Raw genomic sequence first — 57,671 nt, forward strand, 5'->3', positions numbered from 1 at the left:
GCGTAAAGTTGTAAGTTGTTGTTTCTCCTACGTCGCTACAACCATCAGTATTTTCGTCATTGAAAGTGGCTGTCTTAATAAGTGCAACACCATCGGATTGACACAATGTAGTTTGTGTTTGATCATCTTCAAGTACACTATCATTATCAGATAAATCACTTACATTATTACCGCTAATACTTGTGCCTGTAACAGTTGCTTGGTTGTTTACTGAACCATTATCAATGTTAGCTTGAGTAATAGTATAATTAGCAGAATAACTCCAAGTTTCATTAATGTCAAGTTGATTGTCAGTGTTAGTGTCACCAGATGCAAGAGTAATTGTACCACCAAGCATTGGATCAGTAAGTACTACATTTGTAATAGTAGTATTTCCTGTGTTTGTAAGCGTAAAGTTGTAAGTTATTGTTTCTCCTACGTCGCTACAACCATCAGTATTTTCGTCATTGAAAGTGGCTGTCTTAATAAGTGCAATACTATCGGATTGGCATAGTGTAGTTTGTGTTTGGTCGTCTTCAAGTACACTATTGTCATCAGATAAATCTGTAACAATTACGCCTAGTGATGATTCTCCACTAGCTGTAGCTTGATTAGTAATTGATCCAGTATCAATATTTATTTGTGTTAAGGCGTAATCAGCAGTGTAAATCCAAATTTCACCTACATCAAGTGTGTTGTTTGTGTTTAAATCTCCTGAATCTAGAGTAACAACTCCACCTAGTAGAGGATCATTTACAGTTACATTTACTAAACCAGTATTTCCTTGGTTGGTAACTGTCATTGTATACGTTATAGTTTCACCAACATTACTACACCCATCTGAATTTTCATCGTTAAAAGTAGCTGTTTTAACAATGGCGATATCTGGTGCTTGACATAAATCAATAGATGTTATGTCATCCTCTAAAATACTGTTGTCGTCTGATGCATCAGTTACTGTACCTCCGGAAACGGTACTTGCTTGTACAGTTGCTTGATTTTCTACAGATGTATTTGCGATATCAGGCGGAGTAATAATATAAGACCCTGTGTATATCCACACTTCATCAACATCTAATTCATTATCTGAGTCAGTGTCTCCTGAACTGTAAGAAACTGATATTAAGGGGTCGATTACGACTACCGAATTTAGTGTTGTGTTTCCTGTGTTTATTACAGAAAGGGAAAAAGTTATAGTTTCTCCATCATCGCTACAACCATCACCGTTTTCATCATTAATTGTACCTTGTTTAATCAATGCTATATCTTCAGTTTGGCATAAACTAACTATAGTTGGATCGTCTTCTAATATGCTGTTATCGTCAGATAGATCACTTACGTTAGTTCCTCCTGCGCTCACTCCAGTTACAGTAGCTTGACCAGTAACAGAACCATTGTCAATATCATCTTGAGTAATAATATAGTCTAGTGAGTATATCCATGTTTCGTCAACATCTAGTTCGTTATCACCATCAGTATCACCAGAGTCTAATGTTAAAGGAGAAGGAGAAATAGGGTCTGTTAATTCAACGTTTGTAATACTAACATTGCCTGTATTGGTTACGGTATAAGTATATGTAATTGTTTCACCTGGATTTGCACATCCGTCATTATCTAGGTCATTAAAAACACCTTCTTTCAATAAAGCAATATCTGCTTGTTGACAAAAAGATGTACTAGTAGCATCAATATATCCACCGTAAACTTCAATTGAGTTTACTGCTGCAACTAATGAGTTTACAGTTAATTGAACTTCATCAAAACTAGTGCTAGTGTCAAAAGCTACAACATAAAAACTATCTGTGCTAGTTGGAGTAATATTTACTAAACCTAGAGCTTCAAGAGCGAGTAGGTTGTTTGCTGTTTGTTGTTCTTGTTGAAAGCCATCAAGATAAGTTGTGATGGTGAGTGTATTTAACAAGTCTGCTTGAAGTAAATCATTTGTATCTCTAATCACAAATCCAGCTTGTGTACTAGCAGGGTAATCAACAAGTACATCTTGAACTGAAATTGAAGCACTTCCTGCTACACCAGCTACAATGTTTATAAGAGCATAATCAGAATTGTCTTCAGATATAACATTTACGGCATTGTCAACTTCGCAAGCAATACAAGCAACACCGTCGGTTCCTGTATTTTCGTTGTTAATAATAACCGAATTACTGGGGTTTGATATTACGTAAGGTTCATCACAATTAATTGTTCCTGGGCAGAAAGATTGAAGTACCATTCCATAAATTCGGGTACTACCTAAATTTAAAGAAAGAGTTTGTGTTATAGAAAGTTGTACTTCGTCAAAGGGGGCTGTGGTTATGAATCCTAATCGTACAGATTGACTTCCTGTTAACAATAATCCAGAATATACAGGAAGTAACTCGGTTGCACCTGTTTTTGATTCAACAAGTACTCCATCTAAATAAGTTGAAATAGTAATGGCGTCAAACAATTGAGTGTTTAGAAGAGTGGTGTTTTCAATATCAAAACCAGCAAAAGTATCAGCGGCATAATCGGTAATTTCGTTTTTATAAGCTATAGATGCTGTACCTGCTACCCCAGCTAATAAGTTTATAGAAGCATAGTTTGAAGTGTCAGAATCGATAGCATTGTTAATGTTGTTAACGCTTCCCAGTGTTAAAAGCCCTCCATTTCCTGTATGCTCCTCTACAGCTCTAACAGGAAAGTTTGGTTTGGTAAGTTGAGTAGCCGTGTTACAAGTTAATTCAGGTCCTTCACAAAATCTATTTGTTACAGCTGCATAAATGTTTGTTGTTGATGCTACTCCAGCTAAACTTGAAATAGAGATTTCAACGGCATCATAATTCATTGAGGTGTAAAAGCCAACGTAAAATTGATCGTCTCCTAAAATAGGACTATCTAAAGTTAGTAAGGAAGTACTTGTATTCGTTTCTTGCTGTGTTCCATCAAGATAAGTTGTTATTGTAATAGCATTTAAAAGATCGGCTTGAAGCAAGGAAGTATTCTCTATCAAAAAACCTGCATAACCACCTGATTCGATAAACTCACTAGCTGTATTATCTGTTACTGTTAAAGTATGTGTTACTCCAAGACCAACAAGCGTTGATACAGAAGCAAAGCTAGAAGGATCGGTATCTATAATATTATTAGCGTCTGAAATTCCACAGCCTACTACACAGAGTCCAGAAGTATTTTCACCTACTGTTAAATCTGTAAAATTATCATTTGTTATAGCTACAGGATTTTCTGTATTACAAGGAATAGGATATTGTACACCATCAGTAAAAATAATATATTCTGCTGTAGATTGACACCCGTTAGCATCTGTTACTGTTACATTGTAGCTTCCTTGGGTTAAACCAGAAATAGAAGAAGATGTTTGACCTCCAGGACTCCATAGATAGGTGTAAGGAGGTGTTCCTCCAGATATAGATAGAGAAATACTTCCATCTGAAGCTCCTATAGATGTTTCTTTTATTGTATTTCCAGATATTTTTATTGAATTGTCTATATAGCTACCATAAACTTCTATACTATTAATAGTAGCAGCGAGTGAACTGACAGTAAGCTGAATTTCATCGTATTCAAGTGAAGTAGAAAACCCTACTAAATAAAAACCATTAGTTGTAGATGGAGTTATATTTATTAACCCCAATGCTTCAAGAGCTAGTAAATTATTTCCAGATTGTGTTTCTTGTACTGACCCATCTAAATATGTTGTTATAGTTAGAGAGTTTAATAAATCTATTTGTAAAAGGTCATTTGTATCCCTAATAACAAAACCTGCAGAACTTCCAGAAGTAAAATTACTTAGTACATTTTCAACGGAAATAGAAGCTGTGCTTGCAACACCAGTAGTTACATTTATCATAGCAAAGTCAGATTCACTTTCGCTAATAATATTTGTTGCGTTATCTACTTCACAAGCTACACAAGCTACTCCGTTTACACCAGTGTTTGTGTTATTAATTATTACAGGTTGAGAAGGATTATTTAATAATGTAGCTGTATCACAGTTTAAATCACCCTCACTAAAAGCTTCTAATATGAGACCATAAACTCTAGTGCTTCCTAAATCTAAAGAAAGAGTCTGTTGAATGGATAATTGAACTTCATCAAAAGGGAATGAAGTAACAAAACCTACTTGAGAACGTTCAGTTCCAGTAAATAACAAGCCGCTGTCTACGGATAGTAGTTCAGAGCTTCCTGTTTTAACTTCTTGTAGAACTCCATCTAAATAAGTTGTTATGGTAATCCCATCAAGTAGTTCTAGATTTAAAACAGATGCATTTTCAATATCAAAACCTACATAAGTTTTTGCAAGATAATTTGTTAATTCATCTTTTATTGAAATACTACCAGTAGCTATAACTCCTATGGTAAAATCAATACTAGCGTATGTGTTACTGTTTGAATCAATTGCTGAATTGGTGTTTGTAACAGTACCAACATTTAGAAGACCTCCCATTCCAGTACGTTCATCAACAATACGAGCAGGAAAATCAGGTTTGTTTAGTACAGTAGGGGTATTGGACTCTAAAGTAGGACCAACGCAAAAACTGTTAGTAACAGGATAATAAATATTAGTGCTTGATGCAATACCAGCTAAACTAGTAGCGGAAATTTCAATACTATCATAATCTAAAGTTGTATAAAAGCCTACATAGAATTGATCATTATTAAGTAGAGAGCTATCTAATGTTACCAATGAATTTCCAGAACTTGTTTCTTGTTCAGCACCGTTTAGATAAGTTCTTATGGTGATTGAACCGAGTAAATCTATTTGAGCTACAGAAACGTTTTCTATTAAAAAACCAGCATAACTTCCAGCTTCAAAATATTCATCGGTTGTTTCATCGGTTGCTGTAATTGTATGGGTTACTCCTAATCCTAGCAATGTAGATACAGTGGTGTAGTTTGTAAGATCTGAATCTGTTAAATTGTTAAGATTAGAAATTCCGCATCCTAACAAACACAGACCATCAGTGTTTTCGTTTACTGTTAAATCAGTAAAACTAGATGCAATAATAGCAACAGGAGAATCAGTGTTACAAGGAACTACTATTGGCGGAGAGAGATTAATATTGTCACTTAAACTTCTTTTTTCAGAAAAGGATGTAAGAATTAAAAACAAGAAAAATAAAGAAGTGAATTTGAATTGTATGCAAGTTTTTTGCAACGTTAAGTACGTTTGGGTAATTCTTTTCATAATAGTTGATTGGTTAGACATTGTAAAGAACCCGTCAAGTCCTAGATAGTGGTTTGTGGACACAGACAGTCATTACATTAGTTTAATAATGTTGTAAAAAAGCTTCTAAATATTAAGATGTGATAGCTAATTTTTTAACAAAGCAATAAATCAGAGTTCATTTTACGGGGGTATAATTAGTTACTGAGTATTAGATATAGTTATAAGGCTTCCATTAATGGTAGTCTAAAAAGCAACAGCATGGTTGATGAAGTAGCAGTAGGTCGTGTTAAAAATTTTGGTGAGAAATAATAGTATTAATTATAGCTAACCTTTTTGATGAGGTAAGAGATAAGTAATCATGATGCGAGAGCTTAAATTAAAAAAACTTAAATGTGTTCCAGTAAAACCAAAAAGGAGTTACTTAGTTTCCAACAGCCAATTATTGACAGTAAATAGTATTTTAACTTTAAGGGTACTTTTTTAATAAAAAGATATTGATTCTTCGCGATAAAATCAATACTTAAATTATTAATTCTTTGTGAATATAATAAAAAAAACATTAAAATAAAATATAATAATCAGTAAAATTTATTTTGCGGTGTTTTTTTTATTGTGTTGAATTTGTGTTTTTTAGGACTGTTTTAGAGTATGAAGTGTCATATGTCCTTGTTAAGAGACTAAAACGATTGCTGTTTGTTAAGAATCTATTAACATTTTTTTAACTTCGTTTGGTTCGGGTTGTTCCGAACTAAAACTTATTTTTGCAGAGTAAATTTTTAATGATGATGAATCAAGCAGAAAAGAGAAAATGTGAATTAGTTGAGAAGCTCGGGATTTTTTTAGAAAAAAAAGAGCAGTTGGCTCCAGTAGCAGCAAGGATATTCTCGTACATTATTTTAACCGGAAAACAAGGAACAACCTTTGAAGATTTAGTTTCTAGTTTATGTGCTAGTAAAAGTACAATTTCAACACACCTTAATCATTTACAAGGATTAAAGAAGGTAAGTTACTTTACAAAAACAGGAGACAGAAAAAAATACTTTATTCTTAATAATGATACCATGTTACAAGGAATAAGCAGTATGGTAGAAGAATGGGAAGCTGAAAAGGAGTTACATCTAGAGGTGAAAGAATATAAAGAAGATATTAATAAAACACTGGAAGAAGACGATAAGTTTGATCTTGATTTCCATGATAGTTTTATTGAGTTTTTAGATGGAGCTATAGAATCTATTACAAAACTGAAAGAAAAATTATAAACCACAAACACTAATTATTATATACATAAAATGAAATATCAATATATATACGGTATTGCTATTCTTAGCATTGTTGCATTATTTTTTTCAAGCTGTGGAAAACAACAACAAAACCAACAAAAACCAACAGCGTTACCTTTTCCGGTAGTTAAAGTAGCGAAGAAAACAATAACAAATTACCAAAGCTATCCTGTAACTATAGAAGGGGAAGTAAATAGTGAAATAAGACCAAAAGTTTCAGGATACGTAAAAAACGTTTTGGTAAAAGAAGGGCAAAAAGTTAAACAAGGACAACTACTGTTTAAGTTAGAAACCCAATCATTAAGTCAAGATGCAGAAGCAGCAAAAGCAGCTGTAAATACAGCACAGGTAGAAGTTAATAAACTAAAACCATTAGTAGAAAAGAATATTATTAGTCCAGTTCAATTAGAAACAGCAAAAGCAAGCTTAGCACAAGCAAAAAGTGCTTACAATAGTATTGTAGCTAATATTAACTATGCTAATATAAAAAGTCCTGTAAACGGATTTGTAGGTTCAATTAATTATAGAAAGGGAGCTTTAGTAAGCGCACAAAGTGCAATGCCACTAACAAAAGTAGCTTCTATAAAAAATGTATATGCATACTTTTCTATGAATGAAAAAGAGTTTTTAAATTTTATTGCTTCAGCAGAAGGGGAGACAATGGATGAAAAAATTAAAAAATTGCCACCAGTAAAGTTACTATTGGCTAACGGAAAAGAATATGAGCAAACAGGAGTTATTGAAACTATTGCAGGAGATATTAACCAGCAAACAGGAACTATTAGCTTTAGAGCAAAGTTTGATAATAAAGCAGGTTTGTTACGTAACGGAAGTAGTGGCACAATCTTAATACCTAAAGTGCATAACGATGCATTAATTATACCTTCAGAATCTACATTTGAACGTCAAGGTAAAGTATATGTTTATATAGTAAATAATGATTCTTTGGCTGAAAAAACTATTGAAGTTGAAGCACAAGTAGGAAAAGTTTATGTAGTAAAATCAGGATTGTCAATAGAACAAACCATTTTGGCTAAAGGTTTAAATAAAGTACGTTCTGGAGCAAAAATTAAACCTGTTCCAACACCTTTAGACAGTATAGTTAACTCATTCGATACAGTATTTAAATAATTAAGAAAATCATGTTACAAAAATTTATAGAGCGTCCGGTACTCTCTACAGTAATCTCTATTATCATAGTAATATTAGGAGTACTGTCATTAACACAATTACCGGTAACGCAATATCCTGATATAGCACCACCAACGGTGCAGGTTACAGCTTCATATCCAGGAGCTAGTGCCGAAACAATTTTAGAAAGTGTTATTGTTCCTATAGAAGAACAAATAAATGGAGTAGAAGGAATGACTTACATGACTTCTACAGCAAGTAATACAGGTACAGCAAGTATTCAAGTTTTCTTTGAACAAGGTTATGACCCAGATATTGCTGCGGTAAACGTACAGAACAGAGTTGCTAGAGCTAATGCTTTATTACCTTCAGAAGTTACAAGGGCTGGAGTTATTACAGCAAAGCAACAAAACTCAGCACTTTTGTATGCCGCTATATTTTCAACTAATCCTGAATATGATGATGTTTTTATTCAGAATTACCTGAATATAAATGTAAAACCAGAATTACAACGTGTTTCTGGAGTAGGGGCTGTAAATGTATTTGGAGCAAAAGATTATTCGATGCGTGTATGGTTAGACCCGGCAAAAATGGCATCATATAAGTTAGAACCAAGAGAAGTAATAGCAGCTATTAATGAACAAAGTTTAGAAGCAGCAGCTGGATCTTTAGGGCAAAACACAGGAGAATCTTTTGAATATGTAATCAAATATAAAGGACGATATAAAACAGCGAAAGAATATGAAAACGTTGTTGTAAAAGCTTTAGGAAATGGACAGTTTTTACGTGTAAAAGACGTAGCAAAAGTAGAGTTAGATGCATTTTCTTACTCGTCATTATCACGTACAAACGGAAATCCAGCACTTAACTTTGGGGTTTTTCAAACACCAGGATCTAATGCACAGGAAATTATTGAGAATATTTATGTAAAACTAGAAGATTTAAAGAAAGATTTCCCAGAAGGATTAGATTATATCATTAATTATGACACAAACAAGTTCTTAACAGCATCTGTAGACAAAGTAAAAAGTACCTTGATTGAAGCCTTTTTATTAGTGTTTATTGTAGTGTTCATTTTCTTACAAGATTTTAAATCTACCTTAATACCAGCCATAGCAGTTCCAGTATCAATTATTGGTACGTTCTTTTTCTTAAACCTGTTTGGATATTCTATCAACCTGCTAACATTATTCGCTTTAATCTTAGCAATTGGAATTGTGGTAGATGATGCCATTGTGGTAGTAGAAGCAGTACATGCTAAACTGGAAGAAGGAGCAGAGAGTGCGAAAAAAGCATCAATTTCTGCCATGAGTGAAATTAGTGGAGCTATTGTATCTATTACTTTGGTAATGATGGCAGTATTTGTGCCAATTACTTTTATACAAGGGCCATCAGGGGTGTTCTATGAGCAGTTTGGAGTAACATTAATGGTTGCCATCCTAATTTCTGCGGTAAACGCCTTAACATTAACACCAGCATTAAGTGCGCTATTGTTAAAGCCACATAATGATAATCATAAGAAAAAAGGATTATTACAACGTTTTTACGATGCTTTTAATGCTGGATTTAACGCCGTAACTAATAAATATACCCAATCGTTAGGCTTTTTAGTAAAACATAAATGGGTAACTGCGGGTATTTTAGGATTAAGTGTTTTAGCAATTGTATGGGCAAGTAATACTATACCTACAGGTTTTGTACCATCAGAAGATAGAGGTGTAATATTTATGAATGCTGAATTGCCAGCAGGTTCTTCATTAGATAGATCATATAAAGTAACAGAAAAATTATATGAAAGTATCAAAGGTATTGAAGGAATAAAAGGAGCATCATTTATTAGTGGAAGAAACTTTTTCTCTGGTTCAGGTAGTTCATATGCAATGGGCTTTATTATTTTGGAAGATTGGAATAAGAGAGAAAGTGACGCAGGATCTGTAAAGAGTATTGTAGGTCAATTATTCGGAAAAGCAGCAATGATACCAGATGCGAATATTATTTTCTTTACCCCACCAAGTGTGCCAGGTTTTGGTAGTGCAGATGGTTTTGAAATGAGATTATTAGATCGCGCTGCAAAACCATTAACAGAAATGGATGCAACAGCAAAAGAGTTTGTAGGTCTTTTAAATCAACAACCAGAAATAGCATATGCTTCTAACTCTTTTGATACTGGTTTTCCTCAGTTAGAATTAGATATTAATGTAGAAAGAGCTAAAGAAGCGGGAGTGTCAACAAGTTCTATACTTTCTGCTCTACAAGGATATGTTGGGGGTAATTATGCAGCAGACTTTAGTAGGTTTGGAAAACAATTTAGAGTTTTTGTACAATCATTACCTGAAGATAGAGTAAATGAAGAAAGCCTAAATAGTATGTTTATAAAAACTCCAAGTGGAGAAATGACACCAATATCTCAATTTGTAAGCTTAAAACGTGTATATGGTCCTCAAACGGTAAATCGTTTCAACCTGTTTAACTCTGTAACAGTAAACGGAGGAGTAACACCAGGGTTTAGTACAGGAGATGCAATTACTAAAATAAACACCTTAGCAGAAAACAATTTACCAGAAGGTTATAGTGTTGCTTACTCAGGAATTACTAGAGAAGAGATAGCATCATCAGGGCAGTCTAACATTATTTTTATGATTAGTATTTTGTTTGTGTATTTCTTATTAGCAGCACAATACGAGAGTTACCTATTACCACTATCAGTAATTTTCTCATTACCAATTGGGGTGGCTGGAGCTTATTACACAACATATTTAGCAGGATTAGAAAACAACATCTATTTCCAAATTGCTCTAATTATGCTATTAGGTCTGTTAGCTAAAAATGCAATTCTTATTGTAGAATTTGCAATACAACGCCGTAAACAAGGAAAAAGCTTATACGAAGCAGCTATTGAGGGAGCAAAAGTGCGTTTAAGACCTATTTTAATGACCTCATTTGCATTTATCCTTGGATTAATGCCGTTAGTATTAGCAAAAGGCGTAGGAGCTGCAGGAAATAACTCTATCGGAACTGGTGCAGCAGGAGGATTATTAATAGGTACTTTAATAGGAGTATTTGTTATCCCTGTACTATTTGTAGTATTCCAATGGTTACAAGAAAAAGTATCAAGCAAGCCAGTTGTTATTGAAACTAAAGAAGATTAATTATGAAACGTATACTAAATAAAACCTTGGTTGTAGTCGTAATGGCTACAACCTTACAAAGTTGTTTTGTTGCTAAGGATTATGCACGTCCAGAGTTAAAAGAAACAGAACACTTGTATAGAACAGATAATTTACCAAAAGATAGTATCTCAATGGCAGATGTGTCATGGAAAGATATGTTTACTGATGCTCACTTGAAACAATATATTGATGAAGGGCTTCAAAATAACTTAGACATCCGTGTAGCAATACAGCAAATGGCAGCTGCAGAGGCTTATATGAAACAAGGAAAAGCAGGATATTTCCCTACTTTAAGTGTAGGAGCAAAAGCTACTCACCAAGAATTAGCAAAAAATAGCCAGTTTGGATCTTTTTTTAACGGAAGTATAGACCAGTATGATGTAACTGGAAATCTTTCATGGGAAGCCGATATTTGGGGTAAAATACGCAGTAATAAACGAGCAGGAAAAGCAGGTTATTTACAAAGTGTAGCAGCGCATCAAGCAGTGAAAACTCAATTAGTTTCAGCAATAGCAACTACCTATTATCAATTAGTAGCTTTAGATGCTCAATTAAAAATTACTGAACAAACTATTGAAACGAGAGAGAGTAGTGTAAATACGATCAAAGCTCTTAAAGATGCGGGACAAGTAAATCAGGTAGCAGTAGATCAGAATATTGCACAGTATAACAATGCAAAAGCATTAAAAGTAGATTTAGAAGCCTCTATTTTCAAAATAGAAAATACATTAAACCTATTACTAGGAAGAACATCTGTAGTTATTGAAAGAAGTAAACTTTCGGAACAACAATTAGATGCAGCTATTAAAGTAGGTGTACCGGCAACTTTACTAAGAAACAGACCAGATGTTATGGCTGCTGAATATGGTTTAATCAATGCTTTTGAAATGACAAATGTTGCAAAAAGTAATTTTTATCCATCGTTAACAGTAACAGCAAGTGGAGGATTTCAGAGTTTAGAGTTAGATAAATTATTAAGCACCAATTCTTTGTTTGCAAATATTATAGGAGGTTTAACACAGCCTATTTTCAATCAAAGAAAAATAAAAACACAACACGAGGTAGCTAAAGCACAACAAGAACAAGCATTATTAACTTTTAAAAAGACTTTGTTAACTGCCGGAAATGAAGTTTCAAATGCACTTTTCGATTATAATGCGGAAACAGAAAAATTTGAATACAGACAAAATGAGGTTGAGGCTTTACGAAGAGCAGAGGTAAATTCAGAAGAACTGTTAAAAAACGGATATGCAAATTATTTAGATTTATTAACAGCAAGAGAAAGAGCTTTAAATGCTGAGTTAAATGTTATCAATAACAAGTTAAATCAGTTATTAAGTGTTGTAAATTTATATGAAGCATTAGGAGGCGGTTGGAAATAAATAAATTACAATGAGTAATAGGTCTAAACTTATTAAGGTAGCCAAAGAAAAGTTTATAGCATTTGGCAGTAAGCATACCACAATGGATGAAATAGCTGAGTTACTCGGAATTTCAAAAAAAACTATTTATGCTTGCTTTTCTTCAAAAGAGGAACTGATAATTGAAAGTATCAAAGAATTAATAAATGAATTCAAAATTGATATAGAACCTATTTTAAAATCTGATAAAACAGCATTAAATAAAGTAATAGAGATATATAAAGTAATTTTTAAGTACGTAGAAAAGTTTAAACCTTCATTTATTTTTGGGTTAAAGAAATACTACCCTAATGCTTACGATGCTTATAAAGAAATTACTACAGATGTTGTTTCTACAGATATAATGAATTTACTAGAAGAAGCTAAAATGGATGGAGAAATAAGGTCTGATGTAGATCTTGAATTATTCAGTAAGCTATATTTAAGCGGGCTAGAGAGTCGTTTGTTTGATGCGGATAATTTGTTTAACGATTACTCAAAAGAAATACTATTAGAGTATATGATTATTAATAATTTAAACTCTCTAAAGCCCGTTAAGTAAATACACAAATTTTTGTGGTTTTTGATAAGAAGTGTCATGTAGTATGTTATCACATCTGCAAGACACTTTTTTATGTTTGAAAATCAAATGGTTATTAAAAAGGAATAGAGAAAAGTTTTTGATGTATTTTTGTAGGAAACAAATAAAACTTGCTAAAAAAAATAATCACATATCTATTACTTAGTCTTGTAACCCAGTTGTATAGTCAGAATAAAGTAGATTCACAGTTTGCTGAAGTTCAGAAAAAAGCAGAGAGTTATTTAGAAAAACTACAAGAAAACTATAAGGAAGGAAACTACAAACTTCATAAGGTTTATAGTGATTCTCTTTATAATATTTCTAAAGAGAATAACCTAAAAGATCTACAAGTAAAAGCAATGGTTAATCAAGCAATAAGCTTGAACATGCAAACAAAGTATGTAGAAGGTATAGCATTGTATAAAGAAGCATTAGTTGTAGCAAAAACAATACAAGAAAGTAAACAAGCTGAAACTGTAGTGCTGGTTAATTTAGGAAACACATATAATAATGTTGAGCTTTATGAAAAAAGTATAGAAACCATGAAGAAGGTTTTAAAGCAAACTACCTATATGAAGAAACCTAACTTAATAAAAATGGCTGCGTTGAATGGTTTATCAACAAGCTACTCAGCTTTAAATAATGAGGGAAAATCACTGTTTTATGCGCAGCAAGTAAAAAAAATAGGAGAAGAAACAGGAAATGAAAGTATTGTTTTAACATCATTAAACCATATCAGTAGTTCGTATTATAAATTAGGAGAATATGAAAAATCAATTGAAATAGCTAATAGAGCTAGAAAATATAAGACTTTTGAAAAAAATACTAGAGTAAAAGCATGGATTTTTGTCAATTTAGGAGTCGCAAATTTAAAGTTAGAACATTACAATAAAGCGGAAGAATATTTAAAACAAGCATTAAGTATAGCTTCTGAAAAGAATATAGAAGAAATAGAAATGATATGTTATAAAAATCTAACTATAATATATCAAAAGCTAAACAAAACAACAGCTTATTTAAATGCAGAAAAGAAATATAACAAAAGCCGAATAAGTTTTCTAAAGAATCAAAAGAAAGCTATTACAGAAGAGTTAAAAGCAGAAATTGGAGCAAGAGAAGAAACAGTTTTAGCACAAGAAAACACAAAAGCGCTACTTTCAGAACAACAAAAAAGTTTGTTGTGGTTTAGTGTGTTTTGTGTAATTGGTTTAGGAGGGGTGTTTTGGATTTACATAAAAAAGAATGAAGATAAAAGTGTTATAAAAGAAACAAATGAAATAACAGGAAAGATAAAAGAAGCTTCTGAAAAATATAAAAATTCCTCATTGTCAAAAGAAGATAGAGTTTCTTACCAGCAAAAAATATTAAAAGCAATAGAAGAAGAAAAGATATACTTAAATCACGATTTAACTCAAGCAAATTTTGCAAAAAAACTATCGTTAAGTAGCCACCATTTATCCGAAGTGTTTTCGTTTGAATTTGATAAAAGTTTTTATCAACTTATCAATTCGTATCGAATAAAAGAAGCTAAAAAAATATTAGAAATACCTGCCAATAAAGATTATAAAATAATTGCTGTAGCCTACGATTCTGGTTTTAAAAGTAAAACAACATTTAACCGTGTGTTTAAAGAACAAACAGGTTATACTCCTACTGAGTACCGAAAAAAACTAATAAATAGGTTCCACTCTATAGAATGATACTTCTATAACAACAAACGGTTATATCTTGCGCCCTATTATTTAATGGTATAGTCAAACAAAAAACACCTGTAATTTTTCAGGTGATTTTACTTCACTTGTTATGTTGTAAAATTAAAATAATTAATTAAGAAGAAGTTTAAAAATTAGATTAAAAAGAATGAGGAAATTTATCAGTAAGTTATTAAAGAGTAGTTTTACAGTACTTTTTTTAATTATAAGCAGTCAGTCGTTTTCGCAGTCGTTTACTTCTTTATGGAACACTGCAAATGTTAGCACTGATTCTTCTGCAGATAATGAAATAACCATACCAACAAATTCAGCTTATACATATTCTTATACTGTTGATTGGGGAGATGGAAATGTAGATTCAAATGTAACAGGAGATATTACTCACACCTACGCTACACAAGGGAATTATACTATTAAGATAGATGGTACGTTTCCTGCAATCTATTTTAACAATACGGGAGACGTTGACAAAATTATTGAAATATTGTCTTGGGGTACCATTCAATGGCAAAGTATGGAAAATGCATTCTATGGATGTTCAAACCTAAATTTTGATGCCATTACTCCACCAGATTTAAGCCAAGCTACTAGCTTACAAAATGCTTTTAGAGATTGTTCATTATTTAATGGTATTATGAATAATTGGAATATGAGCACCATAACTAATATTTCAGGGTTATTTATGAATTGCGAAATTTTTAATAGACCTTTAGATCAGTGGGACACATCTAGTATAATAGATATGTCTTACACTTTTTATAATGCAAGAGAATTCAACGAACCATTAGATAACTGGAATACATCAGCAGTAACTACTTTAGAAAACTTTTTATATAGAGCCCGTAAATTCAATCAAAATATTAACAACTGGAATGTAGCTAATGTTGTTAATATGGAAGGAGCCTTTTACGATACGAGTATTTATAATCAACCAATGAATAATTGGAATGTTAGTAATGTTATCAATATGGATAACACATTTAAAGGTTCTAGCTTTAATAGTCCAATAGATAACTGGGATGTAAGTAGCGTTACAACAATGGCGGGAATGTTTAGTCAATCTAAATTCAATCAATCCTTAAATAGTTGGAATGTTAGTAATGTTATTAATATGTCCAAGCTATTTTTTAGAAACAGAACCTTTAATCAACCTTTAAATAATTGGGATGTAAGTAATGTTACAAACATGTCGGGTATGTTTGATGGATGGGCTTGGGGAGCAGTTTTTAATCAACCTATAGGTAACTGGGATGTAAGTAATGTTACTGATATGAGTTATATGTTTCGAGATAACTCAGGTTTTAATCAACCTTTAAATAACTGGGATGTAAGTAATGTTGTTACTATGAGAGGAATGTTTGAAGGTGCTATTGATTTTAATAAGGATATTAGTTCGTGGAACATTAGTAAGGTTACCAATATAGAAAGTATGTTTGAAAGAACAGAAGCTTTCAATCAACCCTTGAATATTTGGGATGTGAGCAATATTACTAACATGCGTAATATATTCCAACGAGCAGAAGCTTTTAACCAACCTTTAAATACTTGGGATGTAAGTAATGTCACTGATTTTCAGTATATGTTTGATAGGGCTACATCCTTTAATCAAGATATAAGTGGTTGGGAAACGGGAAATGTTAGAAACATGTCTTATATGTTTAATCAAGCTACCTCATTTAATCAAAACCTAGGAAGTTGGGATATATCTAAGGTAACAAGTATGACAAATATGTTATCGAATAGTGGTGTCTCTCAAGAGAATTATGATAATATTCTTATAGCTTGGGATGCTCAAGCAGTTCAAAACAACGTTGATTTAGGAGCGACGAATCTTAATTATTGTGATGCATTAAACCAGAGACAGAGTTTAATTGATAATAACGGTTGGACTATATCTGGAGATATTGTAAACTGTTCTTATGTATTATGTACGCAAATAACAATGCCACAAAACGGAGATGCCAATGTCCCTGCTAATAGTGATATTCGTTGGAACCCAGCACCTAATGCAAAAGGATATAGAATTAGTGTAAGAAGAGAAAACGGAGCAACTTCACAGGTTATATATAATAATGAAGATGTAGGAAATGTTGTAGGAGTCGATTTTACCAATGAATTTATAGCAGGAGATACTGTATATGTAACAGTTGTTCCTTATAACGATGAAGGACCAGCTACAGGTTGTCAAGAAATTAGTTTTACTGTAATCGAAAGTTGGGCAAATAGTCCAGATGCATTTAAACTTACCTATGATACAAGTATACAATCTTCATTCACTACACCAACAAATCAGTTAAGAATAGAAACAAATTCAGGTTATCCAAAATATCTTACATACAATTATTCTATAGATTGGGGAGATGGACAATATAACCATAATGTTGCAGGTGATATTACACACACATATCTTACACCAGGGATTTATACAGTAAGTATTATTGGTGTTTTTCCTTCTCCGAAGCATGAAACTATTGGAGACTCTGACAAGTTATTGTCTATAGATCAATGGGGAACACAAGTTTGGGAAAGCATGCACGAAGCTTTTGAAAGTTGTGCAAATATGGAGTACAATGCCACAGATATTCCTAATCTAAGCAATGTAACGGATATGGAAAGAATGTTTAGTTCATGCAGAAAATTTAATGGAAACATAAATAATTGGAATGTTAGCAATGTAACCAACATGCGTGGTATGTTTAGCGGAACCTCAATTTATAACCAACCACTTAATAACTGGGATGTGAGTAATGTTACTAATATGAATTATATGTTTGGTAGTGCTGTAGAGTTTAATCAAGATATAGGGAATTGGAATACCGGAAATGTTATAAATATGGGAGGTATGTTTCAGAATGCAGAAGTATTTGATCAGAATCTTAATAATTGGAATGTAAGTAATGTTACAGATATGAGTAGTATGTTTGAAAGAGCAGAAGCATTTAACCAGCCACTTGATAACTGGGATGTAAGCAATGTTACCAATATGTCTGAAATGTTTAATGGTTTTATTTCAAATATGGCTTTTAACCAAAATATAGATAATTGGGATGTAAGTAATGTTACAGATATGTCTGAAATGTTTCAGAGATGTGTTGATTTTAATCAGCCTTTAAATTCTTGGAATGTAGGTTCTGTTACAAATATGACTTCGATGTTTGAAAGCGCATCTGTATTCGATCAACCACTAGATAGTTGGAATGTATCTAAGGTTACTAGCATGGAGAGTATGTTTCAAAGCGCTGGCAATTTTAATCAAAATATAAATAGTTGGAATGTAACCAATGTAACGAACATGAGTTTAATGTTTTACAATGCTCAAATGTTTGACCAACCGTTAAATTCTTGGGATGTAGACTCAGTAGTTAATATGTCAGGGATGTTCCGAAGAGCAGAGGTGTTTAATCAACCATTAAATAATTGGGATGTAAGTGCTGTTGCTAATATGAGCCAAATGTTTCAACAAGCCACAGTTTTCAATCAACCATTAAATTCTTGGAATGTAAGCTCAGTAACGTTAATGCCTTCAATGTTTGAAGAAGCTATTGCTTTTGATAACCCCTTGGAAAACTGGAATGTTTCAGTAGTTACAAACTTTGAAGCAATGTTTAAAGATGCAGAAATATTTAACCAACCTTTAGGGAATTGGAATACAGGCGAAGCACAAACGATGGCTGAAATGTTTTATGGAGCGTCTAAATTTAATCAAGATATTAATAACTGGAATGTATCTTTTGTAACCACCATGCAAGAAATGTTTCGAGGAGCAACATCTTTTAATAGATCGTTAGATTCTTGGAATGTAGCATCAGTAACAAATATGCAAGGTATGTTTCAATCAGCAGAGGTCTTTGATGGTGCTATTGGAAGTTGGAATATCAGGAGAGTAACCACCATGCAAGATATGTTTAATGGTGCAATAAACTTTAATCAACCTATTAATAATTGGAGGCCAACAGCAGTGGCAAACATGGATAGAATGTTTCAAGGTGCAAGTTTGTTTAATCAATCTTTAAACCAATGGTTATTAAATACGGTATCTATGAACGCTATGTTTAATAATGCTACAGTTTTTAATCAAGATTTAGGTGATTGGAATATTAGTGGAGTAACTAACATGCAAAATATGCTAGATAATACAGCTCTTACCAGAGTAAATTATGACAATACGCTTATTGCATGGTCAGAACAAGCACTAATACCAGGAATAAATCTAGGAGCTAATACTCTTATATATTGCGATGCTGTAGAAGAAAGGCAATCAATGATTGATGATTTTGGATGGTCTTTTACAGGTGATGTCTTAGATTGTCCTATTCCAGAGTGCACACAGTTAATAGCTCCTTTAAATGGAGCAACAGATGTTCCTGTAAATACTAATTTAACTTGGGAATCTGTTTTGTATGCACGTGAATATGCTTTAACAATTAGAATTGAACCGTCTGGAACCATAATAAATGAAACTGTTGTAAATGCCACCACTTATGAATTTGCTACAGATTTTTCAGGAGGAGAAACAGTTCATGTTACTATTGTACCTTCAAACGAAAATGGAGATGCGGTAGGACCTTGTTCAGAAGAAAGTTTTACCCTGTCTACAACTCCATCAACAGTACCAAATTGTACCAATTTAACCCTACCACTTGTAGGTGCTACCGATATACCTGTTAGTACAAATTTAGAATGGAATGTTATAAGCAATGCAGATGGGTACAGGCTTACAGTGGGAACTACTTCTGGAGGATCAGATATTCTTAATAGTATTGATGTCGGTAACAGTACAACATATGATTTACCTGTAGATTTACCAGAAGACACCGATATTTTTGTAACTATAACTCCTTATAACGATGAAGGAGATGCAATAAGTTGTGGAGAAGAATCTTTTAAAACAGAGTTTATTCCAGTAGTACCTAGTTGTACAAGTTTAATAAATCCTATAAATGGTTCAACGAATGTTCCGTTGAATACTGATATTTCTTGGAATGAAATTGCAGAAGCAACAGGATATTTAATAAGTGTAGGAACTACTCAAGGAGGAATAGAAGTTGTGAATAGTATTGATGTAGGAAATACTACTTCGTATAGTTTTATCCAAGATCTACAAGAAAATAGAATACATTATGTTCGTATAATTCCATACAATGATGTAGGTGACGCTACAGGTTGTGTAGAAGAAAGTTTTACTACAGGAGATGCAGTTGTAAATGTGCCAAATTGTACAACGATTACAATTCCAAACAATGGAGCAACTGATGTTAGTGTTAGTACAGGAATTAGTTGGGACGCAGTAGCTGATGCAGATGGATATTACCTGTCAATCGGAACAACTTCAGGCGGAACTGATATTGTAAATAATGAAGTAGTAACAGGAACGAGTTACACGCTAGCAAGTGATTTACCAGAAACGACCACAATTTATGTTTCGGTAATTCCGTACAATTCGGTAGGAAGCGCTACAGGATGTTCAGAAATTAGTTTTAAAACCGAAGCGTTACCAACAGCACCGAATTGTACAACAATCACAGTTCCAAGTAACGGAGCAACGGATGTTAGTGTTAGTACAGGAATTAGTTGGGATGCAGTAGCAGATGCTGACGGATATTACCTATCAATCGGAATTACTTCAGGTGGAACTGATATTGTAAATACTGAATCAGTAACAGGAACGAGTTACACGCTAGCAAGTGATTTACCAGAAACGACCACAATTTATGTTTCGGTAATTCCGTACAATTCGGTAGGAAGTGCCACAGGATGCTCAGAGATTAGTTTTACAACCGAAGCATTACCAACAGCACCGAATTGTACAACAATCACAGTTCCAAGTAACGGAGCAACGAATGTTAGTGTTAGTACAGGAATTAGTTGGGATGCAGTAGCAGATGCTGACGGATATTACCTATCAATCGGAATTACTTCAGGTGGAACTGATATTGTAAATACTGAATCAGTAACAGGAACGAGTTACACGCTAGCAAGTGATTTACCAGAAACGACCACAATTTATGTTTCGGTAATTCCGTACAATTCGGTAGGAAGCGCTACAGGATGTTCAGAAATTAGTTTCACTACGGAAACATTGTCAACAGCCCCAAATTGTACAACAATCACAGTTCCAAGTAGCGGAGCAACGGATGTTAGTGTTAGTACAGGAATTAGTTGGGACGCAGTAGCTGAGGCAGATGGATATTACCTATCAATTGGAACAACTTCAGGTGGAACTGATATTGTAAATAATGAAGTAGTAACAGGAACGAGTTACACACTAGCTAGTGGTTTACCAGAAACGACCACAATTTATGTTTCGGTAATTCCGTACAATTCGGTAGGAAGCGTTACAGGATGTTCAGAAATTAGTTTCACTACGGAAACATTGTCAACAGCCCCAAATTGTACAACAATCACAGTTCCAAGTAACGGAGCAACGGATGTTAGTGTTAGTACAGGAATTAGTTGGGGCGCAGTAGCTGAGGCAGATGGATATTACCTGTCAATTGGAACAACTTCAGGAGGAACAGATATTATAAATAATGAAGTAGTAACAGGAACGAGTTACACACTAGCTAGTGATTTACCAGAAACGACCACAATTTATGTCTCGGTGACTCCTTATAATTCTGTAGGAAGTGCTACAGGATGTTCAGAGATTAGTTTCACTACAGAAACATTACCAACAGCACCGAATTGTACAACAATCACATTTCCAAGTAACGGAGGAATGAATGTTAGTGTTAGTACCGGAATTAGTTGGGACGCAGTAGCTGATGCTGACGGATATTACCTGTCAATTGGAACAACTTCAGGAGGAACAGATATTATAAATAATGAAGTAGTAACAGGAACGAGTTACACACTAGCTAGTGATTTACCAGAAACGACCACAATTTATGTCTCGGTAATTCCATATAATTCTGTAGGAAGTGCTACAGGATGTTTAGAGATTAGTTTCACTACAGAAACATTACCAACAGCACCGAATTGTACAACAATCACATTTCCAAGTAACGGAGGAATGAATGTTAGTGTTAGTACCGGAATTAGTTGGGACGCAGTAGCTGATACAGATGGATATTACCTGTCAATTGGAACAACTTCAGGCGGAACTGATATTGTAAATAATGAATCAGTAACAGGAACGAGTTACACACTAGCAAGTGATTTACCAGAAACGGCCACAATTTATGTCTCGGTGACTCCTTATAATTCTGTAGGAAGTGCTACAGGTTGTTCAGAAATTAGTTTTAGAACAGAAGAAGGTTTAGTAGGAGAAACTAAATATGGTTTTTCTCCGAATGGTGATGGAGTAAATGACTTTTGGGAAATAAAAGGAATTGAAGAATATCCTAACAATTCAGTAACTGTTTTTAATAGGTGGGGAGATATGGTGTTCCAGATAAAAGGATATGATAACCAGTTTAATGTTTTTAGAGGTGTTGCCAATAAGCTAACAAGTATGGGAGGTGATAAGTTGCCAGCAGGAACATACTTTTTCAATATAAAAATTTCAAAAGGGGGGAATTCAACAGAAAAGAAAGGGTTTTTAGTTTTAAAAAGATAAGATGAAAGAGATAAGAAACTATATTTTACCATTAATTTTTATAATGGTATTTCAGAATAATTGGGGACAAGAGACGGCTTTGTATCCAGAGTATAATTATAATCCGTTTATTATAAATTCGGCTTATACAGGAATGTCAGATGGAGCAGAAATTACACTTAGCAATTACGGTTATATAAATAGTATTGAAGGAAGTCCCAGAACATTATCATTAAGTTTTCATTCTCCTATAGCTAGGAAGAAAATGGGAATAGGTGGGGCTATTGTAAGAGACAAAATAGGTGTGAGCACTTATACAAATGCATATGCTGCATATTCGTATAAAATATTTTTTGATACTGAGATTGATAGACCTTATTGGCAGCATTATAATGAACATGTAATATCGTTTGGACTAACAGCAGGAGTACAGCAGTTTCATGAAAATCTATTAGAGCTAGGAATTACTGATGATATAGAGTTTTCAGAAAATATGAATGTAACTGTGCCAACTGTTGGGGTTGGGTTTTTGTACAATCATGCAGATTTTTATGCAGGAATTTCACTACCAAACCTTTTAGGAGATAAACTAGCATCAAGAGATGATTTAGATATATCAAATCCTGTTTATGGTTATTTTGGGTATCGTTTTTTTACCAATAGATTTGAGGAAGTAATGATTAAGCCTAGTGTTTTCTTAAAGTATGAAGGTGGAGCGCCTATGCAGATTGATGCAAATGTTGCAGTTAACTATAAAAACAAAATCGAAATAGGTACTGGTTATCGAAGTAGCTCTTCAATTAATTTTATGGCAGGTATTTATGCTCTAAAAAACTTAAAGTTTGTGTATTTCTACAATGCTGCGTTTAGCGATTCAGTGTTAGGAAATAGTCATGGAGTTGTTCTATCGTATGTTTTTGAGAAAAAACGTAGGTACTAAAAGGAGTATTATAGAATTGTTACCTAAAACTCCAATTTTTATAATTAGCAGAAGCCTCTAGTTGATTTTCAATATTATCAGGTAATTCAGGGAAGAAATCAATACCTGTTTTTTGTTCTAATTCATCAATAGAAACCACAAAATCAGATAGAGGTTTGTTGCTTTCCTTATGTGGAAGTAAAAAAGCGATGGCTTTAATTTCAGGCTGAGTATAATCTAGTAAAACCTTATAAAAATAATTAGGAACACTTACTTTTTCCTTTCCTATAGTTTTCAAATTAGGTTCTAAAATACCACCAGTAACAACATACAAGTGATTATACTTTTTTGCCCAATAACGAGTTTTTTGTTCTAGTTTATTCCAAATCCCAGCGTTAAATTCATGGTTTTGCGGAGAAATGTTAGAGGTGTAAAAAGTTTCATCATGAGCACTTTTAGAGGCACGTCTATCACCAGCAGGACATAAGTGTCCTTTGTCATAACCAGACCTTTTATAATTTCTCCAATCCGCAGATTTTGTTTTAACCTTAGGGTCTATAATAAAAAACGGACGTTTACGATTGGTATAAACAATATCACTTTTATCTAAAGGGTAAGCAACCCATTCGGCTTGCTCGTGTTTTTCGCTATATGATAACTGGTAGCCATTATGTTTTATAATGACTCCAGTTGTTGAGGTAGGAAAGTAATTGAAGTTATTAGTTTTATTGCTAGTTGTTTCTGTTGTAGATTGAGAAGAACTATTAGCTTCTTCTTTCTGTTGTAACCAATAACCTACAAGCAAAGCAACAATGGTAATAACAACTTTTATTTTCCTTGAAGTACTCATTTAATTACTTAATACAATTTCTTTAAAATCTTCAGTTTTTTCAACTTCATTAAAAATTTCTTGAAACTTAATAGGAGGTACTGTTAATTTACGCTTAACTAAATCTAACCAAGCACCATAAACAGTTATAATTGCAGAGAGTTTACCTGCTTGATTAAAAACTTCATGTTGAATTTTCCAACGTTCACCTTTTCCAGATAAACCAGTAACCTTTAAGTTAACAGTTATGTCTTCTCCCATGTGTATTTCACGTAAAAACTTAGTATTCTCTTCAAATAAAATAGGACCAACGTTTTCTTTTGTGAAATCTTGAACAGTTACATTATGCTCTTTAAAAAAACGCAAACGTAATTCAGCAGCATAGTCATTATATGCGGTATGGCGCATGTGTATATTGGCATCAAAATCTGCCCATCGTGTTTTAAACTCAACACTAAAACTCATATCAAAAAAATTTAAGAAAGCGAATTTACAAATTTTATGCTTTCACATCCAAAGCATCACGAAGTGTATTTCCAATTAACATAAAAGCCATTACTAAACTCATAATTGCTAATCCAGGAATCAATGCTAAAAATGGTTTGCCTAAAATGATATAATTATAATGATTTTTAATCATAGCACCCCAAGAAGGAGTAGGAGGTTGGGCTCCAATACCTAAAAAACTCAGTCCACTTTCAATTAAAATAGCAGCTGCAAAATTTGCGGCGGAAATTACAATGATAGGAGCTAAAATATTAGCTAAAATATGTTTGAAAATAATTCTAAAATCAGAAAAACCTAAAGCTTTGGCAGCTTCTACATATTGCTGCTGCTTAGTAGTAATTACTTGACCACGCACTACACGGGCAACTTCTACCCACATAGTTAGACCTACAGCAATAAAAACCTGCCAAAAACCTTTTCCTAAAGCCAATGTAATAGCTATTACTAGTAAAAGTGTTGGAATAGACCAAGTGATATTGATAACCCACATAATAAAATCATCTATCTTCCCACCAAAATAACCTGCAATGGCTCCAATAGGAATTCCTATTAAAAGAGAAATAAACACAGCTATAAATCCAATAAAAAATGAAATTCTAGCACCAATTAATAACCTGCTTAATAAGTCACGACCATATTTATCAGTTCCTAAATAAAACGTTTTTTGCTGAATGTACTTTTCGTAGGAAGCAGGAAACTCTTTTGGTAAAACATCGGAGTATTTAATAACTTCTAACTGATTATTTTTAACAGAAAATGATTTTATAGGTATTTCTGTTGATGAATTTTGTTTTCCCTTCATAAAAACAGAAAACCAAGATTGTTGATTTTTTACTTCTGAAGGAATACTTAATAGTTGCGCAGAAAATCCAGGAGGTTTCGAGTGAATTTCTAAATGCATTTGATTGGCAGAGTTACTGTTATCAGGAGCTAAAACATAGCAAAAAACAGCAATAAATCCGCATAAAACAATATACCAAAAACTAAACATACCTGTTTTACTACGTTTAAATTTTTGGATGGCTATTTGCCATAAAGATGTACCTGTATTATTATTCACTCTTTTGTATTTCTTTCAAGTTATTGACATCAATACTTGATGGATTTTGAAAAACTTCCAAATCAAAATATTTTACAGAAGCTAAAATATGATCAAAAATGTTCGCCATAACACGTTCATAATCTACCCAATTTTTTTCTCTACTAAACGCATAAATCTCTAGCGGAATTCCATTAGGAGTTGGCTCCAACTGACGAGACATTAATAACATGTCTTGATTAATTTTGGGGTGATTCTCAATGTATTTATCTAAATAAATTCTGAAAGATCCAAAATTGGTAAGGTTTCTACCATTTAGAATAACCGATTTATCTACGTTATTTTCTTCATTATATTTTTTAACCTCTTTACTACTTTCTTCTATGTAATCAGAAATTAATTCAATCTTTTTAAAACGTTCAATATCTTCATCGGTAAGAAAGTGGATGCTATTTATTTTAATTAAAATTGATCGCTTTATACGTCTACCACCTGAGGTGTTCATTGTTCTCCAGTTCTTAAAAGAATCAGAGGTTAAATAGTAAGTAGGAATACTGGATATTGTATTGTCAAAATTTCTAATAATTACCGAAGTAAGATTAATTTCAACTACATCACCATCGGCACCATATTTTTCCATGGTAATCCAATCTCCAATTCTAACAGTATCATTTACCGCCACCTGAATACTTGATACAAAACCAAGAATGGTGTCCTTAAAAATTAATAATAATACAGCTGAAAAGGCTCCTAAAGCAGTTAAAAATCTAATTAAAGGTTTACCTGTTAATACTGAAAAAGATAAAATAGCAGCAATTAACCACAACATTACCATAAAGATTTGCACATAGCTTTCTAAGGGTTTGTCTTTGAAAGCATTTGTGGTACGAAGAAAATCTTTAATGCTCAGTAAAATACTACGTATAAACCAAACAATAGCAAAAATAATGGCAATAGTAACAATACGTTCAGCGTAATTAAACAAGTGAGGAAAATCAACTAAAAGGTCTTTTAAAAAATTAAAAACAATTGTAAGAATAACAATTCTAGAAAGGTTTAAAAATGTTTTGTTTTTAATAAGCATATCATCAAAACTAGTTGATGTTTTTGCAGCCATTTTATTCATCGTTCTTTTACCAAAATACCTAAAAATTTTGAATAGGATGTAGCCTAAAATTCCAAACACAATTAAGTTTGCGAATAAATTCAGATAACTAGAAAGTGTCTCTGAAAGTGAAAAATGTTCTTTAAAAATTCTATAAAAAAACTTGTTTAACATAAGTAGTGTCAGGTTAAAATTCTGTGATTTCTTCTCCCATTTTTAAGCCGAACCTTTTTCTAAACCAATATACAACAGCATACAAAATAGGAGTGTCCAGAGCTGCTATTATGACTTTGAATAAAAAACCGCTAAGTAAAAGGCTACTAAAAATACTCCAAGGAAGTATTTTAAAAGAACTCAATAAAAATAATACGGTAAAAGTATCTATAAATTGTGACAAAAAGGTAGAAAAATTATTTCGAAGCCATAAATGCTTTCCTTTAGTTAGCCTTTTCCAAAAATGAAAAATACGAATATCTATAAACTGAGCAGCTAAGTAAGCTAACATAGAAGCTAATACTGCTAAAGGAGAAAGCCCAAAAACCTTTGTAAAAGTTTCATTTCCTATAGGGGAGTTATCAATTGCAGGAGCGTAATCAGCTACTAAAATAATTAACATTGAAAAAAAGGAAGCAAAAATACCTGCTACAACAACTTGATTGGCTTTTTTCTTACCATAAATTTCAGAAAGAATATCAGTAATTAAAAAAGTAATAGGATAAGGAAGTATTCCAACAGATACTTCAAAACGAAATAAATTAAAAGGTTCCCAATAAAAAAACTTCTGAAAAATTAGGTTTGAAGTTACAAGAGAGGCTATAAATAACGAAGCTAAAACTAGGTAAATAAGTTGTGCTTGAGATTTTTGTTGTACAGTCATAAAACGAAGATAGTAATTTTAAAAGTTGTATGTTTGCAAGGTTAAATAAACAACAAAACAAACAAATGAAAGCGTATATTTTTCCAGGTCAAGGAGCACAATTTACAGGAATGGGGTTAGATTTATATGAAAACTCTCCATTAGCTCAAGAACTTTTTGAAAAAGCAAATAATATATTAGGTTTTAGTATTACCGACGTAATGTTTGAAGGTACTGCTGAAGAATTAAAACAAACTAAGGTAACGCAACCTGCTATCTTTTTACATTCAGTAATTTTAGCAAAAGTTTTAGGGGATGATTTTAAACCAGAAATGGTTGCAGGTCACTCTCTAGGAGAATTATCAGCATTAGTAGCTAATGGTGTATTGTCTTTTGAAGACGGATTAAAATTAGTTTCTAAACGTGCTTTAGCAATGCAAAAAGCATGTGAAATTCAACCATCTACTATGGCAGCTGTGTTAGGATTAGAAGATGCTGTAGTTGAAGAAGTTTGTGCTTCGATTGATGGAGTAGTGGTAGCAGCAAATTATAACTGCCCAGGTCAATTAGTAATTTCTGGGGAAGTTGAAGCAGTTGAAAAAGCTTGTGAAGTATTAAAAGAAAAAGGTGCGAAAAGAGCGTTACTTTTACCAGTAGGAGGAGCATTTCATTCACCAATGATGGAGCCAGCTCGTGAAGAATTAGCAGCAGCTATCGAAGAAACTACATTTAACGAACCTATTTGCCCAGTATACCAAAATGTGGTAGCAAAAGCAGTAACAAATCCTGCTGAAATTAAAGAAAATTTGATAGCACAATTAACAGCGCCAGTAAGATGGACGCAATGTGTGCAAGCAATGATTGCTGATGGTGGTGCTGAGTTTGTTGAAGTTGGTCCTGGTAAAGTATTACAAGGATTAATGCGTAAAATTGATAGAAGTGTAGCTGCTAGTGGTGCTTCTTTAGCATCATAAATAGTAAAAACAAAATATAGTATAGAAAAATCCCGTTCCTTTGGAACGGGATTTTTGTTTTTGTGAAAAAGAAAGTTATTATTTAGCTAAAACACAGTCTTCGCAATCTTTAACTTCACCATAATAGGTTTCTCTGTATTTGTGTACCGTTTCAAGCGGTATAATATTTAAAAACATTTTTTTAATGTAGGTAACATTAGTATGAAGTTTACCCATTTTTCTTGAAAATCGTTTTTCTAAACGTGTTTCTCTTTTAATTTTAATCAATTTCATTATTCTAGTATCATTTAATTAGGGTACAAAACTAAAAAGCTTAAAGCGTGATGTCAATTAATAAACGTTAAAACATTAAAAATCAGCTAATAAATATGTGTTTTTAAATTTGAAGTGTACTATTTTAAGAATATGATAATAGGAAGTGTAAACAATTCACAAATTAGAAATGTAAAAAAAGCTGATTTTAACTAAAATGAATAAAAAATCACTCAAAATTGATTGAAAATAATCAAAAATGAGTGATTTTAATGTTTTTTTTGTAAGAAACGACTAGTTTCTAATATCTAGTATTTTGAATATTTGTGCTTTTTTTGGAGCTAAGAGAATTAAATAAATTAATAAGATTACTCCTAGCAGCAAAAAGTCTGGTTTTAAAATTAAAATCAAAAAACAAGCACCTTCAATAATAGCCCATCTTACTATAGAAGCAGTTTGGTAAATAGCAAATTTCTCCTCATTACTAGTATCTTTTTGGATTTTGCTTAACATGTTTTTAAACATAAAGTTACTAGCAACATAAGCTATTGCAGGAATAAAAGCATAGAATAAAGAAGAATTATCAATCACCATGTCGAACATAATCTTAAAATTACCTAAAATGGTAAAAGCAAGAGTAATACCGGCAACTAAGGCAAGGTGGATAATTTTTAAAGTTTTAATTTTTTGATCCATAAGGTTTCAGTCCAAATTATTGAATAAAATCATTTATAGTTTTAGTAATAAATGCTAATTGTTCTTCATCTAATTCGGTATGCATTGGTAATGAAATGACTTCATCAATCAATTGGTTAGTTACTGTAAAGTCATCTTCATTATATCTATCATCTTTATATGCTTTTTGAGCATGTAACGGAACTGGGTAATAAATAGCATTAGGAATTCCGTTATCTAATAAATGTTGATGTAGTTCATTACGTTTTCCGTTAGTAATTCTTAATGTATATTGATGGAAAACATGCGTAGTAAAATCACTAATAGTTGGTGTGATAATATTTGGGTTGTTAGCAAATGCGTTTGAATAATATTCAGCAGCTTTTCTACGAGCATCACAATAGCTGTCTAATAAAGGTAATTTAGCTTTTAATATAGCTGCTTGAATAGAATCTAAACGAGAATTTACTCCAACTACATCATGGTAATATCGTTTGTACATTCCGTGGTTAACCATTCCTCTAAGTGTATGTGCTAATTCATCATTATTGGTAAAGATAGCACCACCATCTCCATAGCAACCTAAGTTTTTAGAAGGGAAGAAAGAGGTAGTACCAACATCACCCATAGTTCCTGCTTTCTTCTTTGTTCCGTTAGAAAAAGTATAATCTGCTCCAATGGCTTGGGCATTATCTTCTATTACAAATAAGTTGTGTTCTTTAGCAATTTCTAAAACAGCTTCCATATTTGCACACTGACCAAATAAATGCACAGGAACAATAGCTTTTGTTTTAGGAGTAATTGCCTTTTTTAAAGCTTCAATGTCAATATTAAAAGTATCTGGTTCAACATCAACTAAAACAGGTGTTAATTTTAATAAACCAATTACTTCAACTGTTGCAGCAAATGTAAAGTCAGCAGTAATTACTTCATCACCTTGCTCTAAACCTAAGCCCATCATGGCTATCTGTAAAGCATCAGTACCATTAGCACATGGAATTACATGCTTAACGCCTAGATAATTTTCTAAATCAGCTTGAAATTCATGAACGTACGGTCCGTTAATATATGCTGAAGAATTTAGAATTTCTTGAATTGAGGTATCAACTGTATCTTTTATTTTTTGATATTGACTTTGTAAGTCAACCATTTGAATTTTTCTCATTTTGACATGATTTTATAGACATCAAAAATACAAACTATCTTTCATTGTTAAAGGGTCTTTATAGAAAATAATAAGAGTAATAAGCCTATGTTTTGTATTAGTATTATACAGTGTGTTTAATATATGAATTATAAAGCAACAAAGACTAAGTATTGTCGTTTTGTACAAAAGAGAAATTAAGGTAACGTGTTACTTAATGAAGACATCTAAACATAAAATAGCATTTAAGGTTTTAATAGGTTACGCCACTTTGGCGGTTTTAGCAGTTGTTTCAGGAATTTTGTTGTTCTCTGAAATTAAAACATATATAGAAATACAAAAACAAGGTGTTTCCGATAGAAATAATATTATACAAACAGGAGGTTTAATTGCTGATATATATGAAAATGAAAACCTAGGAAGAGCTGCTATTCAGTTGAATTCTTATAAACGATATAATGAGTATGTAACGGAAAATAAATTGTTACTAAAAAAGATTGATTCAATTAACTTCTTAGCGAAAGATGTATCAAAAAAAACAATTTTAGATAGTGTTAAGTTAGTTTTAAATAAAAAACGAAAAAACATAACGAGTCTAAGGAGATTAAACCAAAGAAATGCTTCCGAAAAATCTATCAATGAAGCCATAGACAAACTAGGTTCTATAGACTCACTACTTGGAAAAGGTTCGGTAAAAGATCTTGTTGATAACCCTGAAGTTTTTAGTAAAAAAACAGGACTAAGTTTAGAAAGGTACTTAAAGTTATTTGATAGAGAAGATGAAGAAAAACCCGTTAATGCTGAAGAGCAAAAACAAATAGATTCTTTAGTTTCAGCTTCTAAAGAAATACTTCAAAAAGCCCAAAGAGAAACAACCATTAAGCGGAGGTTTTTGCGAATAAAAGAAAGGGAGTTAATTGAAAATGACATCACAATATCAAGAAAATTACGAGAGGTTTTAAGTGTGCTTGAAAGAGATGTTATTTTCAATGCAAATCAAGCTCATAAAAAGCATGAAGAAACGCTTGGACGTAGCAAGAATATAATTCTTTTAGCCACGGGAGTCGGTTTTGTTATCATTGTGCTTTTTTCAATAATAATTTTAAATGATTTCTGGAGAAGTCAGCATTATAGGCAAGAATTAGAAAGTGCGAATGCAATTACCTCGTCGCTTTTAAAAAGTAGAGAGCAGTTAATATCTATGGTTAGTCACGATTTGAGGACTCCGCTAAGTACAATTACTGGCTTTAGTGAGTTGTTGCAAAAATCTATAGCTAATACTAAGGAGAAAAACTATGTAGTGCACATACAAAATGCATCGGTTTACATGGGACAGCTTGTAGGTGACCTTTTAGAGTTTTCCAAATTAGAAAACGGTAAAATAACTATTGAGGCTATTCCTTTTGATTTAAAGAGAAATATAGAAGAGGTGGCAAATAGTGCTAAAAATTTAGTTCAAAATAAGTCAATTTCAGTATTTGTAAAGCATGATGAAAAAATAAACTCATTAATTGTTAGCGACCCTTTTAGAATAAAACAAATACTATATAATTTAGTTACCAATGCTTGTAAGTTTACTAAAGAAGGTTCAATTACAATACAGAGTAAATTAAGAAGTGTAAAAGAAAAGAGTTATGTAGAGATTGCAGTAATTGATACTGGAGTAGGAATAGGTAAAGACAAACAAGAAAAAGTGTTTAAAGAATTTACACAAGTGCACGAAAAAGAGAATGGTCAAAATGGATTTGGTTTAGGTTTAACTATTTCTAGAAGATTAGCAGAACTATTGGGAGGGTCTTTGACTTTGCAAAGTAGCTTAGGGAAAGGAAGTAGGTTTTCACTATTTGTACCTGTTACTTTTGCTGAAGAAAAATCAAAAGAATATGAAGCAAATTATCAAAAAGAGATGCTTAACATTCATGCAGTAGTGGTTGAAGATGATACTTCTTTGAGATCATTGTTAAAGAATGTTTTAAAAGGATTTGGAGTTACAGTAACTTCTTTTAGTAATGCACAAGAAGCACTGAATGAAATAGATAATGTTGCTTATGATTTGGTTTTGACTGATATTCAGCTTCCTAAAATGAATGGTATCCATTTTATGGAGACTTTAAAGAAGCATAATTCCTATAAAGGTCAGCCCATCGTAGCAATGACTGGAAGGGCGAATTTATCAGAAAGTGAATATATTAAAAACGGCTTTTCAGATGCGTTAATTAAACCTTTTCACTCTAAAAGATTAAAAGAAATTTTACAACAATTTTTTGATTTTAAAATCCAAGATAATGATGTAATCAATAGTTACATTGATAACAAGAAAACAAATAGTTTTGATATTACTACCTTGAAAACATTTTTAAATAATGATGAGATAGAAATAAATAAAACTTTAAAATCCTTTTTAAAAGATACAGAAGAGAATTTATTGTTGTTAAAGGAGTTTGTAAAAGAAAATAACTTACAGGGATTTAATAATGTTAGTCATAAAATGTTGGGAATGTCAAAGCAATTAAAAGCGACTAAATTAATCGCTTTTTTAGAAGAATTTGAGGTTAGTGATGGGATAAACAAAACTTCATGGAGGGATTTTGAAAAGGAGTTAAAAATCTTTTTAAAAGAAGTAAAAAATTATCTTAACTAATATTGTGCTCTTTCAATTTATTATACAGGGTTTTTCTGGTAATGTTTAAAAGTTTTGCAGCTTTAGTTTTGTTATTTCCAGCCTCATGTAAAGCCCTAATAATAAGTTTTTTTTCATTTTCTTTAGTAGAAAAATCATTAGGTAAACTGTATTGATCTTCAGTGTTTTTTAATTCTTCAGGTAAAACTTCTTTTTCTATAATTTCAGTTTGAGATAAAAGCGTAGCTCTTTTTATAACATTAGATAATTCTCGTAAGTTTCCAGGCCAATTATATTGTTGAAATAAAGCTAGGACTTCCTGAGAAAATCCAGCAATTGATTTGTTGAGCTGTTTGTTAGCCTTTTCTAAGAAGAAATCAGCGTATAAAATTAAATCATCTTTTCTATCTTTTAAACTAGGAACCTTTATAGAAAATTCATTTAAGCGATGGTATAAATCTTCTCTAAAATTACCTTTTTCAACAGCTAATAATAAATCTTCATTGGTCGCTGTAATCAAACGAATATCTACCATAATTTCTTTACTACTTCCAACAGGCTTAATCTTCCTTTCTTGCAAAGCACGTAATAATTGTACCTGACTTTCATAGTTCAAATTTCCAACTTCGTCTAAAAAAAGAGTTCCTCCGTTTGCTGCTTCAAAATGGCCTATTTTATCATTTATAGCTCCTGTAAAAGATCCTTTTTGATGTCCAAAGAACTCACTTGAAGCAATTTCTTTAGGTATAGCTCCACAATCTACAGCAATAAATGGTTTGTCTTTACGTAAACTTTGGGTGTGAATTGTGCTAGCAACAACTTCCTTACCTGTACCACTTTCACCTGTAATGAGAACAGACATGTCAGTTGGAGCAACTAAATGGATGTGTTCATATAGGCTTTTAGAAGCTGCACTTATACCAGAAACAATATTAGAATTTGAATTCGAAACTTTTTTGTCTTCTTTTTTAGTCTCAGTAATTTTTTCAGTTTTGACCTCAAGAGCATTACTAATTACTTCTAAAACTTCATCAGGGTTAAAAGGCTTAGAAATATAATCAAACGCACCTTGTTTCATAGCCTGTACTGCTGTTGAAACTTCTGCATAACTCGTCATTAAAACAACAGGAATTTTACTATCGGTATTTTTACTTTGTTTCAATAAATCAATACCATTTCCATCAGGAAGGCGTAAATCAGTAAAAATTAAATTATAGGAATGTTTTTTTAAAAGAGTGAAAGCGTTTTTAATAGTATAGCTAACCTCTACAGTGTACTGATGTCGCTCTAAGAAATGTTTTAACATATTAGAAAAAGTAACATCATCCTCTACCAATAAAATCTTTTTCATAAAAAATGTTTATTCTAAATTGTTTGTATAAATATAAGCTCTTTGTAAAAAACAAAAAGAGCGTTTTACATGAAAACGCTCTTTCGTCAATAAAATTGAGGAGGGAAATAAAAAAATTACTTTTTTGAATTGTTAACTTCTTTTTCGTCTAATAAGTTACCTTCTTTGTCAGTATAAATAGTTTTGGTTGTGTTATTTACACTAATCTCTAATTTGTACTGCTCTTTTTCGTTAACAAAAGCTTTACTTAAGTTAGCTTTAGGGAAGCTTTCCTTAATAGAGTTTACTAATGTTGCTGGTAACTTGTCTAAAGAGATTTCTTGGAATCCATCTGCTACAACTGTATGAACTGGAGTAATAGGGGAAATAGTATTGTTTACTGTTGCATAAGTTGAAACACCTACTAAGATTGCTACTGCTAAGATTAATTTTTTCATGACATTAAGTTTTAAGTTATAATTATTTAATATTGTAATACAACAAGGGGAATATGTGTGTTATTTTACGTCTTTAGCGTCTAACCAATTTCCGTCTTTGTCAGCAAAAAGAGTTTTGCTTTCGTTTTCTAAGCTAATCTCTAATTTATATTGCTCGTTTTCGTTAACAAAAGCTTTGCTTAATTTACCTTTAGGAAAACTTTCTTTTACAGATTTAACTACTGCTGCTGGTAATTTATCTAAAGAAACTTCTTTAAAACCTTTTTCTACAACTGTGTGAACAGGAGTAATAGGAGAAGTAGTAGTGTTTGTTGTTGCGTAAGTTGAAGCTCCTGCTAAAATAGCTGCTGCTAAGATTAAATTTTTCATGATATTAAGTTTTTAAGTTATTTACTGTTTGCTTGTTATATTGAAATAAATATGCCATCAACTTTAATAAAACAACAAAAGGTAGTAACGTATTGTTTTTTAGATGTTTATTGTTTTCTTAAGTTTTTAGAGGGATATTTTTTATGTGTAAAAAGTGTGTAAACAAATAATTAAAGTGTGTAAAAACTATACGATTTACTCAGAAGATAAACAATAAATAATTCTGTTATCTTTGAAGAAAATCATCCCTAATGAAGTTATTTAAAAAGTCTTTAAAAATTGTTCTATTACTTTTAGTGTTACTAAGTGTTGGAGTTTGGTTATTTACAAAAACCTTACATCCTACGTATAAAGGAGAGTTAGCATTAGCTAATATTTCAGATAAAGTTACTGTGTATTATGATGAGGTTGGAGTGCCTCATATCAATGCGCAAAATAAACTAGATGCTTATACTGCTTTAGGATATGTGCATGCTCAAGACCGATTGTGGCAAATGGAACTAATCAGAAGAATTGCAGCAGGAAGATTAGCAGAAGTTTTTGGAAAAGATTTGGTAAGAGTAGATAAATTTTTCTCTGGATTAGGAATTGAAGAAGCTGCCGAAAAAACGATTCAAGAATTAGATAAAAATTCAGAAACTTATAAATTAACGGAAGCTTATTTAAACGGAATTAATCAGTTTATTAAAGAAGGAGCAACACCATTAGAATTTTATTTAGTAGGATTGGATAAAGAAAACTATACAGTTAAAGATGTATATAATGTTTTTGGTTACATGGCATTTAGTTTTGCAATTGCACATAAAACCGATCCGCTGTTAACTGAAGTAAAAGAAAAGTTAGGTGAGCCCTATGTAAATGAATTGTTGAACTCTTTCAATAAGAATTTAACATTAAACAAAACAACGAATAAAAAAGCGATTAAAGCAGAAATGTCTATAGCGGTAAGCAAGATTATAGATCAGTTGCCAGTTGCACCTTTTATAGGAAGTAATTCTTGGGTAATTGCACCCCCTAAAACCAAAAACGGTAAGGTGATTTTTGCTAATGATCCGCATATTAATTTTTCGCAGCCTTCAGTTTGGTATCAAAACCATATAAAAACTCCTGATTTTGAAATTTACGGATTTAATTTAGCGTTGATGCCATATCCGTTATTAGGACATAATAAAGAGTATGCCTACGGACTAACAATGTTGGCAAATGATGATTTGAATTTTTATGTGGAAGAAAACAATCCTGAGAATCCGTTGGAATATAAAACTCCAGAAGGATTTAGAAAGTATAAGTTGTTAAACAAACACATAAAAGTTAAAGGAGGAAAAGATACCACGTATCAAGTAAAAGTAAGTAAGCACGGACCAATTATGAATGGGCTTATAGAGCATGTTACTAATGATAGACCCGTGGCAATGAACTGGATTTATACGCAGTTGCCAAATAAATTATTGGAAGCTTCATATAAAATGTCGCATGCAAATTCGTTACAAGATTTTAAAATAGGAACTGCTCAAATACACGCACCAGGACTAAATGTAATGTATGGTGATGCTAGAGGGAATGTAGGTTGGTTTGCTTCTGCTAAATTGTATGAGTTAAGAGATAGCTTGTCTACTAAAATGTATTTAAACGGAGCTTCTGGTAACGATGAAATTGTAGAATATTTAGAATTTGAAGAAAATCCGCAAGCAGAAAATCCTAGTTGGAATTATGTGTATTCAGCAAATAATCAACCTGATTCGGTAAGAGGAAAATTGTATCCTGGATATTATCAGCCTGAAGATAGAGCGAAGAGAATTGTTCAGTTATTAGAACCTAAAAACGATTTTACGAAAGAGGATGTAGCTGAAATGATTTACGATGTAACCTCACCTGTAGTTCCAGAAATCGGGAGAGAATTGTTGGTAAGTGTAGATAAATCATCACTATCTCCTTCGGCAAAAAAAGCATATTCGGTGTTAGAAAAGTGGGATGGAGAATATTTAAAAACTAATGTAGCTCCGACTATTTATAATCGATTTTTATATGAATTTTTAACTGCTACTTATAAAGATGAATTAGGGGATAGTTTTCAGTTGTTTATTGATACGCAATTACAAGATCAAGTGTTAGCAGAGCAGGCTAAAAGGGAACAATCAGTTTGGTGGGATGATATTTCAACGACAGATAAAGTTGAAACCAGAAAAGAAATAATTACAACAGCTTTTCAAAAATCCATCACATTTTTACAAAATCAATTAGGAGAGAATGTAGAAAATTGGACCTGGAATCGCGTAGTTTCAGTGGAATACGAACACGCTATTGGTAAAGCAGGTGGTTTGTTACGAAAGTTTTTCAATGTCGGTCCGTTTGAAACTATTGGAGGAAATGAGGTGATTAACAACCAGATTTTTAAGTTGGATAGTACAGGTGTATATAAAATTCACGGAGGACCTTCAACACGTAGAGTTATTGATTTTTCTGATGTTGAAAATAGCATTGCGATTTTACCAACAGGGCAATCAGGAAATGTATTTAGCCCATATTACAAAGACCAAGCACAAAAATATGTTGATGGTGAGTTTGTAAAAATGCTTCTCAATGAAGCAGCTATAAAGAAAAGTAAAAATAAATTAGTGTTTTTACCGAAGTAGTACAATTGTTTGTGCGATAGCGCGAGCACCTTGCTAGTGACAATGTGAGTAAATAAAGAATGTAAATAAAAGTAAAATATTATAATAGTGATTAGAATTATAGAATTTTAGATAGCGAAAGTGTGACGCTTGTGCCAGCGAGGAGGAGTTTGGAGTATTTCCTCTAAGAAAAGGAGTGTTTAGATTTAAACGCAGATGCTTATTTAGTTTTTTAGGTGGAAAATTAGAAACTTCATCATACTATGAAAGAAATCAATTAATAGATCCTGTTAAATAAGTGTAATAAAAATGAGAAAAAAAATAATTTTCACACTAGTTTTTGTAAGTTGTTTTTCTTGGATATCAGCAATTGTCAATAATTTTAAAGAAATTAAGTTTTTGTATGCTCTATATTTTGATAAAAGCACAATTTATAAAGATGCATTAGTAATTGAGAAGTATTATAATGTAGATGGAGAAGCTACAGATTTATATCACATAGAAGGATATTTAAAAAATAATAAAGAGAAAGTAAAAATTAGAGGAGTAATGTCGTCCTTGGATAAAGACGAAAACGGTAATTTTTTAGTATGGTATTGCAATTTTAAAGGTATTAACTATACTTTAATAAGAGAAAAAGATGAAACGCAAATTCCAAGTTTTTACTTCAATCCTTGGTTTAATTTAGTACTAATGATGTTATTTATACCGTCACTACTTTATTATATACGACTTAAAATATTAGAAAAAATAAAATAATGAGAAAATTAATACTCCCTGTTAACGCGAGAATCTTGCTCGTGACAATGTAGGTAAGAAAAGAGATAAAGAATGAGTAGAAAATATGAATTCCATAACTAATCAGTAGCATGCTTTATAAATTTTGGACTATTCACAAAATTTGATATATTTTTTGATACTACCCAGGTTTTTATTAATCAACCTAAGATAGTTGGTTTTTACACTTTCCTATAAACCTCTTCAAAAGGAATTCTAAAACGTTCTCCATACACTCCTTCGGGTTTACGAATACCACAAGAAACAATCATATTAATTTCTGCACCAAAAGGTAACCCCAGCAAACGTTTTACACGCCAAGTGTCAGAACCTTCCATAGGGCAAGTGTCGTAACCTTCAGCAGTCATAGAGAGCATGAATGTTTGTGCTGCTAATCCACAAGTTTTGTGAGCTACAATGCGCATATCACTATTACGAACTTCTCTATAAATAGGTCGAAATACCCCAACAATAGAAAATAGTATATATTTCAACCAGCCAAAAATTCCTAAGAAATCAAAATACGTGAAAGGAATTAGTTTTCCGTAGTAGTTGCGCGCTACTTTTTCTCTACTTCGTTGTTCTGATTTCGGATTGTCAGCTCCAAAAGTTTTGTCCATAAAAGCTAAATTAGCTTTAGCTCTTTTACGCCATAAATCTTTACGAGTCACAAAAACCACTAGCTGCTGAGCAGTTTTAGCTGCATTTTGATTAAAGCATAATGGAGCCATTTTTTTTATAATTTCCTTATCAGTGATATGATAAAACTCCCATAGTTGCATATTGCTACTGGTAGGAGCTAAACTCGCCTGTTCTAAACATTTTTTTACAATAGAAGTGTCTATCGGTTTTTCAGGGTCGTACACTCTTACCGAACGACGATAGTTGACAGCTTCTGATACGGTTTTTTCACTCATTTACTTGGGGTGTCTTGATTCTTATGTCTACTAATCTTTTGTCTAATAAAACTATCCTAATTTCATTAAGGTTTTTAATTGTTGTAGTTTCCTTTTGTAGGGTGCATATCTAGTAGGAACATCTAGCCATGTTCCGCGAGAAACCACTCCTTTATGATGAGAAAAAGTATCAAAAGTTTTTTTTCCGTGATAACTACCTATACCACTTTCTCCCACGCCACCAAAAGGCAACCTATGATTAGCAAAATGTACTGTAGTATCGTTTATGGTACCTCCACCAAACGAAAAACGCTCAATCATTTTCTTAGCAAATGAATTTCTATTGGTGAAAACATATAAAGCCAGAGGCTTATCATATTTTGCTGTTATTTTTTCAATATCAGCTTCATTTTCATAGGAAATTAGAGGTAAGATAGGTCCAAAAATTTCACCTTTCATTACTTCACTATCCAGACTAGGTTCATCAATTAAGGTAGGGGCAATGTAGCAATCATCTCTATCAGTTTGTCCACCAATTACACACTTTTCATTTTCTAGCATAATGGCTAAACGATCAAAGTTTTTAGTGTTTACGATACGTGGAAAATCAAAGGAATTTTGAGGGTTTTCGCCATAAGCTCTAAAAATTTCCTCCTTAAACTCTTGTATAAACTGTTCTTTTACCGATTTATGAATTAATAAATAATCAGGTGCAATACAAGTTTGTCCACCATTAATAAATTTCCCCCAAACCAAACGCTTTGCAGCTAGTTTGATGTTTGCAGTTTCATCAATAATAGATGGGCTTTTTCCTCCTAGTTCTAAAGTAACTGGAGTTAAGTGATTTGCCGCAGCCTTAGCAACAATTTTTCCTACAGGAACACTTCCAGTAAAGAAAATATAATCCCAACGTTGTGCTAATAATTCTGTAGAAACATCCACACCGCCTTCTACTACGGCCACATGATTTTTATCAAAAACAGCTTCAATGATTTCTTTGGTAATTTTACTAGTGTTGGGTGTTAGTTCCGAAGGCTTTAAAATTACAGTATTTCCTGCTGCAATGGCTCCCAATAAAGGAGCAAATGCTAATTGATACGGATAATTCCAAGGTGCAATAATTAAAACTGTACCATAAGGCTCTTTATAAATTTTTGCAGAAGAAGGGAAGTTTAGTAGAGATGGTAATACACGTTTAGGTTTACTCCAAGAATGAATGTTTTTTATCGCCATTTTTAACTCAGCCAGTACTATAGAAGTTTCAGTCATCACAGCTTCGTATTCTGATTTTTTAAAATCATTATGTAAAGCTTTGATAATATCTTGTTCTCTTGTAATAAGCTCTTTTTGTAGTCTTTTTAAAGCGCTTTTTCTAAAGGAGATATCTTTGGTTTGTTGTGTTGCAAAATAATTTTTTTGCGACTGAACCAATTCGGGAATATTCATAGGTTATATATCTTGTAATTTTTTATTCATTATTGAAAACCATAATGGAGGCACCAAAGCTACGAGCATCATACCTGGATATCCTGTTGGCATTTGAGGACTCTCAGGTAATGATTTTAAGAGTTGATAATGTTTACTTCCGTTATAGTGATGATCGGAATGGCGAGATAAATTAAACAGCATTAACATACCAATTCTGTGATCAGAATTCCATGAATGAGTTCTTTTTACACGTTCATAACGACCTTTTTCGTTTTGTTTACGTAGTAGTCCGTAATGTTCTATATAGTTTACAGTTTCTAATAATAAAATTCCAAAAACAGCTGCTGCTGTAAAAGCAAGTAGCGCATTTAATCCAAAGAGAAAGAAAATACCTACTAATAACAGTATGTTACATATCGTATAGATGAGCATTCTGTTTTGCAGATGAAACCAATTTCTGCCAGAATTTTTTAGACGTCTGTTTTCTGTTTCCCAAGCTTGATAGTAGCTTTGAAAATGAGAACGGATCCAGAATAGATATACTATTTCATTTTTTCTTGCGGTTGCAGCATCTTTAGGTGTAGCTACATTAAAATGATGTCCGGCATTATGATAGGGTAAAAAGTGAGTATCTAAAGATGTTAATAATAAAATCTCACCTAAAAACTCATCAAAACGGTTGTTCCGATGACCTAATTCATGTCCTACATTAATACCAATTACACCACACATTAATCCCATAGCAGAGATTCTTCCTATATATTCTATGGTGGTTAATTGTGCATCTTTCATCATCCATAAAAACCATCCTAAAAAAAGTAATTGAACAGGTACTGTTGTGTATAAGATATAAGTATACAGCTTGTTTTCTTTTTCTTGCTCTTCTTGTTCTTTGTTAAGGTTTTGTTTGTCTGGGTTAAAAAGCAGTTCAAGTAGAGGAACAAACCCAAAAAATACGACTAAAGGTAATAATGTTAACCAACCCATACTCGTAAACGAAATGTATACAGTTATAGGGAGTATTAAGATAGTTAAAAATTTAAGAGCTTTCATCTTACGTGAAATTTGTCTAAATATACAAATTACAAGCAAGCATCCCAAACTGGGTCAGAAGGAGTTGGAGCAGTGATTTTAATAAGTTCTTTACTAACTGGATGCGTAAATTCTATTTTTCGAGCATGTAAATGAATACTTCCATCTTTATTACTCCTTTTAGCGCCATACTTTAAATCACCTTTAATAATAGCACCAATATTAGAAAGTTGTACACGAATTTGATGATGACGACCTGTTTCTAAGTCAACTTCAAGTAACGAATAGTTATCTAATTTTTTAAGTGTTGTGTAATGTAAGGTAGCTTTTTTACTTCCGTAAACTTCTTTGTTGTAGGCTGTAGACTTATTGTTCTTTGGATTCTTTTTTAAATAATTTGTTAAAGTGTCAGTAGCTTTTTTAGGTTGTTGTTGAACAATTGCCCAGTAAGTTTTTTTGATGGTTTTGTCACGTAACATTTTATTCAAACGTTCTAAAGCTTTAGATGTACGTGCATAAATAACAATGCCGGAAGTAGGTCTGTCTAAACGATGAACAGTTCCTAAATAAACATTACCAGGTTTGTTATATTTTTCCTTAATATATTCTTTAACTACATCAGAAAGAGGTTTATCGCCTGTTTTATCGCCTTGTACGATATCGCCAGCACGTTTATTAACCACAATAATATGGTTGTCTTCATGTAAAACCTGTAAGTTTTCTTTAGTAGAGTGCATATTAGGAGTTACCTTAAGGTTACTAGAAGAACTATTTGAAGTTCTCAGCTACGTCCTCATTTACCTGATCAATAAAACTTAAAAACTCATCGCGTCCCATTCCAGTAGAAGAAGAAGTTACAAAAGACATTGGTAATTCTTCCCAATACTTCAATAATTTCTTTTTATAAGCAGTAATTTGTTTATTAAGTTTAGAGCTACCTAATTTGTCTGCTTTGGTAAAAACGATACAGAAAGGAATACGGTTTTCACCTAAAAACTGCATAAACTCTAAATCTATTTTCTGCGGATCATGGCGAGAATCAATTAAAACAAAGGTACAAACCAGCTGTTCACGCTCTTTAAAATAATTTTCAATAAAGAATTGAAAAATTTGTCGCTTCTTTTTAGATACTTGAGCATAACCATACCCTGGAAGATCCACTAAAAACCATTCATCATTAATTTTGAAATGGTTAATAAGTTGAGTTTTTCCTGGTTTACCAGAGGTTTTTGCTAAATCTTTTCGCTCCATCAACATGTTGATTAACGAAGACTTACCAACGTTTGAGCGGCCAATAAAAGCATACTCAGGTATTCTGTCTTTAGGAGCTTTGGTAACATTACTGTTACTCATTACAAATTCAGCAGATTTTATTTTCATACTATAATTAAGCTAGTTTAGCTGTTGTTATATTTCGCGTTTAGAAAGCCAGCTTTCTAAAATTTCATTAAACTCTTCTGGAGTTTCCATCATAGCTGCATGCCCACATTTATCTATCCAAAATAAATCAGCATCAGGTAAGAGTTTTTTGAAGTCTTCAGCAACTTCTGGTGGAGTAACGCTGTCTTGTTTTCCCCAAATTAAACAAGTAGGTTGTTTCATGTTGGGTAAATCTTTAGCCATATTATGACGAATTGCACTTTTTGCAATAGCTAATGTTCTAATCAATGTATTTCTATCGTTAATAACATCATACACTTGATCTACAAGTTCGTCTGTGGCAATTGCTTTATCATAAAAAACATCTTGTGCTTTTTTTCTAACAAACTCTTTGTCACCTCTTTTAGGGTAGCTATCTCCCATAGAGTTTTCGTATAATCCTGAACTACCTGTTAAAACCAATGCTTTGACATCTTCAGGATAGTGTTTTGTATAATATAAAGCGATATGTCCGCCTAAAGAATTTCCTAATAGAGTAACATTTTTAAGTCCTTTGTGCTCTATGAAATCATGTAAAAATTTAGCTAAATTCTTTACGTTGGTTTTAAGGAGAGGTAAAGTGTATAAGGGTAATTCTGGAATAAAAACTTGATATCCTTTTTTTGAAAGATGATTAAAAGTGGAGTTAAAATTACTTAAAGCACCCATTAGTCCATGAAGAATGATAATTGGGCTTCCTTCTCCTGCTTCAGCGTATATAAATTTGTCTTCTTTCTTTAAAAATTCAGTCATTATGTTTCTGATTTGACTTAACCACAAATGTAGTTCTTTTTTATCACTTTTTCATTTTTATTATTTCGTGTACAACGGCGATATAGAAGTCTTTTAGTATCAGTTTTTTAGCTCAAAAACCAAAACTTATCAACAATGTGGTAAAAAGTGGTAAAAAGTGGTAAATATTTTTTATTTTTGATGCAAACTATAGTTTCTTTACGTGATAAATTTAATTGGAACATATGAGTGCAAGGTAGATGCGAAAGGAAGGTTGATGATGTCGTCAGCGTTCAAGAAGCAGCTGTCTTCTGTGTTACAAGAAGGTTTTGTGATTAAACGCTCTGTGTTTCAGTCTTGTTTGGAGTTGTATCCGATGCAAGAGTGGAATTTAATGATGGCAAAAATCAATAAACTAAATCGATTTGTAAAGAAAAATAATGATTTTATCAGAAGGTTTACTGCCGGTGTAAAAATGGTGGATGTAGATGCTTCTGGAAGGATATTGATTCCGAAAGATTTATGTCAATTTGCAGGAATAGAAAAGCAAGTAGTGCTTTCTTCTGCAGTGAATATTATTGAGATTTGGGATAAGGATAAGTACGAAAAAGTAATTGATGATGCTGTTGTTGATTTTGCTGAATTAGCAGAGGAAGTAATGGGTAATACGGAAGCAGATGAGTTATCATAGTCCAGTTTTGTTGAAAGAAAGTGTAGAAGCACTTAATATAAAGGAAGACGGAGTGTATGTGGACGTCACCTTTGGAGGAGGAGGGCATTCTAGAGAAATATTGAGTCGATTAGGAGAAAAAGGAAAGTTGTTTGCTTTTGATCAAGATCCAGATGCGCAGCAAAATAAAATTGACGATCCGCGTTTTGTGTTGATTGGTGAGAATTTTCGATTCATATCTAGGTTTTTACGCTTTTACGGTGTTAGGAAAGTAGACGGGATATTGGCTGATTTAGGTGTGTCGTCGCATCAATTTGATGAAGCTGAAAGAGGGTTTTCTACTCGTTTTGATGCAGATTTAGATATGCGAATGGATCAAAAGTCTGAGTTGTCAGGAAAAAAAATCATCAATACATATACTGAAGAAGATTTAGCAGATGTGTTGTTTTTGTATGGAGAGTTGCGAAATGCAAGAACTTTAGCTAAAACAATTGTTGAAGCAAGGGAGGATAGAGAGATTAATACAAGTTTTGAGTTAAAAGAGGTGCTGCAAAGATTTTTACCAAAAGCCAAAGAGCATAAAATTCTAGCACAAATTTTTCAAGCAATACGAATAGAAGTAAATCAAGAGTTGGAAGTGTTGAAGGAATTTTTACAGCAGATTCCAGGTTTGTTGAATGAGGATGGGCGATTGAGTGTGATTTCATATCACTCGTTAGAAGATAGGTTGGTGAAGCGATTTATAAGAACAGGTTTGTTTAGTGGTGAGCCAGAAAAAGATTTTTATGGTAACATCAATGTGCCACTTAAAAAGGTTGGTAAAATGATAATACCAACAAAAGAAGAAATTAAAGAAAATAACAGAGCACGAAGTGCGAAACTAAGAATAGCAACATTAAAGTAATGTCTAAGGTAAGGAAGAGTATATACGATCTTTTAAGAGGGAGTTTTCTTACGGACGAAAGCTCATTTAAAAACTGGCGGATCTTGATTTTTGTTGTAGTGCTGTTGTTAATAATGATATATAGCTCGCACAGTGCAGATGCAAAAGTGGTGCAAATAGCAGAGCTTAATAAGAAGAAAAGAGAATTGCGGGCTGAAGATGTGGATACGAGTACTGAGCTAATGAGGATGAAGTTAGAAAGTAGTATTCGAGATAAAGTAAAAAGTAAAGGGTTGTTCCCCGCAAAAAAACCGCCCCAAAAAATAAAAGTAACATATAATAAAGAGTAATATAAAATGGTAGTAAAAAAAGGCATATTAAACAAACTCTATGTGATTGTTGTTTTAATGACGCTTTTCTTTGTAGTTATCATTTTTAGACTTTTTAAACTTCAATATGTAGAAGGGGATAAGTATAGAAAGCTTTCTGAGGAAAAAACAGTTAAAAACGACACTATTTTTGCGAATAGAGGTAATGTGTATGCAGCAGATGGAAATTTGCTAGCAACATCAATGTCAAAATTTACCATTCGTATGGATGTGGTAGCGGTGGATTCAGAAGTTTTTGAGAAAAATATTCGTGCACTTTCAGAATCACTTTCAGGTTTACTAGGTAAGCCAGCTAGTTACTACCAAAAGAAGTTGCGTAATGCAAAAAAACGTAGAAATCGTTATTTGTTAATAGCTCGTAATGTAGGGTATAATGACTATGTGAAAATGAAAAGCTTCCCTATTTTTAATAGAGGGGTGTATCGAGGAGGTTTTATAGCGGAGCAAAAAACAGTTCGTGTGCATCCTATAGGTAAAATAGCTGAGCGTACTATTGGGTATGATGATTACAGAGGAGGAGCAGGAATTGAAGGAGCTTTTGCAGATTATATGCAAGGAGAAAATGGTTGGCGTTTAAAGCAAAAAATTGCGAAGGGACAATGGAAGCCAATTAATGATGTAAACGAGAAAGAACCAATAGATGGTAGTGATGTAATAACAACAATAGATGTGAATATTCAAGATATTACACATCATGCTTTGTTAAGAGAGATGGAGTATTTTGAAGCAGATCATGGGTGTGCTGTGGTGATGGAAGTAGAAACAGGAGAGATTAAGGCGATATCTAATTTGGGAAGAACTTCTAAAGGAAAATATTACGAAAAAAGAAATTACGCTGTTTGGGAGAGTCACGAACCAGGGTCAACTTTTAAGTTGGCTAGTTTAATGGTTGCGCTGGAAGATAAAGTTGCTGATACATCAACTGTGGTAGATTGTGAAAAAGGAAGGATTTATATTAATAATCGTAAAGTAGAAGATAGTAAGAGAGGGGGGTACGGAAAAATATCCTTAGGAAGAGTGTTTGAGGTTTCTTCAAACGTAGGAATTGTAAAAACGATACAAAAGCATTACGATAAGAATCCGAAAAAATTTACCGATAAAATTAAGTCGTTTGGTTTAGATCAATTGACAGGTGTAAAAATAAAAGGAGAAGGAAAACCTTATATACCAGAACCAACAGAAAAAAGTTGGAGTCCAATTTCATTAGAGTGGATGGCTTGGGGGTATGGAGTTTCTCTTACACCATTGCAAACATTAGCGTTTTATAATGCAGTGGCAAATAATGGAAAGTTAGTGAAGCCATATTTTGTTAAAGAGTTAAGAGTAGGAGGTAAAGTAGAAAAAAGCTTTGGAACAGAAGTAGTAAAAGAAAAAATAGCATCACAAGAAACCTTAGATAAGGTTCGAAAAGTGATGGAGAATACTATAAAATACGGAACAGGTAAAGGGATCTATTCACCAAACTTTTCTATGGCAGGAAAAACAGGGACTGCAAAAAAATATATTCCAAGAACTAAAAATGCCAAGGGAGAGTACGAAGGAGGTTATTATTCAAATCAAAAATATGTAGCTTCTTTTGCAGGATTTTTCCCAGCTGATGAACCAAAATACTCTTGTATAGTGGTGGTTCACAGTCCTAAAAAAGAAAAAGGATATTACGGGGCTACGGTTGCTGCTCCTATATTTAAAGAAATAGCTCAAAAAATTTATACTTCAACAGCAATCAATAATCAGTTTGTTTCTGATGATATTTCAGAAGAAGTTCTCGATAAAGAATATCAAGAATACTATCAAAAACTAAGGAAGTATAAAACTATTATGCCTAAAGTAATAGGTATGAGCGGAATGGATGCGGTTGCATTATTAGAGAATATGGGATTGAAAGTTAAGTTTTCAGGAGTAGGAAAAGTAACAGAGCAATCTGTAGAAAGAGGAGTTAAAGTCTCAAAAGGTGCAACGATATATTTAAAATTATCATAGTTGAAGAAATTAAAAGACATATTATATAAGGTAGCTGTAAAAGAAGTTTATGGGAATACAGATATTGATATAAACAATATTCAGTTCGATAGTAGACAAATACAGGAAGATGATGTCTTTGTTGCTCAAAAAGGAGTGACGGTAGACGGGCATCAGTTTATAGCAAAAGCAGTATCGCTGGGTGCTAAGACTGTTATCTGTGAGTCTTTACCAGAAGATAAAAATGAAGAGGTTACCTATATTAAAGTAGAAGATTCTAATGCTGCATTAGCAATAATAGCAGCAAATTATTATAACAACCCGTCAAAAAGCTTGCAATTAGTAGGAGTAACAGGAACAAATGGTAAAACTACAATTGCAAGCTTATTGTATCAATTGTTTAAAAAAGCAGGGTATAAAGTAGGGTTGTTGTCAACTGTGCGAGTGATGGTTGATGATGAAGAGTATAAGGCAACACACACAACACCAAACTCAGTAGCGATAAATAAATATTTATCAAAAATGGTTGAGGCAGGGGTTGATTATTGTTTTATGGAAGTAAGCTCTCATGGAATTCATCAAAAACGTACGGAAGGATTAGAGTTTACAGGAGGTGTGTTTACGAACTTATCTCACGATCATTTAGATTATCACGAAACATTTGCGGAATATCGTGATGTAAAAAAATCGTTTTTTGATTCGTTACCAAAATCAGCATTTGCTTTGGTGAATATAGATGATAAAAATGGGCAAATAATGTTGCAAAACACGAAGGCGAATAAACAAACTTATGCACTTAAAACAATTGGAGAATTTAAAGCAAAAGTATTAGAGAAACGTCTTTCAGGAACTTTGTTAACAATTAACGGAGTAGAACTTTGGACAAAGTTAATAGGAGAATTCAATGCATATAACTTGTTAGCTATATATGGAGTAGCAGAGTTGTTAGGGCTTGAAAAGATAGAGATTTTACGAATCGTAAGTGAACTAGAAAGTGTAAGTGGAAGATTTCAGTACACAGTTTCAGATGAAGGAGTTACGGCAATAGTAGACTATGCACATACACCTGATGCATTAAAAAATGTATTACAAACTATTAATGACATTCGAACAGGTAATGAAACCGTAATTACAGTTGTAGGTTGTGGCGGAGATAGAGATACAACGAAGCGCCCAAAAATGGCATTAATAGCATCTCAGTTAAGTGATCAAGTTGTTTTTACCTCCGATAATCCTAGAACAGAAGATCCGCAATCAATAATTGATGAAATGGAAATAGGAGTTGCGGCAGAAAATTATAAAAAAACACTATCAATAGTAGATAGAAGGCAAGCTATAAAAACGGCGTGTAAGCTAGCTGTTTCTGGAGATATTGTACTTATTGCAGGAAAAGGGCATGAAACCTACCAAGAAATAAATGGTGTTAGGCATCATTTTGATGATTTAGAAGAAGTAACCAACTATTTTAATCAACTAAAAAAACACTAACGAATGCTGTATTATTTATTTCAATATTTAGAAAGTGAATTTAGCTTAACAGGGGCAAGTGTGTTTCAGTTTATCACATTTCGATCTGCAATGGCGTTCATATTATCTCTGTTGATATCAACTATTTTTGGTAAAAAAATCATCAATTACTTAAGAAGGCAACAAGTAGGTGAAACAGTAAGGGATTTAGGTTTAGATGGACAAGTACAAAAAGCAGGAACACCAACTATGGGTGGTGTAATTATAATCCTTGCAACATTAATTCCTGTATTGTTCTTAGCAAAACTAGAAAATATATATATCATTATTCTATTAATAACCACTGTTTGGATGGGGCTTATTGGTTTTGCTGATGATTATATCAAAGTATTTAAAAAAGATAAGGCTGGATTAAAAGGAAAGTTTAAGGTTTTAGGACAAATAGGATTAGGTGTAATCGTGGGATCTATGCTGTATTTTCACCAAGATGTAACCATAAAAGAACAATTACCTACTTCAGAACAAGTTGTGCAAGTAGATGGTAAAAAGAAAGTGTTTGGAGAAGCGCACAAATCAACAAAAACAACAGTCCCTTTCTTGAAAAACAATGAATTAGACTATGCTAAAGCATTGAGTTTCTTAGGAGATGGATATGAAAAATATGGATGGATAATTTTCATTTTTGTTACCGTTTTTATTGTCACGGGAGTTTCAAACGGCGCAAACTTAACTGATGGTATTGATGGTTTAGCAGCAGGATCATCAGCAATTATGGTGATAACACTGGCAATTTTTGCTTGGGTATCAGGGAATATCATTTTTGCAGATTATCTGGATGTAATGTATATCCCAAAATCTGGAGAAATGACCGTTTTTATTTTAGCTTTCGCAGGAGCATTAATCGGGTTTTTATGGTATAATACCTATCCAGCACAAGTGTTTATGGGTGATACTGGAAGTTTAACTATTGGGGGTATCATAGCGGTTATAGCAATTGCCATAAGAAAAGAATTATTACTACCAGTTTTAGCTGGAATATTTGTGGTTGAGAATTTGTCGGTAATACTACAAGTTTCGTGGTTTAAGTACACAAAGAAGAAGTTTGGAGAAGGAAGACGAATATTTAAAATGTCTCCTCTACATCATCACTATCAAAAACTAAATTATCACGAAAGTAAAATTGTAGTACGCTTTTGGATTGTAGGAATTTTGTTAGCGGTATTTGCCATAGTAACATTGAAGTTAAGATAAATGAAAAGATTAGTTGTGCTTGGAGGAGGAGAAAGTGGTGTAGGAACAGCGCTTTTAGGAAAACAAAAAGGGTATGAAGTTTTTGTTTCAGATAAAGGAAGTATAGCAGAACGGTATAAAAAAGTTCTTTTACATAATTCAATCGATTTTGAAGAAAATCAGCATACAGAAGATAAAATTCTAAATGCTGATGTGGTGATGAAAAGTCCTGGAATTCCAGAAAAAGTTGCACTTGTGCAAAAGTTAGTTTCAAAAGGAATTAAAGTGATTTCAGAAATAGAATTCGCTTCGGAATTTACCAATGCAACCATTGTGGGAGTTACAGGCTCAAATGGTAAAACAACCACAACGATGCTAATACATCATGCGTTAAAAAAAGCAGGCTTAAATGTAGGAGTTGGAGGAAATATAGGAGATAGCTTCGCTGAACAAGTGGTTGATGATAAGTATGACGGATATGTGTTGGAATTAAGCAGTTTTCAGTTAGATGGAATTGAAAAGTTTAAACCACATATTGCAATAATTACAAATATAACACCAGATCATTTAGATCGATATGAATATGAATTTGAAAACTATATAAACTCAAAATTCAGAATTACAAAAAATCAAACAAAAGATGATTTTTTAATATACGACGCCGATGATGAAGCAATTCAAACTTGGTTAAAAAATAATAAAACAGAAGCAACGCTAGTGCCATTTTCAATGGAAAAAGAATTAGAGTACGGGGCTTTTTTAAGACAAGACACAATAATAATGAAAATTAATACAGAAGAAAAATTAATGAAGGTTTCTGAACTAACATTACAAGGAAAGCACAACACTAAAAATGCAATGGCTACATCTATGGCTGCAAGGTTGTTAAAAGTAAGAAAAGAAACAATCGCAGAAAGCCTGTCTGATTTTGAAGGTGTAGAACATCGTTTAGAAAAAGTGCAAAAAGTAAATGGAATTGAATTCATTAATGATAGTAAAGCTACCAATGTAAATGCAGTTTTTTACGCATTAGAATGTATGGATAATCCAACAGTTTGGATTGTAGGAGGAGTTGATAAAGGAAATGATTATACAGATTTATTACCTCTAGTTAGAGAAAAAGTAAAAGCGATAGTTTGTTTAGGATTAGATAATCAAAAAATCATAGATACTTTTGCTAATGTAGTAGATGTAATGGTGGAAACAGCCGGAGCAGAAGAAGCAGTAAAAGTAGCTTATAAAGTAGCGCAAAAAGGAGATACAGTATTGTTGTCACCAGCATGTGCTAGTTTCGATTTATTTGAAAGCTATGAAGATAGAGGAAGAAAGTTTAAAGAAGCTGTAAGAAATATATAACGCACATTAAAGATTGATGAAAAACATCTTTCGACATATAAAAGGAGACCGAGCCATTTGGGCTATAGTTGCAGTGTTGGCAATATTTTCATTTATGCCGATATATAGTGCAAGTACCAATTTGGTGTATGTAGTTGGTAACGGTTCTACCTTAGGACATTTGGTAAAGCATATTGTATTGTTGATTACCGGGTTTGCGGTAATTTATGGAGTGCATAAAATTCCATACAGATATTTTAGTGGAGGCTCTGTTTTAATGCTACCTGTTGTTGTTTTATTGTTGGTTTTTACCTTGGCACAAGGAACTACTATTGGAGGAGCCAATGCAAGTAGATGGATTCGTATTCCGTTTGTAGGTATTGGATTTCAGACCTCTACATTGGCGGGCTTAGTGTTAATGGTGTATGTTGCACGATACTTAGCGAAAAATAAAGAAAAAGTAATTTCTTTTAAAGAAAGTCTATTACAGTTGTGGCTACCTGTAGGTTTAGTGCTAGTGTTAATATTACCAGCAAACTTCTCAACTACAGCTATGGTGTTCTTTATGATTTTAATGGTATCGTTCATTGGGGGATATCCATTAAAATATATAGGATATATATTAGGAATAGGTCTTTTTGCTTTTCTATTTTTCATCTTAGTAGCTAAGGCATTTCCCGAAGCAATGCCTAACCGTGTGAATACATGGAAAAGCAGGATTGAAAGCTTCTCTCAACCAGATGGTGAAGAAGATTATCAAGTAGAAAAAGCTAAAATAGCAATTGCAACAGGAGGAGTGATAGGGAAAGGGCCAGGAAAAAGTGTGCAAAAAAACTTTTTACCCCAATCTTCTTCTGATTTTATTTATGCAATTATTGTTGAAGAATATGGTTTTGCAGGAGCAATAGTGGTAATATTTATTTATTTTTTATTGCTTTTCAGAATTTTAATAACCGCCAAAAAGGCTACTACCATATTTGCAACCTTGTTGGTTGTTGGTGTGGGAATTCCTATTGTTTTTCAAGCAATGATTAACATGGCAGTAGCAGTGAATATTTTACCAGTAACAGGACAAACACTCCCGCTAATTAGTAGTGGAGGTACCTCTATTTGGATGACATGTTTCGCATTAGGAATGATTTTAAGTGTAAGCGCTTCTAAAAACGAAACTGAAGAAACAATTTTAGATGATAACCCTTTAGATATTTTACATGAAACAATCGATTAATATCATAATAAGCGGTGGAGGTACAGGAGGTCATATTTATCCTGCAATAGCAATTGCTAACGAAATAAAAGTTCGTTACCCAGAAGCTAATATTTTGTTCGTAGGAGCAAAAGATAAAATGGAAATGGAAAAAGTTCCGCAAGCAGGATATGAAATCAAAGGATTGTGGATTTCAGGAATCCAAAGAAAACTAACTTTAAAGAATTTAATGTTTCCTTTTAAACTATTAAGTAGTTTATGGAAAGCATATAGAATTATACGAAAATTTAAACCAGATGTAGCTGTAGGTACAGGAGGTTTTGCAAGTGGACCAACGTTGATGGTTGCTAATAGAAAAGGAATTCCAACCTTAATTCAAGAACAAAATTCGTATCCAGGAATAACAAATAGATTGTTAGGTAAAAAAGCGCAAAAAATATGTGTTGCATACGATAATTTAGAGCGTTTTTTTTCTGAAGAAAAAATTATAAAAACTGGAAATCCAGTTCGTCAAGATTTACTATTTATTCATACTAAAATAGAAGAAGGGAAAGAGTTTTTTGAATTAGACACTTCAAAAAAAACCATTTTAATATTAGGCGGAAGTCTTGGTGCTCGTAAGATAAATCAGTTAGTTGAAGCAAATTTAGACTTCTTTAAAAAACAAGGAGTCCAATTAATATGGCAATGTGGTAAGTTATATTTTGAAGAGTATAAGAAATATGATGAACTAGAAAATGTTCAAGTACATCAGTTTTTGAATAGGATGGATTTAGCCTATGCTGCTGCCGATTTTATTGTGTCAAGGGCAGGAGCAAGTTCAGTATCAGAATTATGTATAGTGGGTAAGCCAACTATTTTTATACCGTCACCAAATGTGGCAGAAGATCATCAAACAAAAAACGCTAAGTCTATTGCAGATAAACATGGAGCCTTAGTAGTAAAAGAAAACGAGCTTGATACCTTCCCAGTGGTATTAGAAACCTTGTTAAAAGATAAAGGGAAACAAGAAAGTTTAAGTGAAAACATTAATGAGTTAGCGTTACCAAATGCAACAAGTAATATCGTTAACGAAATAGAAAAATTAATCAGTTAGTGAATTTAAAAACGATACATAACGTTTATTTTATTGGTATTGGTGGAATAGGAATGAGTGCCATAGCTCGTTATTTTTCTGTCAATGGAAAAGTAGTAGTAGGCTACGATAAAACACCAACACCTATCACTAAAAGTTTAGAAGAAATAGGAATAGAAGTTCATTTTGAAGATGCTGTAAAAAATATTCCAATTTCATTTTTAAATAAAGAAAAAACATTGGTGGTGTATACACCAGCAGTTCCTAAAAATCATTTACAATTAAATTATTTTAAAGATAACGGATACACAGTCTTAAAAAGAGCAGAAGTATTAGGAGAAATTACTAAGAATACTTTTTGTTTGGCTGTAGCGGGAACACATGGAAAAACAACAACATCTTCAATTTTAGGGCACATTATGCAACCTGAAAAAGCTACTTCGTTTTTAGGAGGAATTGCAGAAAATTACAATTCTAATTTAATTCTAGGAGGTGATGAAGTTTCAGTTGTTGAGGCTGATGAGTTTGATCGTTCGTTTTTAAAATTATCACCAAATATAGCTTGTGTAACTTCTATGGATGCAGATCATTTAGATATCTATGGAGAAAATGAATTGTTACAGCAATCATTTAGAGATTTTGCAGGTAAAGTTTCTGATACTTTGATTGTAGCAAAAGGATTACCATTAGAAGGGTTAACTTATGCTGTAGAAGCAGCAGCAGATTATAAAGCTTATAATGTAAAAATAGAAGAAGGTAAATATGTTTTTGATGTAAAAACACCAACATCAGAAATTAAAAATATAGCATTTCATTTACCAGGAAATCATAACATGATGAATGCTTTAGCGGCCCTAGCTATTGCAGATGTATATGGAGTGTCATTAGAAAAAATTAAAAAACAGTTAGGAACTTTTAAAGGGGTACAGCGTAGATTTTCTTATAAAATAAAAACTGAAGATGTTGTGTTGATTGATGATTATGCACATCATCCTACTGAAATAAAAGCAGTAGCGCAATCTGTTAGAGAAATGTATCCAAAAGAAAAAGTTTTGGCTGTATTTCAACCACACTTGTTTAGCAGGACTAGAGATTTTGTAGATGATTTTGCAGAAGCATTATCATTGTTCGACGAAGTGCTATTATTAGATATTTATCCAGCTAGAGAATTGCCAATAAAAGGAGTTACTTCTAATTGGTTATTGGAAAAAATAACCATTGATACTAAAAAGTTAGTGTCGAAGGAAAAATTAAGCAACGAAATCATAAAGTCAGAGTCAAAAATAGTGGCAATGTTAGGTGCAGGAGATATTGGTTTATTAGTTGATGAAGTAAAAAATAAATTAGAGGAAAAACACAAAAAATAGAATGAAAAAATTAGCAACATATCTGTCTTTTTTCTTGCTGTTGATGTTTTTGGTGTTTTTATATGGTTTTACAACCAATAGAAATGGAGCAAAAAAGGTAAAAAACACGGTGGTAGAGTTTGCTGCTGGAGACAATAACTTTTTGACACACAGTATGGTTGATAAATTGTTAATACAAAATAATGAATTTGTTAAAAACCAACCAAAAAGATTGGTAGATTTACACTTTCTAGAGGCTAATGTTTCGGCGAACCCGTATGTTGAAAAAACAGCTGTGTTTTTAACCGTAGATGGGGTGTTAAAAACTACTATAAAACAACGAACACCGATAGCTCGAATTGTTGATAAAGATAAATCTTTTTATGTTGATAAGTATGGTGTAGAAATTCCGTTATCAACAAATTTTTCAGCAAGAGTACCATTAGTTTTAGGAGTAAGGGAGCCAGAAGAAATCAAAGAATTAACAACGTTAATAAAGACCATAAATAGTAATAGTTTTTTCGCTAAAGAAATTATTGCTATTCAAAGAGACGCCCAAAACGAATACATATTTACAGTTCGTAGTGGTGATTATAAGATAATTTTTGGAGAGTTAACAGATGCTTCAATGAAGTTTAAAAAGCTAACAGCATTTTATAACAAAGCATTTAAAGACAAAACCATTAATAACTATAAAGCGATAAATGTAAAATACCACAACCAAGTTGTGTGCACAAAACAAAATCAAGATGGAAAACAATAAAATTGCAGTTGGTTTAGATATTGGTACAACCAAGATTGTTGCCATGATTGGTCGTAAAAACGAATACGGTAAGCTTGAAGTTTTAGGTATTGGTAAAGCGAAAAGTTTAGGTGTAAAGCGTGGGGTAGTTAATAACATTACGCAAACTATTCAGTCTATTCAGCAAGCAGCTGAAGAGGCAGAAAGTATTTCAGGATATAAGATAGAGAATGTTGTAGTAGGTATTGCTGGTCAACATATACGCAGCCTTCACCATAGTGACTATATAACAAGAGAAAAGTCAGAGGAGGTAATAGATGCAACAGATATAGAAAATTTAGTAAGTCAGGTGCATAAATTGGTTATGCTACCTGGTGAAGAAATCATTCATGTATTACCACAAGAATTTAAAGTAGATAGCCAACCAGATATAAAAGAACCTATCGGAATGTATGGTGGAAGATTAGAAGCTAACTTTCACGTAGTAGTTGGTCAAGTATCTTCTATCCGAAATGTAGGCAGATGTATCAAGAGTGCAGGGTTAAACCTTTCTGATATTACCCTTGAACCTTTAGCTTCTGCATCAGCAGTGTTAAGTCAAGAGGAAAAAGAAGCAGGTGTAGCATTGATTGATATAGGTGGTGGAACAACAGATTTAGCAATATTTAAAGACGGAATTATTCGTCATACAGCAGTCATTCCTTTTGGAGGTAATGTAATTACTGAAGATATTAAAGAAGGCTGTTCAATAATAGAAAAACAAGCAGAGTTATTGAAAATTAAGTTCGGTTCAGCATGGCCTGGAGAAAATAAAGAAACGGAAATAGTTTCAATTCCAGGGTTAAGAGGAAGAGAGCCTAAAGAAATTACACTTAAAAATTTATCAAAAATAATTCATGCGAGAGTTCAAGAAATTATTGAACATGTGTACCTTGAAATTAAGAACTATGGGCATGAAACTCAAAAAGGAAAATTAATTGCAGGTATTGTACTAACAGGAGGTGGAGCTCAATTAAAACATTTACGCCAGTTAGTAGAATATATTACTGGAATGGACGTTCGTATTGGGTATCCAAATGAACACCTAGCAGGAGACTCTGACGAAGCATTGTCAAGTCCTGCATTTGCAACTGCTGTAGGGTTGTTAATGGAAGGTTTACAAAAAGAAGTAGAAGAAAAAGTAGTTGTAGAAGAAGCGCCAGAGGCGTTAGTAGAAGAAGCTATTGAAGAGGAAAAAGAAATAGCAGAAGAAATCCAAGAAGAGAAGGAACACAAAGCGAAAAAATCTAAATCGTTTTTTGATAAGTTTACTGAACGATTCAAAGAATTTTTAGATAACGCAGAGTAATTAGTATATATAAGAATACTCCTGATTAATCCCCTAAAAAGGAGTGTAAAATTGAATAAGAATTAATAAAAAAGAAAAGTTATTATGAGCG

General features: G+C 32.6%; 43 protein-coding genes (2 of these 43 cut by a window edge). 25 read left to right on the forward strand and 18 right to left on the reverse strand.

Going from position 1 to position 57,671, the window contains the following annotated elements:
• Window positions 1-5,164, reverse strand: partial view of a DUF7507 domain-containing protein gene (locus VBY68_RS15190; protein ID WP_415270211.1) — the 5' portion only. 1,787 nt of this gene lie to the left of the window's left edge; the window shows 5,164 of its 6,951 coding nt (coding positions 1-5,164); its start codon is at window positions 5,162-5,164; its stop codon lies beyond the left edge, outside the window.
• A 764-nt stretch (window positions 5,165-5,928) separates the two neighbouring features.
• On the opposite strand from VBY68_RS15190, the gene VBY68_RS15195 reads away from it, so the two are divergent.
• The 8 genes from VBY68_RS15195 (at window position 5,929) to VBY68_RS15230 (ending at window position 22,896) form a co-directional block, all read left to right on the forward strand.
• Window positions 5,929-6,405, forward strand: a complete 477-nt coding sequence (locus VBY68_RS15195) for a GbsR/MarR family transcriptional regulator (RefSeq protein WP_121147836.1) — start codon at window positions 5,929-5,931, stop codon at window positions 6,403-6,405.
• Between the two features lie 30 nt (window positions 6,406-6,435).
• Window positions 6,436-7,557 carry an efflux RND transporter periplasmic adaptor subunit gene (locus VBY68_RS15200; protein ID WP_124590470.1) on the forward strand — a complete coding sequence of 374 codons (1,122 nt, stop codon included), beginning with the start codon at window positions 6,436-6,438 and terminating at the stop codon, window positions 7,555-7,557.
• Between the two features lie 11 nt (window positions 7,558-7,568).
• Window positions 7,569-10,706 (forward strand): efflux RND transporter permease subunit, encoded by a 3,138-nt coding sequence (locus VBY68_RS15205; protein WP_415270212.1) that lies wholly within the window; start codon window positions 7,569-7,571, stop codon window positions 10,704-10,706.
• Between the two features lie 2 nt (window positions 10,707-10,708).
• On the forward strand, window positions 10,709-12,109 hold the full coding sequence (locus VBY68_RS15210) for an efflux transporter outer membrane subunit (protein ID WP_273695076.1): 1,401 nt from the start codon (window positions 10,709-10,711) through the stop codon (window positions 12,107-12,109).
• Window positions 12,110-12,119: 10 nt separating this feature from the next.
• A complete protein-coding gene (locus VBY68_RS15215) occupies window positions 12,120-12,689 on the forward strand; it encodes a TetR/AcrR family transcriptional regulator (protein ID WP_415270213.1) in 570 nt (189 codons plus the stop codon).
• A 149-nt stretch (window positions 12,690-12,838) separates the two neighbouring features.
• Window positions 12,839-14,407 (forward strand): helix-turn-helix domain-containing protein, encoded by a 1,569-nt coding sequence (locus tag VBY68_RS15220; protein ID WP_415270214.1) that lies wholly within the window; start codon window positions 12,839-12,841, stop codon window positions 14,405-14,407.
• A gap of 160 nt (window positions 14,408-14,567) precedes the next feature.
• On the forward strand, window positions 14,568-21,977 hold the full coding sequence (locus VBY68_RS15225; protein ID WP_415270215.1) for a BspA family leucine-rich repeat surface protein: 7,410 nt from the start codon (window positions 14,568-14,570) through the stop codon (window positions 21,975-21,977).
• A 1-nt stretch (window position 21,978) separates the two neighbouring features.
• On the forward strand, window positions 21,979-22,896 hold the full coding sequence (locus VBY68_RS15230; RefSeq protein ID WP_415270216.1) for a PorP/SprF family type IX secretion system membrane protein: 918 nt from the start codon (window positions 21,979-21,981) through the stop codon (window positions 22,894-22,896).
• 19 nt (window positions 22,897-22,915) lie between these two features.
• Here VBY68_RS15230 and VBY68_RS15235 read toward each other — a convergent pair whose 3' ends face one another.
• The 5 genes from VBY68_RS15235 to VBY68_RS15255 are packed head-to-tail and all read right to left on the reverse strand — an operon-like array spanning window position 22,916 to window position 27,232.
• Complete coding sequence (locus VBY68_RS15235) at window positions 22,916-23,725, reverse strand: DNA/RNA non-specific endonuclease (RefSeq protein ID WP_099215577.1); 810 nt, start codon at window positions 23,723-23,725, stop codon at window positions 22,916-22,918.
• On the reverse strand, window positions 23,726-24,169 hold the full coding sequence (locus tag VBY68_RS15240; protein WP_099215576.1) for an acyl-CoA thioesterase: 444 nt from the start codon (window positions 24,167-24,169) through the stop codon (window positions 23,726-23,728).
• Window positions 24,170-24,203: 34 nt separating this feature from the next.
• Window positions 24,204-25,271 carry an ABC transporter permease gene (locus tag VBY68_RS15245; protein WP_415270217.1) on the reverse strand — a complete coding sequence of 356 codons (1,068 nt, stop codon included), beginning with the start codon at window positions 25,269-25,271 and terminating at the stop codon, window positions 24,204-24,206.
• Window positions 25,264-26,529, reverse strand: a complete 1,266-nt coding sequence (locus tag VBY68_RS15250; RefSeq protein WP_099215574.1) for a mechanosensitive ion channel family protein — start codon at window positions 26,527-26,529, stop codon at window positions 25,264-25,266. Before VBY68_RS15250 ends, VBY68_RS15245 begins: the two co-directional genes overlap by 8 nt.
• Before the next feature lie 13 nt (window positions 26,530-26,542).
• A complete protein-coding gene (locus VBY68_RS15255; protein ID WP_099215573.1) occupies window positions 26,543-27,232 on the reverse strand; it encodes a queuosine precursor transporter in 690 nt (229 codons plus the stop codon).
• 65 nt (window positions 27,233-27,297) lie between these two features.
• Between VBY68_RS15255 and fabD the strand changes: the two genes are divergently transcribed.
• A complete protein-coding gene (gene fabD, locus VBY68_RS15260; RefSeq protein ID WP_415270218.1) occupies window positions 27,298-28,185 on the forward strand; it encodes an ACP S-malonyltransferase in 888 nt (295 codons plus the stop codon).
• A 78-nt stretch (window positions 28,186-28,263) separates the two neighbouring features.
• Here the strand turns inward: fabD and VBY68_RS15265 are convergent, their stop codons facing one another.
• From VBY68_RS15265 to VBY68_RS15275, 3 genes are all read right to left on the reverse strand, one after another.
• Complete coding sequence (locus VBY68_RS15265; RefSeq protein WP_028891267.1) at window positions 28,264-28,458, reverse strand: hypothetical protein; 195 nt, start codon at window positions 28,456-28,458, stop codon at window positions 28,264-28,266.
• 273 nt (window positions 28,459-28,731) lie between these two features.
• Complete coding sequence (locus tag VBY68_RS15270; protein WP_415270219.1) at window positions 28,732-29,133, reverse strand: MFS transporter; 402 nt, start codon at window positions 29,131-29,133, stop codon at window positions 28,732-28,734.
• A gap of 16 nt (window positions 29,134-29,149) precedes the next feature.
• Window positions 29,150-30,277 carry a DegT/DnrJ/EryC1/StrS family aminotransferase gene (locus VBY68_RS15275; RefSeq protein WP_415270220.1) on the reverse strand — a complete coding sequence of 376 codons (1,128 nt, stop codon included), beginning with the start codon at window positions 30,275-30,277 and terminating at the stop codon, window positions 29,150-29,152.
• Window positions 30,278-30,473: 196 nt separating this feature from the next.
• Here VBY68_RS15275 and VBY68_RS15280 point away from each other — a divergent pair, with 196 nt between their 5' ends.
• A complete protein-coding gene (locus VBY68_RS15280) occupies window positions 30,474-32,897 on the forward strand; it encodes an ATP-binding response regulator (RefSeq protein ID WP_415270221.1) in 2,424 nt (807 codons plus the stop codon).
• Here VBY68_RS15280 and VBY68_RS15285 read toward each other — a convergent pair.
• The 3 genes from VBY68_RS15285 to VBY68_RS15295 all read right to left on the reverse strand — a co-directional run bounded on the left by VBY68_RS15285 (window position 32,890) and on the right by VBY68_RS15295 (window position 35,033).
• Window positions 32,890-34,227, reverse strand: a complete 1,338-nt coding sequence (locus tag VBY68_RS15285) for a sigma-54-dependent transcriptional regulator (protein WP_415270222.1) — start codon at window positions 34,225-34,227, stop codon at window positions 32,890-32,892. The genes VBY68_RS15280 and VBY68_RS15285 overlap by 8 nt on opposite strands.
• A 116-nt stretch (window positions 34,228-34,343) precedes the next feature.
• Window positions 34,344-34,664, reverse strand: coding sequence for a hypothetical protein (locus VBY68_RS15290; RefSeq protein ID WP_415270223.1), 321 nt, complete (start codon window positions 34,662-34,664; stop codon window positions 34,344-34,346).
• Between the two features lie 60 nt (window positions 34,665-34,724).
• Complete coding sequence (locus VBY68_RS15295) at window positions 34,725-35,033, reverse strand: PepSY-like domain-containing protein (RefSeq protein ID WP_415270224.1); 309 nt, start codon at window positions 35,031-35,033, stop codon at window positions 34,725-34,727.
• A 251-nt stretch (window positions 35,034-35,284) separates the two neighbouring features.
• Here VBY68_RS15295 and VBY68_RS15300 point away from each other — a divergent pair, with 251 nt between their 5' ends.
• Together VBY68_RS15300 and VBY68_RS15305 are read left to right on the forward strand one after the other, a co-directional pair.
• On the forward strand, window positions 35,285-37,666 hold the full coding sequence (locus tag VBY68_RS15300; RefSeq protein WP_415270225.1) for a penicillin acylase family protein: 2,382 nt from the start codon (window positions 35,285-35,287) through the stop codon (window positions 37,664-37,666).
• Between the two features lie 288 nt (window positions 37,667-37,954).
• Complete coding sequence (locus VBY68_RS15305; RefSeq protein WP_415270226.1) at window positions 37,955-38,404, forward strand: hypothetical protein; 450 nt, start codon at window positions 37,955-37,957, stop codon at window positions 38,402-38,404.
• A 200-nt stretch (window positions 38,405-38,604) separates the two neighbouring features.
• On the opposite strand, the gene VBY68_RS15310 is transcribed toward VBY68_RS15305, so the two are convergent.
• The 6 genes from VBY68_RS15310 to VBY68_RS15335 are packed head-to-tail and all read right to left on the reverse strand — an operon-like array spanning window position 38,605 to window position 43,950.
• Window positions 38,605-39,339 carry a nitroreductase family protein gene (locus VBY68_RS15310; protein ID WP_415270227.1) on the reverse strand — a complete coding sequence of 245 codons (735 nt, stop codon included), beginning with the start codon at window positions 39,337-39,339 and terminating at the stop codon, window positions 38,605-38,607.
• 51 nt (window positions 39,340-39,390) lie between these two features.
• Window positions 39,391-40,764, reverse strand: a complete 1,374-nt coding sequence (locus tag VBY68_RS15315; protein ID WP_415270228.1) for an aldehyde dehydrogenase — start codon at window positions 40,762-40,764, stop codon at window positions 39,391-39,393.
• A gap of 3 nt (window positions 40,765-40,767) precedes the next feature.
• Window positions 40,768-41,799, reverse strand: a complete 1,032-nt coding sequence (locus VBY68_RS15320; RefSeq protein WP_124590508.1) for an alkane 1-monooxygenase — start codon at window positions 41,797-41,799, stop codon at window positions 40,768-40,770.
• A 29-nt stretch (window positions 41,800-41,828) separates the two neighbouring features.
• Window positions 41,829-42,515, reverse strand: coding sequence for an RluA family pseudouridine synthase (locus tag VBY68_RS15325; protein ID WP_124590510.1), 687 nt, complete (start codon window positions 42,513-42,515; stop codon window positions 41,829-41,831).
• Window positions 42,516-42,546: 31 nt separating this feature from the next.
• On the reverse strand, window positions 42,547-43,158 hold the full coding sequence (gene yihA, locus VBY68_RS15330; protein ID WP_099215559.1) for a ribosome biogenesis GTP-binding protein YihA/YsxC: 612 nt from the start codon (window positions 43,156-43,158) through the stop codon (window positions 42,547-42,549).
• Between the two features lie 27 nt (window positions 43,159-43,185).
• Window positions 43,186-43,950, reverse strand: coding sequence for an alpha/beta fold hydrolase (locus VBY68_RS15335; protein WP_099215558.1), 765 nt, complete (start codon window positions 43,948-43,950; stop codon window positions 43,186-43,188).
• Between the two features lie 202 nt (window positions 43,951-44,152).
• Here VBY68_RS15335 and mraZ point away from each other — a divergent pair, with 202 nt between their 5' ends.
• From mraZ to ftsZ, 13 genes are all read left to right on the forward strand, one after another.
• Entirely contained in the window at window positions 44,153-44,620 is a 468-nt protein-coding gene (mraZ, locus tag VBY68_RS15340; protein ID WP_124590512.1) for a division/cell wall cluster transcriptional repressor MraZ, read from the forward strand.
• On the forward strand, window positions 44,607-45,503 hold the full coding sequence (gene rsmH / locus VBY68_RS15345; RefSeq protein ID WP_415270229.1) for a 16S rRNA (cytosine(1402)-N(4))-methyltransferase RsmH: 897 nt from the start codon (window positions 44,607-44,609) through the stop codon (window positions 45,501-45,503). The genes mraZ and rsmH overlap by 14 nt, the downstream gene beginning before the upstream one ends.
• A complete protein-coding gene (locus tag VBY68_RS15350; RefSeq protein WP_099215555.1) occupies window positions 45,503-45,832 on the forward strand; it encodes an FtsL-like putative cell division protein in 330 nt (109 codons plus the stop codon). Before rsmH ends, VBY68_RS15350 begins: the two co-directional genes overlap by 1 nt.
• Window positions 45,833-45,838: 6 nt before the next feature.
• Window positions 45,839-47,851, forward strand: coding sequence for a penicillin-binding protein (locus VBY68_RS15355; RefSeq protein WP_415270230.1), 2,013 nt, complete (start codon window positions 45,839-45,841; stop codon window positions 47,849-47,851).
• Entirely contained in the window at window positions 47,852-49,318 is a 1,467-nt protein-coding gene (locus VBY68_RS15360) for a UDP-N-acetylmuramoyl-L-alanyl-D-glutamate--2,6-diaminopimelate ligase (protein WP_415270231.1), read from the forward strand. It abuts the gene before it with no gap.
• A 3-nt stretch (window positions 49,319-49,321) separates the two neighbouring features.
• Window positions 49,322-50,548 (forward strand): phospho-N-acetylmuramoyl-pentapeptide-transferase, encoded by a 1,227-nt coding sequence (gene mraY / locus VBY68_RS15365; RefSeq protein WP_099215552.1) that lies wholly within the window; start codon window positions 49,322-49,324, stop codon window positions 50,546-50,548.
• A complete protein-coding gene (murD, locus tag VBY68_RS15370) occupies window positions 50,549-51,883 on the forward strand; it encodes a UDP-N-acetylmuramoyl-L-alanine--D-glutamate ligase (RefSeq protein WP_415270232.1) in 1,335 nt (444 codons plus the stop codon). It begins immediately after the preceding gene.
• Between the two features lie 16 nt (window positions 51,884-51,899).
• On the forward strand, window positions 51,900-53,090 hold the full coding sequence (locus VBY68_RS15375) for an FtsW/RodA/SpoVE family cell cycle protein (protein ID WP_121147781.1): 1,191 nt from the start codon (window positions 51,900-51,902) through the stop codon (window positions 53,088-53,090).
• Window positions 53,074-54,165, forward strand: coding sequence for an undecaprenyldiphospho-muramoylpentapeptide beta-N-acetylglucosaminyltransferase (murG, locus tag VBY68_RS15380; RefSeq protein ID WP_121147779.1), 1,092 nt, complete (start codon window positions 53,074-53,076; stop codon window positions 54,163-54,165). Before VBY68_RS15375 ends, murG begins: the two co-directional genes overlap by 17 nt.
• Window positions 54,165-55,511, forward strand: a complete 1,347-nt coding sequence (murC, locus tag VBY68_RS15385) for a UDP-N-acetylmuramate--L-alanine ligase (RefSeq protein ID WP_415270233.1) — start codon at window positions 54,165-54,167, stop codon at window positions 55,509-55,511. The genes murG and murC overlap by 1 nt, the downstream gene beginning before the upstream one ends.
• 1 nt (window position 55,512) lies before the next feature.
• Complete coding sequence (locus VBY68_RS15390; protein ID WP_274639589.1) at window positions 55,513-56,253, forward strand: cell division protein FtsQ/DivIB; 741 nt, start codon at window positions 55,513-55,515, stop codon at window positions 56,251-56,253.
• Window positions 56,240-57,580, forward strand: coding sequence for a cell division protein FtsA (ftsA, locus tag VBY68_RS15395; protein WP_121147772.1), 1,341 nt, complete (start codon window positions 56,240-56,242; stop codon window positions 57,578-57,580). The genes VBY68_RS15390 and ftsA overlap by 14 nt, the downstream gene beginning before the upstream one ends.
• Before the next feature lie 84 nt (window positions 57,581-57,664).
• On the forward strand, window positions 57,665-57,671 hold the 5' end (the start) of the coding sequence (gene ftsZ, locus VBY68_RS15400) for a cell division protein FtsZ (protein WP_124590528.1). Its footprint extends 1,856 nt past the window's final position; the window shows 7 of its 1,863 coding nt (coding positions 1-7); its start codon is at window positions 57,665-57,667; the stop codon falls past the right edge of the window.

It is taken from the genome of Tenacibaculum ascidiaceicola (assembly GCF_047470925.1).
In the GTDB taxonomy this organism is placed as follows: Bacteria; Bacteroidota; Bacteroidia; order Flavobacteriales; family Flavobacteriaceae; genus Polaribacter; species Polaribacter discolor.

Bases quoted from the DNA above. Each gene is read 5' to 3' on its own strand.
- VBY68_RS15195 (WP_121147836.1), top strand. From the start codon at position 5,929: ATGATGAATCAAGCAGAAAAGAGAAAATGTGAATTAGTTGAGAAGCTC.
- VBY68_RS15200 (WP_124590470.1), top strand. From the start codon at position 6,436: ATGAAATATCAATATATATACGGTATTGCTATTCTTAGCATTGTTGCA.
- VBY68_RS15205 (WP_415270212.1), top strand. From the start codon at position 7,569: ATGTTACAAAAATTTATAGAGCGTCCGGTACTCTCTACAGTAATCTCT.
- VBY68_RS15210 (WP_273695076.1), top strand. From the start codon at position 10,709: ATGAAACGTATACTAAATAAAACCTTGGTTGTAGTCGTAATGGCTACA.
- VBY68_RS15215 (WP_415270213.1), top strand. From the start codon at position 12,120: ATGAGTAATAGGTCTAAACTTATTAAGGTAGCCAAAGAAAAGTTTATA.
- VBY68_RS15225 (WP_415270215.1), top strand. From the start codon at position 14,568: ATGAGGAAATTTATCAGTAAGTTATTAAAGAGTAGTTTTACAGTACTT.
- VBY68_RS15230 (WP_415270216.1), top strand. From the start codon at position 21,979: ATGAAAGAGATAAGAAACTATATTTTACCATTAATTTTTATAATGGTA.
- VBY68_RS15235 (WP_099215577.1), bottom strand. From the start codon at position 23,725: ATGAGTACTTCAAGGAAAATAAAAGTTGTTATTACCATTGTTGCTTTG.
- VBY68_RS15240 (WP_099215576.1), bottom strand. From the start codon at position 24,169: ATGAGTTTTAGTGTTGAGTTTAAAACACGATGGGCAGATTTTGATGCC.
- VBY68_RS15250 (WP_099215574.1), bottom strand. From the start codon at position 26,529: ATGTTAAACAAGTTTTTTTATAGAATTTTTAAAGAACATTTTTCACTT.
- VBY68_RS15255 (WP_099215573.1), bottom strand. From the start codon at position 27,232: ATGACTGTACAACAAAAATCTCAAGCACAACTTATTTACCTAGTTTTA.
- fabD (WP_415270218.1), top strand. From the start codon at position 27,298: ATGAAAGCGTATATTTTTCCAGGTCAAGGAGCACAATTTACAGGAATG.
- VBY68_RS15265 (WP_028891267.1), bottom strand. From the start codon at position 28,458: ATGAAATTGATTAAAATTAAAAGAGAAACACGTTTAGAAAAACGATTT.
- VBY68_RS15270 (WP_415270219.1), bottom strand. From the start codon at position 29,133: ATGGATCAAAAAATTAAAACTTTAAAAATTATCCACCTTGCCTTAGTT.
- VBY68_RS15275 (WP_415270220.1), bottom strand. From the start codon at position 30,277: ATGAGAAAAATTCAAATGGTTGACTTACAAAGTCAATATCAAAAAATA.
- VBY68_RS15280 (WP_415270221.1), top strand. From the start codon at position 30,474: ATGAAGACATCTAAACATAAAATAGCATTTAAGGTTTTAATAGGTTAC.
- VBY68_RS15285 (WP_415270222.1), bottom strand. From the start codon at position 34,227: ATGAAAAAGATTTTATTGGTAGAGGATGATGTTACTTTTTCTAATATG.
- VBY68_RS15290 (WP_415270223.1), bottom strand. From the start codon at position 34,664: ATGAAAAAATTAATCTTAGCAGTAGCAATCTTAGTAGGTGTTTCAACT.
- VBY68_RS15295 (WP_415270224.1), bottom strand. From the start codon at position 35,033: ATGAAAAATTTAATCTTAGCAGCAGCTATTTTAGCAGGAGCTTCAACT.
- VBY68_RS15300 (WP_415270225.1), top strand. From the start codon at position 35,285: ATGAAGTTATTTAAAAAGTCTTTAAAAATTGTTCTATTACTTTTAGTG.
- VBY68_RS15305 (WP_415270226.1), top strand. From the start codon at position 37,955: ATGAGAAAAAAAATAATTTTCACACTAGTTTTTGTAAGTTGTTTTTCT.
- VBY68_RS15310 (WP_415270227.1), bottom strand. From the start codon at position 39,339: ATGAGTGAAAAAACCGTATCAGAAGCTGTCAACTATCGTCGTTCGGTA.
- VBY68_RS15315 (WP_415270228.1), bottom strand. From the start codon at position 40,764: ATGAATATTCCCGAATTGGTTCAGTCGCAAAAAAATTATTTTGCAACA.
- VBY68_RS15320 (WP_124590508.1), bottom strand. From the start codon at position 41,799: ATGAAAGCTCTTAAATTTTTAACTATCTTAATACTCCCTATAACTGTA.
- VBY68_RS15325 (WP_124590510.1), bottom strand. From the start codon at position 42,515: ATGCACTCTACTAAAGAAAACTTACAGGTTTTACATGAAGACAACCAT.
- yihA (WP_099215559.1), bottom strand. From the start codon at position 43,158: ATGAAAATAAAATCTGCTGAATTTGTAATGAGTAACAGTAATGTTACC.
- VBY68_RS15335 (WP_099215558.1), bottom strand. From the start codon at position 43,950: ATGACTGAATTTTTAAAGAAAGAAGACAAATTTATATACGCTGAAGCA.
- rsmH (WP_415270229.1), top strand. From the start codon at position 44,607: ATGAGTTATCATAGTCCAGTTTTGTTGAAAGAAAGTGTAGAAGCACTT.
- VBY68_RS15350 (WP_099215555.1), top strand. From the start codon at position 45,503: ATGTCTAAGGTAAGGAAGAGTATATACGATCTTTTAAGAGGGAGTTTT.
- VBY68_RS15355 (WP_415270230.1), top strand. From the start codon at position 45,839: ATGGTAGTAAAAAAAGGCATATTAAACAAACTCTATGTGATTGTTGTT.
- mraY (WP_099215552.1), top strand. From the start codon at position 49,322: ATGCTGTATTATTTATTTCAATATTTAGAAAGTGAATTTAGCTTAACA.
- murD (WP_415270232.1), top strand. From the start codon at position 50,549: ATGAAAAGATTAGTTGTGCTTGGAGGAGGAGAAAGTGGTGTAGGAACA.
- VBY68_RS15375 (WP_121147781.1), top strand. From the start codon at position 51,900: ATGAAAAACATCTTTCGACATATAAAAGGAGACCGAGCCATTTGGGCT.
- murG (WP_121147779.1), top strand. From the start codon at position 53,074: ATGAAACAATCGATTAATATCATAATAAGCGGTGGAGGTACAGGAGGT.
- VBY68_RS15390 (WP_274639589.1), top strand. From the start codon at position 55,513: ATGAAAAAATTAGCAACATATCTGTCTTTTTTCTTGCTGTTGATGTTT.
- ftsA (WP_121147772.1), top strand. From the start codon at position 56,240: ATGGAAAACAATAAAATTGCAGTTGGTTTAGATATTGGTACAACCAAG.